General features: G+C 64.8%; 48 protein-coding genes. 27 read left to right on the top strand and 21 right to left on the bottom strand.

Annotation, left to right across the window (positions count from 1 at the left end; translation table 11 throughout):
- Positions 1-374 precede the first annotated feature (374 nt).
- From ACIQLF_RS04775 to ACIQLF_RS04745, 7 genes are all read left to right on the top strand, one after another.
- On the top strand, positions 375-1,319 hold the full coding sequence (locus ACIQLF_RS04775) for a siderophore ABC transporter substrate-binding protein (RefSeq protein WP_400294918.1): 945 nt from the start codon (positions 375-377) through the stop codon (positions 1,317-1,319).
- Between the two features lie 37 nt (positions 1,320-1,356).
- Positions 1,357-2,397, top strand: coding sequence for an ABC transporter permease (locus tag ACIQLF_RS04770; RefSeq protein WP_400294916.1), 1,041 nt, complete (start codon positions 1,357-1,359; stop codon positions 2,395-2,397).
- Positions 2,390-3,448, top strand: a complete 1,059-nt coding sequence (locus ACIQLF_RS04765; protein WP_400294913.1) for an iron chelate uptake ABC transporter family permease subunit — start codon at positions 2,390-2,392, stop codon at positions 3,446-3,448. The genes ACIQLF_RS04770 and ACIQLF_RS04765 overlap by 8 nt, the downstream gene beginning before the upstream one ends.
- Positions 3,445-4,203, top strand: coding sequence for an ABC transporter ATP-binding protein (locus ACIQLF_RS04760; RefSeq protein ID WP_400294911.1), 759 nt, complete (start codon positions 3,445-3,447; stop codon positions 4,201-4,203). Before ACIQLF_RS04765 ends, ACIQLF_RS04760 begins: the two co-directional genes overlap by 4 nt.
- Before the next feature lie 297 nt (positions 4,204-4,500).
- Positions 4,501-4,728, top strand: coding sequence for a hypothetical protein (locus ACIQLF_RS04755; protein WP_400294908.1), 228 nt, complete (start codon positions 4,501-4,503; stop codon positions 4,726-4,728).
- A complete protein-coding gene (locus ACIQLF_RS04750; RefSeq protein ID WP_400294905.1) occupies positions 4,729-5,055 on the top strand; it encodes a hypothetical protein in 327 nt (108 codons plus the stop codon).
- A gap of 331 nt (positions 5,056-5,386) precedes the next feature.
- Complete coding sequence (locus ACIQLF_RS04745) at positions 5,387-6,853, top strand: amino acid permease (RefSeq protein ID WP_400294903.1); 1,467 nt, start codon at positions 5,387-5,389, stop codon at positions 6,851-6,853.
- Positions 6,854-6,936: 83 nt separating this feature from the next.
- Here the strand turns inward: ACIQLF_RS04745 and ACIQLF_RS04740 are convergent, their stop codons facing one another.
- A complete protein-coding gene (locus ACIQLF_RS04740) occupies positions 6,937-8,265 on the bottom strand; it encodes a permease (RefSeq protein WP_400294900.1) in 1,329 nt (442 codons plus the stop codon).
- Positions 8,265-9,050, bottom strand: a complete 786-nt coding sequence (locus ACIQLF_RS04735) for an ABC transporter ATP-binding protein (protein ID WP_400294898.1) — start codon at positions 9,048-9,050, stop codon at positions 8,265-8,267. Before ACIQLF_RS04735 ends, ACIQLF_RS04740 begins: the two co-directional genes overlap by 1 nt.
- Before the next feature lie 138 nt (positions 9,051-9,188).
- On the opposite strand from ACIQLF_RS04735, the gene ACIQLF_RS04730 reads away from it, so the two are divergent.
- Positions 9,189-9,449 carry a thioredoxin domain-containing protein gene (locus tag ACIQLF_RS04730; protein WP_400294896.1) on the top strand — a complete coding sequence of 87 codons (261 nt, stop codon included), beginning with the start codon at positions 9,189-9,191 and terminating at the stop codon, positions 9,447-9,449.
- Between the two features lie 40 nt (positions 9,450-9,489).
- Here the strand turns inward: ACIQLF_RS04730 and ACIQLF_RS04725 are convergent, their stop codons facing one another.
- Complete coding sequence (locus tag ACIQLF_RS04725; protein ID WP_400294894.1) at positions 9,490-10,356, bottom strand: sugar phosphate isomerase/epimerase family protein; 867 nt, start codon at positions 10,354-10,356, stop codon at positions 9,490-9,492.
- Between the two features lie 268 nt (positions 10,357-10,624).
- Between ACIQLF_RS04725 and ACIQLF_RS04720 the strand changes: the two genes are divergently transcribed.
- Complete coding sequence (locus ACIQLF_RS04720; RefSeq protein WP_400294892.1) at positions 10,625-11,275, top strand: YqaJ viral recombinase family protein; 651 nt, start codon at positions 10,625-10,627, stop codon at positions 11,273-11,275.
- A gap of 98 nt (positions 11,276-11,373) precedes the next feature.
- On the opposite strand, the gene ACIQLF_RS04715 is transcribed toward ACIQLF_RS04720, so the two are convergent.
- Positions 11,374-12,480: a mechanosensitive ion channel family protein gene (locus ACIQLF_RS04715; protein WP_400294890.1), complete on the bottom strand. Its 1,107-nt coding sequence runs from the start codon at positions 12,478-12,480 to the stop codon at positions 11,374-11,376.
- Positions 12,481-12,655: 175 nt separating this feature from the next.
- Between ACIQLF_RS04715 and ACIQLF_RS04710 the strand changes: the two genes are divergently transcribed.
- From ACIQLF_RS04710 to ACIQLF_RS04700, 3 genes are all read left to right on the top strand, one after another.
- Positions 12,656-13,213 (top strand): hypothetical protein, encoded by a 558-nt coding sequence (locus ACIQLF_RS04710; RefSeq protein WP_400294889.1) that lies wholly within the window; start codon positions 12,656-12,658, stop codon positions 13,211-13,213.
- A 182-nt stretch (positions 13,214-13,395) separates the two neighbouring features.
- Positions 13,396-14,391 (top strand): PhzF family phenazine biosynthesis protein, encoded by a 996-nt coding sequence (locus tag ACIQLF_RS04705; RefSeq protein WP_400294887.1) that lies wholly within the window; start codon positions 13,396-13,398, stop codon positions 14,389-14,391.
- Between the two features lie 101 nt (positions 14,392-14,492).
- Positions 14,493-16,025: a DHA2 family efflux MFS transporter permease subunit gene (locus ACIQLF_RS04700; RefSeq protein WP_400294886.1), complete on the top strand. Its 1,533-nt coding sequence runs from the start codon at positions 14,493-14,495 to the stop codon at positions 16,023-16,025.
- Positions 16,026-16,158: 133 nt separating this feature from the next.
- On the opposite strand, the gene ACIQLF_RS04695 is transcribed toward ACIQLF_RS04700, so the two are convergent.
- Positions 16,159-16,608, bottom strand: a complete 450-nt coding sequence (locus ACIQLF_RS04695) for a hypothetical protein (RefSeq protein WP_400294884.1) — start codon at positions 16,606-16,608, stop codon at positions 16,159-16,161.
- Between the two features lie 188 nt (positions 16,609-16,796).
- Between ACIQLF_RS04695 and ACIQLF_RS04690 the strand changes: the two genes are divergently transcribed.
- The 3 genes from ACIQLF_RS04690 (at position 16,797) to ACIQLF_RS04680 (ending at position 19,573) form a co-directional block, all read left to right on the top strand.
- On the top strand, positions 16,797-17,480 hold the full coding sequence (locus ACIQLF_RS04690) for a TetR/AcrR family transcriptional regulator (protein WP_400294881.1): 684 nt from the start codon (positions 16,797-16,799) through the stop codon (positions 17,478-17,480).
- Between the two features lie 149 nt (positions 17,481-17,629).
- The gene (locus tag ACIQLF_RS04685) at positions 17,630-18,862 is read left to right on the top strand and encodes an acyl-CoA dehydrogenase family protein (protein WP_400294879.1); all 1,233 of its coding nucleotides are present in this window, start codon (positions 17,630-17,632) and stop codon (positions 18,860-18,862) included.
- 162 nt (positions 18,863-19,024) lie between these two features.
- Positions 19,025-19,573, top strand: coding sequence for an NINE protein (locus tag ACIQLF_RS04680; RefSeq protein WP_400294876.1), 549 nt, complete (start codon positions 19,025-19,027; stop codon positions 19,571-19,573).
- Positions 19,574-19,696: 123 nt separating this feature from the next.
- On the opposite strand, the gene ACIQLF_RS04675 is transcribed toward ACIQLF_RS04680, so the two are convergent.
- From ACIQLF_RS04675 to ACIQLF_RS04655, 5 genes are all read right to left on the bottom strand, one after another.
- Positions 19,697-20,701, bottom strand: coding sequence for an intradiol ring-cleavage dioxygenase (locus ACIQLF_RS04675; protein ID WP_400294874.1), 1,005 nt, complete (start codon positions 20,699-20,701; stop codon positions 19,697-19,699).
- A 115-nt stretch (positions 20,702-20,816) separates the two neighbouring features.
- Positions 20,817-23,495: an ATP-dependent helicase HrpB gene (gene hrpB / locus ACIQLF_RS04670; protein ID WP_400294871.1), complete on the bottom strand. Its 2,679-nt coding sequence runs from the start codon at positions 23,493-23,495 to the stop codon at positions 20,817-20,819.
- 20 nt (positions 23,496-23,515) lie between these two features.
- The gene (locus ACIQLF_RS04665; protein WP_400294869.1) at positions 23,516-24,250 is read right to left on the bottom strand and encodes an ABC transporter permease; all 735 of its coding nucleotides are present in this window, start codon (positions 24,248-24,250) and stop codon (positions 23,516-23,518) included.
- Complete coding sequence (locus tag ACIQLF_RS04660) at positions 24,247-25,029, bottom strand: ABC transporter ATP-binding protein (RefSeq protein WP_400294867.1); 783 nt, start codon at positions 25,027-25,029, stop codon at positions 24,247-24,249. Before ACIQLF_RS04660 ends, ACIQLF_RS04665 begins: the two co-directional genes overlap by 4 nt.
- Before the next feature lie 66 nt (positions 25,030-25,095).
- Positions 25,096-25,893, bottom strand: a complete 798-nt coding sequence (locus ACIQLF_RS04655; RefSeq protein WP_400294865.1) for an alpha/beta fold hydrolase — start codon at positions 25,891-25,893, stop codon at positions 25,096-25,098.
- 52 nt (positions 25,894-25,945) lie between these two features.
- Here ACIQLF_RS04655 and ACIQLF_RS04650 point away from each other — a divergent pair, with 52 nt between their 5' ends.
- From ACIQLF_RS04650 to ACIQLF_RS04635, 4 genes are all read left to right on the top strand, one after another.
- Positions 25,946-27,187 (top strand): acetyl-CoA C-acyltransferase, encoded by a 1,242-nt coding sequence (locus ACIQLF_RS04650; protein ID WP_400294862.1) that lies wholly within the window; start codon positions 25,946-25,948, stop codon positions 27,185-27,187.
- Positions 27,188-27,413: 226 nt separating this feature from the next.
- On the top strand, positions 27,414-27,560 hold the full coding sequence (locus ACIQLF_RS04645; protein ID WP_400294860.1) for a hypothetical protein: 147 nt from the start codon (positions 27,414-27,416) through the stop codon (positions 27,558-27,560).
- A gap of 344 nt (positions 27,561-27,904) precedes the next feature.
- Positions 27,905-28,969 (top strand): aldo/keto reductase, encoded by a 1,065-nt coding sequence (locus ACIQLF_RS04640; protein ID WP_400295051.1) that lies wholly within the window; start codon positions 27,905-27,907, stop codon positions 28,967-28,969.
- A 217-nt stretch (positions 28,970-29,186) separates the two neighbouring features.
- Positions 29,187-30,596, top strand: coding sequence for an NAD-dependent succinate-semialdehyde dehydrogenase (locus ACIQLF_RS04635; RefSeq protein ID WP_400294857.1), 1,410 nt, complete (start codon positions 29,187-29,189; stop codon positions 30,594-30,596).
- 199 nt (positions 30,597-30,795) lie between these two features.
- On the opposite strand, the gene ACIQLF_RS04630 is transcribed toward ACIQLF_RS04635, so the two are convergent.
- The gene (locus ACIQLF_RS04630; protein ID WP_400294856.1) at positions 30,796-31,158 is read right to left on the bottom strand and encodes an META domain-containing protein; all 363 of its coding nucleotides are present in this window, start codon (positions 31,156-31,158) and stop codon (positions 30,796-30,798) included.
- Between the two features lie 418 nt (positions 31,159-31,576).
- Between ACIQLF_RS04630 and ACIQLF_RS04625 the strand changes: the two genes are divergently transcribed.
- Positions 31,577-32,785 carry an AI-2E family transporter gene (locus ACIQLF_RS04625; RefSeq protein ID WP_400294853.1) on the top strand — a complete coding sequence of 403 codons (1,209 nt, stop codon included), beginning with the start codon at positions 31,577-31,579 and terminating at the stop codon, positions 32,783-32,785.
- A 99-nt stretch (positions 32,786-32,884) separates the two neighbouring features.
- On the opposite strand, the gene ACIQLF_RS04620 is transcribed toward ACIQLF_RS04625, so the two are convergent.
- The gene (locus tag ACIQLF_RS04620) at positions 32,885-34,402 is read right to left on the bottom strand and encodes an SH3 domain-containing protein (protein ID WP_400295048.1); all 1,518 of its coding nucleotides are present in this window, start codon (positions 34,400-34,402) and stop codon (positions 32,885-32,887) included.
- Between ACIQLF_RS04620 and ACIQLF_RS04615 the strand changes: the two genes are divergently transcribed.
- Entirely contained in the window at positions 34,401-34,688 is a 288-nt protein-coding gene (locus tag ACIQLF_RS04615) for a hypothetical protein (RefSeq protein WP_400295058.1), read from the top strand. The genes ACIQLF_RS04620 and ACIQLF_RS04615 overlap by 2 nt on opposite strands.
- Positions 34,689-34,723: 35 nt before the next feature.
- On the opposite strand, the gene ACIQLF_RS04610 is transcribed toward ACIQLF_RS04615, so the two are convergent.
- The 4 genes from ACIQLF_RS04610 to ACIQLF_RS04595 form a co-directional block, all read right to left on the bottom strand.
- Positions 34,724-35,677 (bottom strand): SH3 domain-containing protein, encoded by a 954-nt coding sequence (locus ACIQLF_RS04610; protein WP_400294851.1) that lies wholly within the window; start codon positions 35,675-35,677, stop codon positions 34,724-34,726.
- A gap of 727 nt (positions 35,678-36,404) precedes the next feature.
- Positions 36,405-36,899 (bottom strand): ferritin, encoded by a 495-nt coding sequence (locus ACIQLF_RS04605; RefSeq protein ID WP_400294849.1) that lies wholly within the window; start codon positions 36,897-36,899, stop codon positions 36,405-36,407.
- Between the two features lie 174 nt (positions 36,900-37,073).
- A complete protein-coding gene (locus ACIQLF_RS04600; protein WP_400294846.1) occupies positions 37,074-37,469 on the bottom strand; it encodes an SdpI family protein in 396 nt (131 codons plus the stop codon).
- A gap of 174 nt (positions 37,470-37,643) precedes the next feature.
- Positions 37,644-40,049 carry a Tex family protein gene (locus ACIQLF_RS04595; protein ID WP_400294844.1) on the bottom strand — a complete coding sequence of 802 codons (2,406 nt, stop codon included), beginning with the start codon at positions 40,047-40,049 and terminating at the stop codon, positions 37,644-37,646.
- A gap of 199 nt (positions 40,050-40,248) precedes the next feature.
- Here ACIQLF_RS04595 and ACIQLF_RS04590 point away from each other — a divergent pair, with 199 nt between their 5' ends.
- From ACIQLF_RS04590 to ACIQLF_RS04575, 4 genes are all read left to right on the top strand, one after another.
- On the top strand, positions 40,249-41,706 hold the full coding sequence (locus ACIQLF_RS04590; protein ID WP_400294841.1) for an aminopeptidase P family protein: 1,458 nt from the start codon (positions 40,249-40,251) through the stop codon (positions 41,704-41,706).
- On the top strand, positions 41,703-42,920 hold the full coding sequence (locus ACIQLF_RS04585; protein ID WP_400294838.1) for an amidohydrolase family protein: 1,218 nt from the start codon (positions 41,703-41,705) through the stop codon (positions 42,918-42,920). The genes ACIQLF_RS04590 and ACIQLF_RS04585 overlap by 4 nt, the downstream gene beginning before the upstream one ends.
- Positions 42,921-43,018: 98 nt before the next feature.
- Positions 43,019-43,378: a hypothetical protein gene (locus ACIQLF_RS04580; protein WP_400294835.1), complete on the top strand. Its 360-nt coding sequence runs from the start codon at positions 43,019-43,021 to the stop codon at positions 43,376-43,378.
- Between the two features lie 14 nt (positions 43,379-43,392).
- Positions 43,393-43,923, top strand: a complete 531-nt coding sequence (locus tag ACIQLF_RS04575) for a thermonuclease family protein (protein WP_400294833.1) — start codon at positions 43,393-43,395, stop codon at positions 43,921-43,923.
- Between the two features lie 167 nt (positions 43,924-44,090).
- Here ACIQLF_RS04575 and ACIQLF_RS04570 read toward each other — a convergent pair whose 3' ends face one another.
- Positions 44,091-51,356 carry an SdrD B-like domain-containing protein gene (locus tag ACIQLF_RS04570; RefSeq protein ID WP_400294830.1) on the bottom strand — a complete coding sequence of 2,422 codons (7,266 nt, stop codon included), beginning with the start codon at positions 51,354-51,356 and terminating at the stop codon, positions 44,091-44,093.
- A 662-nt stretch (positions 51,357-52,018) separates the two neighbouring features.
- Positions 52,019-53,017 carry a helix-turn-helix domain-containing protein gene (locus ACIQLF_RS04565; protein WP_400294827.1) on the bottom strand — a complete coding sequence of 333 codons (999 nt, stop codon included), beginning with the start codon at positions 53,015-53,017 and terminating at the stop codon, positions 52,019-52,021.
- Between the two features lie 210 nt (positions 53,018-53,227).
- Between ACIQLF_RS04565 and ACIQLF_RS04560 the strand changes: the two genes are divergently transcribed.
- A complete protein-coding gene (locus ACIQLF_RS04560) occupies positions 53,228-53,605 on the top strand; it encodes an RNA-binding S4 domain-containing protein (RefSeq protein ID WP_400294825.1) in 378 nt (125 codons plus the stop codon).
- A gap of 76 nt (positions 53,606-53,681) precedes the next feature.
- The gene (locus ACIQLF_RS04555; RefSeq protein WP_400294823.1) at positions 53,682-53,909 is read left to right on the top strand and encodes a PLDc N-terminal domain-containing protein; all 228 of its coding nucleotides are present in this window, start codon (positions 53,682-53,684) and stop codon (positions 53,907-53,909) included.
- Positions 53,910-54,198: 289 nt separating this feature from the next.
- Here ACIQLF_RS04555 and ACIQLF_RS04550 read toward each other — a convergent pair whose 3' ends face one another.
- From ACIQLF_RS04550 to ACIQLF_RS04540, 3 genes are all read right to left on the bottom strand, one after another.
- Positions 54,199-55,302: an HTTM domain-containing protein gene (locus ACIQLF_RS04550; protein WP_400294820.1), complete on the bottom strand. Its 1,104-nt coding sequence runs from the start codon at positions 55,300-55,302 to the stop codon at positions 54,199-54,201.
- A complete protein-coding gene (locus tag ACIQLF_RS04545; protein ID WP_400294817.1) occupies positions 55,293-56,048 on the bottom strand; it encodes a DUF5819 family protein in 756 nt (251 codons plus the stop codon). Before ACIQLF_RS04545 ends, ACIQLF_RS04550 begins: the two co-directional genes overlap by 10 nt.
- 110 nt (positions 56,049-56,158) lie before the next feature.
- Positions 56,159-57,671: hypothetical protein (locus tag ACIQLF_RS04540; RefSeq protein ID WP_400294815.1), on the bottom strand; the 1,513-nt coding region annotated here is incomplete at its 5' end.

Below are 57,671 nucleotides of genomic sequence, written 5' to 3'. Positions count from 1 at the left end.
TTCCGGCACAAAATCAGGACACCGGGCACCACGCCACCGCCACGCAAATACAAGTGTCCACACCCGGCCCTTCTTGAGCTTGGCAACCACGGGTCACCTATACCTTGGCGCGGACAGGGCCAGCGAGTGGCACCGTCTTGCCAGTCGAACGGATCGTGTCCGATGTCACATCGGAGCGCCCTTTGGCCCCAAAACCGCGAGGTGACGGGCCTTATTAGGTAAACCTATGTCCAGGCAACCCGGAATGGCCGGGCGATGGTTTGCGAATAGGTGCACCTTATCTATAGCGTTTCACCTAAGTTCATTTACGCAACGAGGTTGTTCGCTAATTGCCCTGCGCCTCCTGCTTCAGCACCATCAATGGAGAAAAGACAGTGAAGATTTCCTTCCGGACCGCCCTCGGCACCGTAGCCGCCGGTGTATCCCTGCTCGCCCTGACCGCTTGCGGTGGCTCCACCGAGTCCGGTGCAAATGCAGCAGACGCAAAAACCATCGAAATCACGCACGCACAGGGCACCACCAAGGTTCCGGTGAACCCGGAGACCGTCTACACCTTCGACCTGGGCGTGCTGGATTCGATGAACGCGCTGGGCCTCGAAGCCGATGGCGTTCCGGAAACCACCTACCCGGAGTCTCTGGGCAAGTACAACGATGCGAAGGTCACCAAGATCGGCTCCATGAAGGAACCTGACTTCGAGGCCATCTCCAACGGCAACCCCGACCTGATCATCATCACCGGCCGCACCTCGGGTTCCTACGCGGAACTCTCCAAGATCGCGCCGACCGTGGACCTCTCCGTGGATGCCACCAAGCCGCTTGAGTCCTTCAAGGAGCAGTCCGGCAAGATCGGCCAGATCTTCGACGTCGAAACCAAGGTCGACGAGCAGCTCGCCGCCCTCGACACGAAGATCGCCGACACCAAGGCCAAGAGCGCCAACGCTGGCAAGGGCCTGATCATCATGACCTCCGGCGGCGAACTGACCGCCTACGGCGCGGGATCGCGCTTCGGCCTGATCCACGACGTGCTCGGCGTTGCCACCGTCGCCGACATCAAGTCCGAGGGCGCGCACGGCGAATCGATCTCCTTCGAATTCCTGAAGACCAACAACCCGGACACCCTGTACGTGGTCGACCGCGATTCGGCCATGGGCACCGCGGGCGAGGCTTCCAAGGCCGTGCTGGACAACGAGCTGGTCAAGTCCACCAACGCGGCGAAGAACCAGAAGATCGTCAATCTGGATCCGACCGCCTGGTACATGGTCGGCTACGGCCTGAACAACACCAACAAGATGATCGACGAGGTCGCGGCGGGCCTGTAAGCGCGCCGCCAAGACCAGTCAGGCCTCGCCACACATCATGAGTGCACCAGCGCTACCCGAGACGGTCGCCGCGGATAAAAATCCCGCGGCGGCCGTTCGGCGTACCCGAAAGATTTCCGAAACCACCTGGCTGGCCGTTGGCACGATCGGCGTGCTGGCCCTCGCGTTTGTGAGCCTGTTCGTCGGCGTCTCCGAGGTGACACTGCCGCAACTGCTCTCCGGCGACGCCGGGGCCTGGGAGCTGCTGTGGATCTCCCGGCTGCCGCGCACCCTGGCCGTCCTGCTGGCCGGCACCGCCGTGGCGGTCGCCGGGTTGATCATGCAGCTGATGGTGCGCAACAGGTTCGTCGAGCCGTCGACCGTGGGCACCGTCGAGTCGGCGACGCTGGGCATCTTGGTGGTCACCGTCGCGCTGCCGGCCGCGCCGCTGATCCTGAAAATGGGCGTGGCCTCGGTGTTCGCGCTCGGCGGCACCGCGCTCTTCCTGGCGGTGCTGAGCAGGCTGCCGGTGCGCAACACGCTGCTGGTGCCCATCGTCGGCATCATGCTCGGCGGGGTGATCGGCTCGGTGACGACGTTCTTCGCCTACAGGTACGACCTGCTCCAGACGCTGGGCAACTGGATGATCGGCGATTTCTCCGGGGTGCTGCGCGGGCGATACGAGCTGCTGTGGATCGTCGCGGTGCTCACGGTCATCGGCTACGTCGCGGCGGACAGGTTCACCGTGGCCGGGCTCGGCGCGGACTTCACCACGAACCTGGGCATGAACCACAAGGCGATCATGCGCCTGGGCCTGGTGCTGGTTTCGCTGATCTCCGCGGTGGTGGTCACCACCGTGGGCGCCGTGCCGTTCCTGGGGCTGATCGTGCCGAACATCGTCTCGCTGCTCTTCGGCGACAACCTGCGCCGCGCGGTGCCGTGGACCGCGCTCTTCGGCGCGGGGTTCGTGCTGGTCTGCGACGTGATCGGCCGAACCATCCGCTACCCCTACGAGGTGCCGGTGGGCATGGTCATGAGCGTGCTCGGTGCCATCGTCTTCCTGGCGCTGCTGCTGCGAACCAGGAAGTCCCATGCCTAAGACCCTGGCCGGATCCATCCCCGTTTCCCCCGGCGGAGCCCCCGACCCCGGGCGGCGCTTCCCCCCGGGGTCGTTCTCCTGGCGGTCGTTCTCCTTCAAGCGCATGTCCCCCGCCGTGCTGATCACGCTGCTGGGCGTGCTGGCGGTGCTGGCCATCGCGTTGTTCATGACGATCGACCTGCGCGGGAACCTCTCCTATGCGCTGACCCGGCGCGGCATCCGCGTCGGCGCGATGCTGGTGGTCGCGGTGGCCGTCGGCCTGTCCACCCTGATGTTCCAGACCGTGACGTCCAACCGCATCCTGACCCCGTCGATCATGGGGTTCGACGCGCTGTACATCCTGATCCAGACGGCGCTGGTGTTCGCGCTGGGCTCCAGCACGCTGCTCACCGCCTCCCCGTCGCTGAAGTTCGCGGTGGAGGTGGGGCTGATGGTGGTGTTCTCCGGGTTGCTCTACCGCTGGCTGTTCACCGGCGGCAACGGGTCGCTTCACCTGATGCTGCTGGTCGGCATCGTGATCGGCACGCTCTTCCGCGGGTTCTCCTCGCTGCTGCAGCGGCTCATGGAACCCAGCGAATACATCGTGCTGCAGGACCTGTTCTTCGCGTCCTTCAACCAGGTGGACCCGGTGCTGCTGGGCATCTCCGCGGTGGTGGTCCTGGCGATCCTGATGGTGGTGTGGCGGCTGCGCAAGAGCTTCGACGTGCTGGCGCTGGGCCGCGAAACCGCCATCAACCTGGGCGTTGACCACCGGCGCATCGTCACCCTGGTGCTGGTGCTCTGCTCGGTCCTGGTGGCCGTGTCCACCGCGCTGGTGGGGCCGGTGACGTTCTTCGGGCTGCTGGTCGTCTCGCTCGCCTACCAAATGGTGCGCAGGTTCTCCCACGCCGCGCTCATCCCCGTCGTCTGCCTGCTCGGGGTGATCACGCTGGTCGGTGGCCAGCTGGTGCTGGAGCGGGTCTTCGGATTCGCCACGGCGCTGAGCGTGATCATCGAGTTCGCCGGCGGCCTGCTGTTCCTCTACCTGCTCCTGAAGGGTTCCCTGAAGTGATCCGCATCGAAAACCTCGTCAAGTCCTACTCCGGGACGCGGGTCGTCGACTCCGTCAGCACCGTAATCCCCGCCGGCGGCGTCACCTCCATCATCGGACCCAACGGGGCCGGCAAGTCCACGCTGCTCTCGCTGGTCTCCCGCCTGTCCCCCATGGATTCGGGCAGCGTGTCGATCGGCGGGCTGGACATTGCCCGCACGCCGAGCAAGGACCTGGCCCGCTCGATGGCGATCCTGCGGCAGGAAAACCACATCACCATGCGGCTGCGCGTGCGCGACCTGGTGGGCTTCGGCCGCTTCCCGCACTCCGGCGGGCACCCCACGGCCGCGGACCGCGTGCACATCGAGACCGCCATGGAGCAGCTGGACCTGACCGCGCTTGCGGACAGGTTCCTGGACGAGCTTTCCGGCGGGCAGCGCCAGCGCGCCTACATCGCCATGGTGCTGGCGCAGGACACCGACTATCTGCTGCTCGACGAGCCGCTGAACAACCTGGACATGAAGCACTCGGTGGAAATGATGCGCATGATCCGCCGTCTGGCCGACGAGCTGGGCAAGACCGTGGTGATCGTCATCCACGACATCAACTTCGCCTCCTGCTACTCGGACACCATTCTGGCGATGCGCGACGGTTCGCTGGTGCACCAGGGAACGCCCGCCCAGATCATGCAGGGCGACGTGCTGCGCGACGTGTACGACATCGACATCCGGATCGAGGAGATCGACGGGAACCGGATCGGCGTGTACTTCGCGTAGGGTTTTCCCGGCGCCCGCCCGGTTGGGTGTGATTTGCCCGATTTTTGTGAGGAAATGCGGGGAAGTTGCTTCGCGAGTCCGAGCTGGAAGTCTATTGTTCGGTTGGCCGCTGAACGGGAGTGTTTGTTGGCCTTGGGGTTGATATGGTCGCTCCCGTTTTTGGAGTTGCGGTGGCAGTCGGGAGCAACAGCATGGGCCGACGCTCCGGGGCTGCGGGCCATGGATCGCCCCGGCACGGATCCGCATCGATTATGCTCCGGATAACAGCCGACCGACAGCGGATCAAGGGGGAAACTCGTGGCAGAGACGGTATGGATTTTGCGCCACCGCAGGGTCAGCAAGTTGCCCAATGTCCGCAGGGACAGGGAAAGCATCATCATGATCGGGTTCTTCGCCTCCGAACAGGCAGCGCGCGATGCCATCGCACGCCATCGCGATGGCGAAGGCTTCATCGACTATCCCGACGGATGGGATATCCGCGAACTGCCGATGGATGTCCTGCTTGATGAACCCGTGGCGTACTAAATGGATGAGCATGAACACGGCCCCCTTTGGCTGGTCTACCGGTGGCAGAACGAACGCAATGAGCGTGCCGGACATGTCGAGCGACTCCACGGGGTGTTCACCACCAGGGACGCAGCCGAAAAGGCACTGCTGCGGCTGCGGAAAATCGACGGGAAAAGCCCCGGAATAGTACGGGTCGAAGAAGAATACATGGGCGCTTCCGACGGATACCTGCGAGGTTTCTTCGAATACGATCCGGCGGAGTACCGCAGGACGGGAAAACGATCCCCGCGCCCGAACAGGCACAAGGGCTTCACCGCGAAAAACCCGGAGCCGTATCGTCCATGACATGGTGCGGGCCCGGTCGATTTCGCCAGGTTGATTCCTCCCGGTCTGTGGAGTCCCGCACGGGCATCGAGGTGCTTGAAGCGCTGTGCATGCGGCCCCACTGGAGTGAGTGAATTTGCATGGCCAGGTTTGCGGTTTTTCGTTGGGCAAAATCTGATTCCTGCCCGAAAACCCGCACTTCACCAAGGGTCGAGGGTAAGTTTGACCACATCCCGGGCGTAGCGACGATGCTCATAACTATTCATTGACCTGCATATTGCGGGGGTTTTCGTGGATCCGGGACGCTGTGGGCCCAAATCCGCCGGCGTCGAGGGGTGCGAAGATTCTCTGCATGACCACGCGAAACATTGCACCGGCCACGACCAGGCCCACGCTGCGCCAACAACTTGGCGCGCGCAAACCGATCGAGGCGTTCATCGCCGAGGCCGGGAACGGAACCGGCGACGGGCCCAAGCTGCGCCGCACCCTCGGGCTGCTGCACCTGACCATGATCAGCGTCGGCGCCACCCTGGGCACCGGCATCTTCGTGGTGCTCTCCTCCTCGGTGCCGATGGCGGGCCCCGCGGTGTGGATCTCCTTTGCGATCGCCGGGCTGGCGGCGCTGTTCGCGGCGCTGTCCTACGCCGAGATGGCCGGCGCAGTGCCGGTGTCCGGATCGAGCTACACCTACACGTACGCGACCATGGGCGAGGGACTGGCCTGGATCTGCGGCTGGTGCCTGGTGCTCGAGTACGCGGTGTCGGTCGCGGCGATCGCCGTGGGCGCCGGCGAGTACCTCAACGAGATGGCCCGCACGGTGGGCCTCGACCTGCCCGCCGCGCTGACCAATCCCCCGGGCACCGACGGCGGCGTGTTCAACATCCCGGCGCTGGCGATCGTCCTGTTCGCCACGGTGCTGCTGGTGCGCGGAACCCGCGAATCGGCGGTGGTCAACACGGTGCTGGTGTTCATCAAGATCGCCGTGCTGCTCTTCTTCATCGTGATCGCCTTCAGCGCCTTCAGCTCCGGGAACTTCGACCCGCTGCTGCCCATGGGAACCGCCGGCGTCTCGGCAGCGGCGGCGCGCCTCTTCTTCTCCTACATCGGGTTCGACGCCGCCTCCACGGCCGGCGAGGAGGCCAGGAACCCGCAGCGCGACCTGCCGCGGGCGATCGTGCTCTCGATGGTGATCATCACCGCGCTGTACATCCTGGTGGCGGTTTCCGCGATCGGCGCGCGCCAGTGGAACTGGTTCGAGGGCAAGGAAGCCGCGCTGGCCCAGCTGCTGGAGGAGGTCACCGGCCAGGGCTGGGTGGCGCTGCTCTTCGCCGCCGGCGCGGTGCTGTCCATCGTCTCCATCGTCATCACCGTGCTCTACGGGCAGACCCGCATCCTGGTGGCGATGAGCCGCGACGGCATGGTGCCCGCGGTCTTCGGGCGGATTTCCAAGCGCAACGGCGCACCGGTGGCCGGCACCTGGATCACCGGCGGGTCCGTGGCGCTGGTGGCGGGCCTGGTGCCGCTGGGCCAGCTGGCCGACGCCACGAGCATCGGCACGCTCTTTGCGTTCTCGCTGGTGTCCCTGGCCGTGATCTTCCTGCGCCGCACGCAGCCGGATCTGCCGCGCACCTTCAAGGTGCCGTTCTACCCGCTGACCCCGATCCTGGCGATCGCGTTCTGCGGCTACCTGATGCTGAACCTCGGCGTGACCACCTGGGTGGTCTTCGGGATCTGGATGGTCGTCGGCGCGGCCATCTACCTGGGCTACGGCCGCCGCAAGTCCAAGCTTGCCGCCACGTGGGGCGCGCCGCTTTCCTGATTCCCGCGCGCTTGAAGGCAGCTGCCCCGGGCACCGATCGGTCGGTGCCCGGGGCAGCGCCGTATCCGGGGTTCCGGCCGGAACTAGCCTGTGCGGCCGACTTTCAGCGTGTTGCCGGTGGAGGTCAGCGCCACCGCGCCGCGCACGGCCAGGGTGCCCGCCACCAGGGTGCCCAGGATGACGGCCACCGAGAGCGGGGCCATGATCATCGCCATGCCGGCCAGCGGCAGCACCAGCACGCCGCTGACCGCGATCGCGCCGATCCCGACGCCGATGACCGGTGCCATCACGGACCCCTCGCGGGCCCTTTCCACGGTCGATCGTTCGACGCCGAGCAGGTGAAGCCCCGCGTAGAGGTCGGCCCGGTCGAGGGTGGCGGCGGCCTGGGTGATCGCGGTGGAGCAGGCGACGGACAGGAAGGACACGGCGATGGTGATCAGCACGCCGGTCATCACGTCGGCCCCGATCAGGGCGTCGGGGCTGCCGGGGTCGGATTCCCCTCCGGCGGACTGCATGAGCGCCGCCCCGCTGCCGCCGACCACCGCGACGAAGCAGGTCATCGCGACGCCGGAGACCTGCCGCCAGGCCTGGGCGGGGTTCTCCAGGATCATGCGGGCGGCGAGCAACTGCTCCGGCCTTTCCGCTCGCTTGAGCTTGGACTTGCCGATCAGCCCCACCGCCCACGGGCCGACCAGGTTCAGCGCGCCGAGCCCGAGGGCGAAGCCGCCCAGCAGCACCGCGAGCATGATCGCGAGTGACTGGAACGCCGCCATCATCGAAAACGCCTGGTAGACCGCCAGGATCAGCACGGCAACAACCAGCGCGCGGATCCAGCGCGGCGCCGGCGCCTGGGTGCGGTTGCGCACGCCCAGCGGGGAAACGATGATCCGGCGCAGCCCGAAGCCCGTGGAGGCCGCCGCGATGACCACCACGCCGGCGATCACCAGGGCGACCGTCCCGGGGGCCAGCCACATGGCGGCGCCGATGGCCGACCCCTGGAAACGGACCAGCCCGACGACCGGTGCCAGCCCCGCGTAGAGCACGGTGCCGGCCAGCGCCCCGGCAAGGGCGACGGCGGCTGATTCGACCACCGTGATGCCCACGACCAGCCCCGGGGTTCCGCCGAGCAGGCGCACCGTGGACAACCGGCGGTCCTGGCTGCGGGCCGAGAGCCGCGCGGCCGCGGCGCCCAGCACGGCCAGCGGCACCACCAGCAGGACCACGGCCAGCCCGGCGAGCATCAGGTACATGCCGGTCGCCTCGTTCTGCACGCGGTTGAAGGACAGCGCGCCGGCGGTCACCGTGAGCACCAGCGCGGAGACCAGGGCGTAGGCGCCGGCGGTGAGCAGCATCGGGGCGCGGCGTTCGCGGCTCGGCTTGCCCAGAAGCCAGGCCAGGGACAGGACGCGCATCAGTTCACCTGGCCCGGGGTCTGGGCCCTTGCAGCAGCCGGGGCAGTGTGCTCGGCGATGATGCGGCCGTCGCGCAGGCGGATGATCCGGTCGCAGCGCGCGGCGACGTCGGCATCGTGGGTCACCATGACCAGCGTGTTGCCGCGCCCCGTGGTGGATTCCATGAGCACCGCCAGCACCTCGGCGCCGGTGGCCGAGTCCAGCGCGCCGGTGGGCTCGTCGGCGAAGGTCACCCGCGCGCCGGTGACCTGGGCGCGGGCGATCGCCACCCGCTGCGCCTGGCCACCGGAGAGCTGGCCGATGCGCCGTTCCTCCAGGCCGGCCAGGCCCAGCGCAGCCAGCCATTGGGCGGCACGCGGCAGGGCCGCGGCCCGGGGCACGCCGTTGATCATCAGCGCCATCGCAACGTTTTCCACCGCGGTGAGCTCCGGGATCAGCAGCCCGGACTGGAAGACGAAGCCAAAGGACTCGCGGCGCAGCCTGGAGCGCTCGCCCTCGCCCAGCACGGTGATGTCGCGCGCCGCGGCGCCGGTTCCCGCCAGCAGCACGGAGCCGGAGTCGGGCCGCTCGATGCCGGCCAGGGTGTGCAGCAGCGTGGACTTGCCGGAGCCCGACGGACCCATGATGGCCACCGATTCACCGGCCCGGATGTCCAGGTCCACGCCGTCCAGTGCCATGGTCGATCCGTAGGCGCGGCGCAGGGCACGGGCGGAAAGCACGGGATGCGGGGACGGGGTGGCCGCCGGGCTGGGCGGGGTGTCTGGTGCGAGGTTTGCGTCGATCATGCCACCAGCATTTCAAGTTCAGCGCCGCCGGGCATCGGAGCAGATGATGACTTGCGGGAACGCCTCCTCCTACCCAGGGTGGAGACGCGCGCCGGCGGTCGGGAATCGAATCCGGTGACCGGCGGTTGAACACGGGTGATGGAACTCGTGCTCTATACCTCCGCCTTTTGCGCACCGTGCGTGCGCGCCCGCTCCGTTCTCAAGGACGCCGGCGCGCTGCTGCCCCGCGCCCGCATCCGGGAGGTCGACGTGCTCTCGAACCTTCTCGAATCCGAGGCCCGGCGCATCGAATCCACACCCACGCTGGTGGTGCGCAGGAACGGGACCGAGGTTTTCAGGGCCGCCGGGGTGCCCAGCGTGCAGCAGGTGCTGGCCGCGGCCGCCCTGGCGCTGGACTGACCGCCGGTCGTTTCCGCCGGGGTGCCGGTTCCGGCGCCGTTCAGCGCAGCCCCCCGGCCTGCAGGTTCCTGAGGAAGCCCAGCGAATCCGCGGCCAGCGCGTCCTGGGTGCTGGCCAGCGGGCGCCAGATGGAGGCCGCCGTGGCGAGGGAGTCGTTGGTGCCCGCGAAGCTCTTGAGACACAGCGGCCCGGTGTACTCGGCCAGGTCCAGCGCGTGCAGGAAGCCGTGCCAGTCGAAGTGGTCGGCGCCGACGGTGCCGCGGTCGTTGCCGCTGACCTGCACGTGGGCGATGTGCCCGACGGCCCTGGCCACCGCGGCCGCGATGTCCCGCTCCTCGATGTTCAGGTGGAAGGTGTCAAGCGCCAGTCCCAGCCCGGGGCCGAGCATCGGCTCGAGGGCGTCGAAGGCCTGGTCGACGGTGTTGACCAGGGACGTTTCGTAGCGGTTCAGCGGTTCGACGGCCAAGGTGATGCCGAGCGCCACGGCATGATCCACCAGCGGGGCCAGGCTGGAGCGCAGCTGCAGGTAGGCGGCCTCGCGCTCGGGCTCCCCCATGGACCGGGTGCGGCCGGTCGCGACATGGAACGGGCCGGCGACGGTTGCCGCGCCGAGGGCCGCCGCCGCATCGATGACCCCGCGCAGGTAGTCCTGCGTGGCGGAGATTTCCCGCGGCGAGGCGTCGACAAGGTTGCGGCCCGGCGGCATCGTCCCGATGACGACGGGGGTCAACGTGTGGTGGGCGAGGATCTCGCGGGCCGCTGCGGGGTCCCAGTCGCCGAGGTGCTCCAGCGGGAGTTCGATGGCGTCGAACCCCAGGGACGCAACGTGCGCGGCGAGCTCCCTCAGCGAGGCGTCGGTCAGCGGCGAGGTCCACACCCAGGTGTTGACGCCGAGTATGCGTTCCATGGCGGGTGGCTCCCTTGCGGTGGTTCGGATTGCCGGGATGGTCGCGGGGCCCGGCCGGGACTCCTCCGGGGTTGCGGACCGCAGCCTTTCGGCGCGAAACCGCAATCCCGCCCCTGGTTTCAGGCTACGCTCGGGCGCTGCTTCCGGCTAGGTTTCCGGCCGGGGATCCGGTTGGGGTGCGCTCAGCCGTCCCGCTTCGACGTGCGGAAACACCCCGGGCCGGGGTCCCGGTTAGTCGATCGGGCAAATGTTGGGAAGAATGGGGCGGGTGACTTCCCTGCCGATTGATGCCCCCGCCGCGCCGTGCCTGGACCGGATCGTTGCGGATTCCTCCGACCGGATCGCCTGGCTGCGGGCCCGTTCGCAGGGCATCACGGCCACCGATGCGGCGAAGCTCTCGACCCCGCGCAGCATCCAGTCCGCCGCCTGGGACAAGCTGAACGGATCGAACTTCGGCGGGAACCCGTACACCGAGCACGGGCGGACCCGCGAGCCGGTGATCGCCGCGTGGGTGCAGGAAAACTTCGGCATCGCCCCCTCCAGCCAGCTCTTCCACGCGGCGGAGAACCGCATCCACCTGGCCACCCCCGACGGGCTGGGCATCAGGGAGACGGGCACGGTGGAGCTGTCGGAGATCAAGACCACCAACAAGCCATTCAAGTCGATCCCGCGGCACTACCTGCGCCAGATGTTTTGGCAGCAGTACGTGCTGGGCGCCGAGCGCACGCTCTTCGTCTGGGAGCCGCATGTCGACTTCGTGCCGACGCACGACGAGCCGCTGACCCGCTGGGTCGACCGCGACGATGCGGAGATCGGCGACCTGATCGGCAAGGTCGACCAGATGGTTGAAATCCTGCGCCGACAGACCGCGGCGGCCCGCCGCCGCGAGGACTACGGGCCGGCCGCGCTGCGCCTGTAGCCCGGACGGGGTGCCTGGGTCTTCCAAAAACCGGGTCTTTCAAAACCGGGCTATTGCGCCCGGAATCACGCGGTTTCCCGGGCCGTGCGCGAGGCGTCTCAGGCCGGCGGCGCGCTGTTGGCCATCGGCTTGGGCAGCACGTCCGGGTAGTCCTTGTGCAGCTCGGCGATCAGGTGCTCGCGCACGTAGTTCTTCAGGTCGTACAGGTCCCCGGGGTTGCGCGCGCTGACGGCGATCGTGACCTTCAGGATGCCGCCGATCGCGTCGGTGACGTTCAGGGTGCCGACCCGGCCGTCCCACAGGTCGGTCGAGGCGAGCAGCTGCTCGGTCCGGGTCCGCAGGTGCTCGATCGGCGCGTTCCAGCCGAGGTCCAGCAGCACCGACCCGGTGATCTCGGTGGTGCGGCGCGACCAGTTCTCGAACGGCGTCGTCGTGAAATAGGTCGACGGGATGATCATGCGGCGACCGTCCAGCAGCACCACCACCACGTAGGTGAGGGTGATTTCCTCGATGTTGCCGCGCTGGGTCTCCACCACGACGGTGTCGTTGACGCGGATGGCGTCGGTGAAGGCGATCTGCAGCCCGGCGAACACGTTGGCCAGCGAGGACTGCACGGCGAGCGCCGCGACCACCGAGATCAGGCCGGCCGAGGCCAGCAGGCCGGCGCCGAGCGCCCGCACCTCGGGGATCGTCAGCAGCGTGCCGGCCACGGCAAGCACCATGACCAGCACCGTGGCGACCCGGCGCAGCAGCCCGATCTGGGTTTCCATCTTGGCCAGCCGGCGCGGGTTGTCCAGGTCGGTGCGGTACTTGGCCAGCACCATGTCCTCGAGCAGCCCCAGCAGCACGGTCACCAGCCACGCGATGGAGAGCACCAGGCCCAGCAGCAGCAGGAACTGCCAGAGCCTGACCCATTCGTTGTCCCTGAACGTGACCCCGATGGCGATCTTGGTGAAGGCGAAGTTCAGCGCCCACCACAGGGGCATGCGGCCGCGGGCGGCGTCCTTGGCCAGCTCGGGCTTGCTGCGCAGCGCCCTGGCCACCACCAGGGAAACCACGGTGGCTATCACCGCTGCGGCCAGCAGGCCTATGCCGATGACGATCCAGGGGCGTATCGGTTCGGGCAGGGCGTTGGTGTTCTCCAGGACGCCGTCGACGGTGCTGTCGAGGGTGTTGTCCAGGGTTCCTGTGGCAAAAGGCAGCATATCCACAAGGTTGTCACACGCGCTTGGGCGAAACCTGAAAATCCGGCGCCCGCGTAGCGAATGTCTCCCGCAGGTTGCAGTGCCATGCGATTTCGGCATACCCCCTTGCATTGCTTCCGAGGTGCGCGCATCCTGTGCGTGCACTATCCAGTTTTACTCGCAAAGCGTGTTAGTCATGAACAAGAAATTCGGTGCCGCCGTCGTCTCCGTCCTCGTGGCGGCCGGCCTCGGCATCTCACCCGCGGCACCCATCGCCACCGCTTCGGCCGCCCCGTATTGCGGAATCACTTGGGGTTCCGCAGCAGACACCGCCGCACACTACTCGAGTGGCCACATCACCAACGTCCGCACCGGCAGGCACGCGTGCTACGACCGCCTGGTGATCGACCTCAAGGGCAAGGCCAGGGGTTACGACGTCCGTTATGTCGCCGCCGTCTACACCGAGGGACAGGGAAAGCGGGTTCCGCTCGCCGGGGCAGCCGACCTGCAGATCGTGGTGCGGGCGCCTGCCTACACCGACTCCTTCGAACCCACCTACAACCCGTCCAACTGGGCCCGCGCCAAGAACGTCTCCGGCTACACGACGTTCAGGCAGGTGGCGTTCCTGGGCAGCTTCGAGGGCCAGACGTCCTTCGGCCTGGGCGTTCGGGCCCGGCTGCCGTTCCGCACCTTCGTGCTCACCGGGGCGGGCAACACCAGCATGCTGGTGATCGACGTGGCCCACCACTGGTAGCGGCCGCCGGACCGCTGTGCGATGCTTCACCACCGGCGGGAGCCGTGCGGCGGGGCATCGCCGTGCCAGCGGTGGTCATCGTCGGATTGATCGCGGCCGCCGGCCGGCCCGCGCGCTGCGCATTGCATGACAAAGCGGCGTCATCCTGCACGGCACGGCGCCCGATGTGCCACGATTCTCTTATGAGTATCGCCCGCCCGTACAAACAAGTCGACGTCTTCTCCTCCGCTCCCTACATGGGCAACGGACTGGCAATCGTCCTGAACGGCGAAGGCCTCAGCGACGAGCAGATGCTGAACTTCGCCAACTGGACCAACCTGGCCGAAACCGCGTTCCTGCTCCCCGCCACCGAGCCGACCGCCGACTACCGGGTGCGGATCTTCACCACCACCACCGAGCTGCCCTTCGCCGGCCACCCGACCCTGGGCGCCGCCCACGCATGGCTCGAGTCCGGCGGGGTTCCCAAGGATCCCGCGGCCGTCGTCCAGCAATGCGGGGCCGGGCTCATCGAGGTCCGCCGGGTGCCGGGCGAGGAACCGACGGACCCCGAGCGGCTGGCGTTCAAGGCGCCGCCCCTGGTGCGCTCCGGCGAGCTCGAGGACGACGTGCTCGAATGGGCGCTGACCGGGCTGGGGCTGCGGCGCGAGGACGTGCTGGCCCACCAGTGGCTGGTCAACGGGCCCAACTTTGCCGGGCTGCTGCTGCGCGACGCCGACCTGGTGCTGGGGCTCGAGCCTGACTACCAGACCCTGAACGGCCTCGAGGTGGGCGTCATCGGCCCGTACACGACCGCCGGCATCCCCACCGCTTCCTACGACCCGCAGGCCGGGGCCGATCGCCCGGCCGGTGCCCGCGAGGAATTGCGCCCGCTCTCCGAGGCCGACGAACGCCGCTCGAACCAGCGATTCCGCAATGTGGTGACGGGCCCCCCGGCCGACTACGAGGTCCGTGCCTTCATCCCCGGCGAGGGCCTGCCCGAGGATCCGGCCACCGGGTCGCTGAACGCCGGGTTCGGCATCTGGCTGACGGGTTCCGGGCTGGCCCCGGAGAACTACACGGTGCGCCAGGGCACCCGGTTGGGCCGCTCGGCGATCCTGCATGTGGACCGCACCGCCGAGGGCGTCTGGATTTCCGGGAGCTCGGTGACCTGCATCGACGGCATCGTCCATCTTCCCTAGTCGCACGGCTATCCCGACGGCCTGAACGGGGCGCCGGGCATTGGTGTGAGCTGCGGCTCATGTCCCTGTCGCGGTGCGGGCCGGAGGCGTAGGCTCGTCCAGTGAACGAGAACAAGACCGAAGCAGAAACGGCACAAGCCGCCCAAGACAAGGTGGCGTGGGGTGCCCTGTGGGCCCTGGTCATCGGGTTCTTCATGATCCTGGTGGACTCCACCATTGTCTCCACCGCCATGCCGGCAATCATGAACGGCCTGGACACCGACATCAACGGGGTGATCTGGGTCAACAGCGCCTACCTGCTGGCGTTTGCGGTGCCGCTGCTGATCACCGGGCGCCTGGGCGATCGCTTTGGCCCGCGCACCATCTTCCTGGTCGGGCTCGTGGTCTTCACGCTCTCCTCGCTGTGGTGCGGGCTCTCCCCCAACGTCGAAACACTCATCACCGCCCGCGTGGTGCAGGGCCTGGGCGCATCGCTGATGAGCCCGCAGACGATGACGTTCATTACCCGCATGTTCCCCTACGCCCGCCGCGGCGCGGCCATGGGCCTCTGGGGCGCGGTCGCCGGCATCGCGACGCTGGTCGGCCCGATCCTCGGCGGCCTTTTCGTCGACACCCTGGGCTGGGAATGGATCTTCTTCGTCAACGTGCCGGTGGGCATCTTCGCCATCTGGCGCGTGCTGCTGAAGGTCCCCGAGCTGGAGCGCCACTCGCACTCCTTCGACTGGCTGGGCGTCGGGCTCAGCGCGGCCGCCATGTTCCTGCTGGTCTTCGGCATCCAGGAGGGCAACGGGCACAACTGGGGCCCGTTCCTGGGACCGATCGGCTCCTGGCACCTGATCATCGCCGGCGTCGTCCTGCTGGGGCTCTTCGTGCTCTGGCAGGCCAAGACGAAGGCCGAGCCGCTGGTGCCGCTGGGCCTGTTCAAGGACCGCAACTTCTCGCTGGCCAACGTGGCGATCGCGTTCATGGGGCTGGCGATCACCGCCATGAGCTTCCCGATGATCCTCTACCTGCAGTCCGTGCGCGGGCTGACCCCGACGCTCTCGGCGCTGATGCTCGCGCCCATGGCCGTGGTGGCAGGCGTACTGGCACCCATCATCGGCAAGCGCGTCAGCCACGTGGAGGCCAAGTACTTCGCCGTCCCCGGTTTCTTCCTCTTCGGCGCGTCGATCACCGCGTACGGCCTGATCCTGCGCGAGGACACCCCGTTCTGGGTACTGCTGGTCCCGCCGGTGTTCATGGGCCTTGGTTCGGCCATGATCTGGCCGTCGGTCTCGCTGACCGCCACCCGCGACCTTGGGCAGGCCGACGCGGGCGCCGGATCCGGCATCTACAACACCACCCGCCAGGTCGGTGCGGTGCTCGGCTCCGCGCTGATCGCCCTGATGATGGAATCGCGCATCTCCGCCGAGTCGCAGAAGGCGGTGGCAGCCATCGCCAAGACGGGCTCCGACGGCGCTTCGTCGATCGTCCTGGGCACCGGCGGCGAGCCCGGCATGGGCGGCGTGGTCCCGGAGTTCCTGCACCAGGCGTTCTCGCTGGCCCTGGGCCAGTCGCTGTTGCTGCCGGGCCTGGTGGCGATCGCCGCATCGCTGGTGGCGCTGATGTTCCGCAAGGGCTCGGTCAAACGCTAGGAGCTTGCGGCCCGGGCTTGCCGCGGGTTCCGCTTCGGCAAAGCCGAAGGGTGCCGGACAAATTATTTGTCCGGCACCCTTCGCGCATCCAGCCAGTGATCCCGCGGCCCGAAGCCGGCGCGGATCCCGGGCGCTACTTCTTGACGGGCTTGGCGACTTCCTTGATCTTGGTCCTGGCCTTGCCGCGGCCGCACACCAGGGCGACGGCCATGCCTGCAAGCCAGAAGTCCTTGGCCATGGCCCCGCCGTTGGGCGAGGGGCGGATGCCGTCGGATTCGGTCATGCCCGGCGTCTTCAGGTAGATCGCGAGCAGCGACCCGGCGAAGGCGCCAAGCCCCAGACCGGCAAGCCGCGAGGGGATGAACGGGGTCAGCAGCAGCGCGCCCAGGGTGATCTCGCCGACGGCCACGGCCTTGCCGAACACCGCGGGATCCACCTTTTCCACCTGCGGGATCGCGTTGGCAGTCATCGACTGCAGGCCCTGCGCGGACTCCGCGGGCAGCCGCAGCTTCCCGACGCCGCTGTTGAGGATGTAGGCGCCCGAAGTCAGTCGCAGTGCCACGTTTGCAATGTTGAAGCCCATGGGGAATTCTCCTGGTCGTTGGGTGTGTGTCCGTCGCTTCTCCTCCCACCCTATGGTTTACCGGCAAGGGACGGCTAGGTTTGCCGTTCGGTCGGCGGTTCGCGGCCGGGCTATTGGCTTGCCCACATCCCGTGACATACAGCGGCAGAACATCTCCGTGGCGAACGCGTCGTGCTAGATTCGCGTGCATGATCACCTCTTCCGCCGTGCCCGACGCGGCACTGCGCCTCCTCGTTGAAAACGGCTTCGATGCGACGAGCGTTGACGCACTGGCACAGGCCGCGGGCATCTCGCGCTCCACCTTCTTCAGGCGCTTCGGGTCCAAGGAAGAGATGGTCTTCGCCGACCAGGAAATGATCATCCACCACCTGGAGACCATGCTGGCGACGTCCGCCCTGGGGCCGGTGCAAACGCTGGTCAACGCCGGGCTGGTGGTCTTCGACCAGCACACCGCGCGCCCGGAGGCCGCAAGCCTGCGCCACAGGCTCCTGCAGGACGTGCCGTCGCTGCGCGACCGCGAACTCGTCTCCACCCACCGCTACGAACGTGTCTTCCGCAACCACCTGCGCGACCGCGGCCTCTACGACCTGCCGCACGGCCGCGCACTGTGCATCGCCTTCGCCTCCGGCGTCGTCTCGGTGCACAACGACCACCTGCGGCGTTGGCTCAGGCGCCCCGAGGACACCCGCCGCCCCGAGCTGGAGCGTGAGCTGCTGGCCCTGGCGGCGATCTTCACCCCGGTCCTGGAACCGACCGGCGAGCCGGAACGCAGCCAGTCGACGACCGTGGTGGTCACGGTGTCCGGCGGGGCCGCCGACACCGAGGCCGTCGTGGAGCAGGTGCGCGAGGCGCTGAACCGCGCCAACGGCTGACCTCCCGGGCAGCATCGGCCATGCGACGCTCGCCGAGGAATGACTGAAAAACGACAATCATGAACCGCAGTGCCTTGACCTGACACTCAGTTCCAGTATGCTGGTGCGAAGTGACATTCCCTCCGCACCAGAAAGGCCGGAACCGGCTCATGAGCATCGAAACCACCCTCGCCACCGAATTCCCCTCCGGAGTCGTCGAACCGGAGTACGAGCTGTGGGGCGAGGTCGACGTCGACCCCGCGGGCGTCTTCGAGGACATCCCCGCGGCCGACCGCGCCTACTGGGACCGCGCCCGGAAGTTCGGCCTCGAGGAGGTCCGCCCGGTCATCGACGGCCACTGGGACAAGGCCGAGTACCCGCTGGGCCTGGCCAAGCGGCTGGGCGAGCTTGACCTGCTGCGCGACGGGCTTGCACTGGACGGCTACCCGGAGATGAGCGTGCTCGCCGCCGGGCTGGTCAACATGGAACTCTCCCGCGCCGACGGCTCGGTGGGCACCATCGCCGCGGTGCAGGCGGGCCTGGCGTTGCGCTCGATCGTGGACTGCGGCTCGCCCGAACAGATCGCGCACTGGGCCCCGAAACTTGCCAGGGCCGAAGTGCTCGGCGCGTTCGCGCTGACCGAACCGACGCACGGATCGGACTCCGTCTCGCTGGAAACCCGCGCGGTGCGCGTGGAGGGCGGCTACCGCATCAGCGGAGAGAAGAAGTGGATCGGCAACGGCTCGGTCGGCGGCGTGACGATCGTGTGGGCCCGCGACGAGCAGGGCAGCGTCCGCGGCTTCATCGTCCAGCAGGAGTGGGAGGGATACACGGGCACCACCATCGAGGGCAAGCTGTCGCTGCGCGCCATCTGGCAGGCGCACATCCGCATGGACGACGTGTTCGTCCCGGATTCCCACGTGCTGCCCGGCGCCAACAGCTTCAAGGACACCGCCGGTGTGCTCTTCGCGACGCGGCTGGGCGTCGCGTGGTCGGCCGTCGGCCATGCCACGGCCTGCTACGAAACCGCGGTGCAGTACGCCGCGCAGCGCATCCAGTTCGGCCGACCCCTGGCCGCCAGCCAGATCGTCCAGGAACGCCTGACCCGCATGCACTCGGAGCTTGCCACCATGCAGCTGATGGTCATGCAGGCCACCCGCCGCGAGGAAGCCGGGACGCTGAGCCCGGTGCAGGCGTCGCTGGCCAAGTTCACCTGCACGCGCATCGCCCGGACCATCGCCGCCAACGCGCGCGACCTGCTCGGCGGCAACGGCATCCTGCTGCGCAACCGCGTGGCGCGGCACATCGCCGACATCGAGGCGATCCACACCTACGAGGGCACCGAGACCGTGCAGGCGCTGATCATCGGCCGCTCGATCACCGGGATTTCCGCCTTCGCCTAAACCGCATGATCGGCTTCAACGACCGGCGTCGTCTGGGCTCCCCGCCATGGGAGAGCCCAGACGACGATTGTTTATGACACCTGATTCCAGTGGACGCCCAGCGTCAAGACTGCGGAGCTGCTACATACAATGGCTGAGACACCGCACAACTTAGGAGCCGTCATGAGTGAAACCGTCCCCGAACGGCCGGATTCGGATCCGCAGCCGCCCACGAACACCGATCACCCAGAGGGGGCAGTGCCAGGTCAATCCGGCCCGCAGCCGCCCATGTCTCCACCGCAGACACCGCAGCAGCCCGGCAACCCCTACCAGCAGCATCCCGGCCAACAGGGCTGGCCGCAGGGCCAACAGCCCAACATGCAGCAACAGCCCTACCCGGGCCAACAGCCCAACATGCAGCAACAGCCGTATCAACAGCAGCAGCCGTACGGCCAGCCCGGCTACCCTCAGCCCTACGGGCAGCAGCCCTACGGCTACCCGGGTACCGAGCAGAAGTCGCGATTGGCCGCCGGGGTGCTCGGGATCCTACTCGGCGGGTTGGGCATCCACCGCTTTTACCTCGGCTACACCGGCATCGGCATCCTGCAGATCGTGGTCACGGTGCTGACCGGCGGCCTCGGCGGACTCTGGGGCCTCATCGAGGGCATCATGATCATTGTCGGGTCTTCCTCGTTCCGCACCGACGCACGCGGCGTTCCGCTGAAAGAGTAGCTTCAGCCGTCCCGGGTGCCGACACGCATCCGGGACACTGGCGTTGCCCTTCAAGCCATTGACACCCGTTTGCCACCGGGCGGGGCGGAGCACGGCAGGTGCTGCTACCGCCCTGCCGAATCCCTAACCGTTTCCGTTCGTCGTTGTCCCGGGAGCCACCGGCGGATTGCCGCTTGGCGGGGTGCCGCCGGGTCCGCCGGACGGGGGCGCACCGTTCCCGCCACCCAGTCCCCCGCCGCCGGGCATGGAGCCCCCGGTCGGCGCGGTCCTGGTGTCGATGCCGACATCGAGCACAACCTTGTATCCGTTCGAGATATCCCCGGTGACGGTGGCAAGCTGGCTGGCACCGGAGTCGTCGCCGAAGACGTTGTCGGCGGCCAGGGACAGCTGGGCCAGGTTCTTGACCGATGCAGAGTAGCCGTCGGTGGCGAAGACGGCCTCCGAGACATCCTGCGGCAGGGCCACCTGCGAGGTCGCGATCGCCTTGGACACGTCGGTGATCGAGGCCGCGTCCGGGTACACCTCGAAGTGGATGTGCGGCCAGCGGCCCGTGTAGCAGGCGGGGAAGATGCTGGTGTAGCGCACGGTTCCCGCGGCATCGGCGATCTGCACGCCGCGCAGGTAGTTCTCGTTTTCCACCGCGGCGGAGTACATCGAGTAGTTGCCCTCGCGGTCGCAATGCCACACGTACACGGCCACCCCGGCGGAGGCCGCCCCGCCGTTGGCCAGGTCCTTGATGTTCAGCTCGAGGGTCATCGGGATGCCTGCGGCCGTGGTGGTCGAGTCGCCGAAGCTTGAGCGAATGTCGCTGCGCACGATCCCGCTCTGTTCCAGCACGTCGGGCCCGTTGGACCCGTCGCCCGGGTAGGGGCCGGCGGTCTCGTCGGGGATCTCCCCCGCCGAAGTGCCCGACGTCGTGCCGGTCTTGGAGGTCGCCGTGCAGGCGGCCAGCCCCAGGGCCAGCGCGCCGGCGCCGAAGGCCTTGAGCGCGGTCCGGCGCCCCAGCAACGTCTGGACGTCGAAGCCGAGACCCTGGTCCTCCAGGTCGTCCTCGGGCCGCGGCAGGACCCTGCCTTGGAAGCGCGGGTGTGCGGCACCCGAGGGGTCGTGGCCTTGGCGTGGTTCCATGGTGGGTTCCTCGTTTCTTCTTCGCTCCGGCGGAGCAAGCTGTCGTCGGGTTCCCACGTTATGGCCGGTGGCTATGGCCGGGCTGTGCCGTGCCCCGGCAACGCCTATGCGCTCCCTAGGCCTCGCCCATGCGGCGCTTGACGTGCCGGGTGGCCGGCGCGGTCCAGGGATCCTCCGGCCACGGGTGCTTGGGGTAGCGGCCGCGGTTTTCGGCACGCACCTGGGCATAGGGGCCGGACCAGAAGGACGCCAGGTCGTCGGTGACGGCCAGCGGGCGCCGGGCCGGGGACAGCAGGTGGAAAAGGATCGGGACCCGGCCCCGGACCAGTCGCGGGGATACGGCCAGGCCGAAGCATTCCTGCAGCTTCACCGAGACGACGGGCCTGGACGCGGGCTCGTCGACCGGCGGGTACTCGATGCGGATGTTCGAGCCGCTGGGCACCGCAAGGTGTTCGGGGGCCAGTTCGCCGAATTTCGAGGCCTCGGGCCAGGGCAGCAACCGGCGCAGCGCGTCCGTGAGGTCCAGCGCGGAGGCGGGCTTGCCGCCGGCGAGCGCCTCCAGCTCGGGGGCCAGCCAGGCGCCCGCCGCGGCGATGAGGGAGTCGTCGTCCATGGCCGGCCACGGGTCGCCCAGTTCGCGGTGGACCAGGGCAAGCCTGCGGCGCAGGGCGTCGGCGGAGGCGGAGAAGGTGAGCATCCCGAGCCCGTTCTCCCGCAGGGCCGCCAGCACTGCGTCCCTGCCCTGGGCACGTGTGGGCGTCACGGGGGTGTTCTCGAGTTCGATGGCACCGAGGGTGCGCACCCGGCGGGCGCTGAGCTTTCCCGCGGCGAAGCGTGTGCGGGTTTCCTCCCCGAGCAGGTGGGCGGCGGCCCGTGAGGCGGTGTCCGCGTCCGGCGGCGCCGCGGCGCGGATCAGTGCCCCGGTGCCCGCGGCGTCGCGGCCCGCCGCGCGGGCGACCTCCGCGACGGCCAGCCATTCGTGGTGGGCCAGCGCGCTTCCGGCCGGCAGCCCGGCGCGGGTTCCCGAGGCCAGCAGATAGGTGGTGCCCGAGGCGCCCGGCACGCGGCGGGCCACCTGGGCGGGGTAGGCCAGGGCGACGACCAGGCCGGCAGCGTCCTCGCCGGTGGCCATGTCGTTGGCCTTGGCGGGAGCCGTGCCGGCCCCGACGCGTTCCACCAGCCGCTGCAGCCTGGCCGATTCCTGCTTCCAGGCCCTGGCCTGCGGGTGGGTGCCGCGCTGCAGCGACTTCAGCAGCTCCCCCAGGTCCGCTGCCTGCGCCCGGTAGTCGCCGGCAAGCATCGCCACCAGGGCGGCGACCCGGGAGGTGCCGACCAGCGGCGCGCCGTCCAGCAGCGCCCGGCCAAGCCGCGGGTCCGCGGGGATCGCGGCCAGCCTGCGGCCCAGGCCCGTGGCGTGCCCTGTCTCGTCGATGGCGCCCAACTGCCCCAGGACCGTGAGCGCGTCGGCAAGGCTGTTGGCCGGCGGCGCCTCCGGCAGGTGCAGGCCCTCGCCGCCCGGCGCTCCCCAGCAGGCCAGCACCAGGGCCGCGGAGGCCAGATCCGCGACGGTGATCTCGGCCCGCGGGTGCGCGGGTGCCGCGGCGAAGCTCTTCTCCTCGAAGCAGCGCACCACGGTGCCGGGCCCCTGGCGGGCTGCACGTCCGGCGCGCTGCACGCAGGAGGCACGCGACGCGGAGACGGTGACCAGCCCGCTCATGCCGCGGGTGGCGTCCCGCCGCGGTTCGCGGGCCAGCCCGGAGTCGATCACCAGCCTGACGCCGGGCACCGTCAGCGAGGATTCGGCCAGCGAGGTGGAGACGATGATGCGCGGGGCGCCACCGGCCTCGCGCCCGGAGACGGCCCTGTCCTGCAGCGCGGGCTGGACCTGTCCGTGCAGCTCCAGCACCTCGGCGCCGGGGGCCAGGTTCCGCAGCTGCGCGGCGACCTCCGCCACCTCCCAGGCGCCGGGCAGGAAGACCAGCGCGTCGACCCCCGGGTTTCCGGCAAGCGCCCGGGCGTGGGCGGACGCCGCGGTGGCCGCGACGTGGGTGAGGAAGGTGCGGGACACCCCGCGGTCGGTCAGCCGCGAGCCGGTGCCCGGCGCCCAGTCCACGGTGAGCGCATGCAGCGCCGAGGGGCAGTCCACCACCGCGGCGGGGCCCTCGCCGGTGGCGTCGCCGATCAGCGCGGCAAAGCGCGGGGCGTCGAGGGTCGCGGACATGGCCAGCAGCATCAGGTCCCCGCGCAGTTCGTGGACCTCGCGCAGCATGCCGACCAGCAGGTCGGTCTCGAGGCCGCGTTCGTGCACCTCGTCGATGATGACGGCGTCGATCCCGTCCAGCCCGGGATCGGCCAGCAGGCGGCGCAGCAGGATGCCGGGCGTCACGAACTCCACGAGCGTTTCCGGGCCCGCCTTGTTTTCCCCGCGCACGCTGAACCCGACGCGGGTGCCCAACGCACTGCCGTCCAGCGAGGCCAGGCGCCGTGCCGCGGAGCGTGCGGCAACCCTGCGGGGCTGGGTGACAAGGATGCGCCCGGCTCCCCCGGCACGCCCCGGAACCCGTCGATCCAGCACCAGGTTCGCCACCAGCGGCGGCACCAGCGTCGTCTTGCCGGTGCCGGGAGGCGCCTGGATGACGGCAGTCCCCGATTCCCCGCCCGCCGCCAGCACCCGGGCAAGTTCGGGCAAGGAGTGCGCGAAGACCAGCCCACGACCGATGTTCTCGAGGTCGAAGGTGCCTGGGTCCACGGTGCCGGGGGTTGCCCGCAAAAGCTGCTCACTCACCCGGTCCATTATCCCGGGTCGGTGGAGCGTTAGCTGGTGCGCCGGCGCAGCGTCACCGACCCCAGGGCGATCGCCACCACGATCCAGGCTGCGATGAACCCGAGCCGCAGCCAGATGTATCCCGCGTCCTGGTCGCCCCGGGCCACGGCGGTCAGTGCGTCGATCGCGTGGCTCAGCGGGAGCCAGTCGCCGATCGCCTCCAGCACGGCGGGCAGCTGGTCGCGCGGCAGGAAGATCCCGCCCAGCAGGATCTGCGGGAAGATCAGCGCCGGCATGAACTGCACCACCTGGAACTCCGTGCGCGCAAAGGCGCTGGCCAGCAGGCCCAGCGAGGTGCCCAGCAGGGCGTCGGCGACCGCCACCGCGAAGAGCAGGCCCAGGCTGCCGGAGACCTCCAGCCCGCACACCCACACGGCAAAGCCCACGGCGATGGCCGTCTGCACCACAGCCAGCAGCCCGAAGGCCAGCGCGTAGCCAAGGATGAATTCGGCCTTGCCCAGCGGCAGCGACAGCAGGCGCTCGAGGGTGCCGCTGCGCCGCTCGCGCAGCGTGGCGATGCTTGTCACCAGGAACATCACGATGAACGGGAAGAGCGCGATCATCGCCGGGCCGATCTTTGCGAACACCGGGGTGTCGGTGAAGATCCAGGACACCAGCCCGATCAGCAGTGCGGGCACCAGCAGCAACAGGGCCAGGGTGCGGTGGTCGTGGCGGACCTGGGTGAGCACCCGCTCCGCGGTGGCCAGGACCCGTGCCGGTTTCATGCTGTTTCTCCCGTCGCGCGGTGCTTGCCCGGGCCGCTGGCCAGGGCCGACGTGGTCGTGCTCCCGCCGGCCCGGATCAGGGCCAGGAACGCGTCCTCCGCGGTCGCGGTCCCGGTGCGCGCCAGCAGGCCCGCGGGCGTGTCCTGGGCGATGATCCGCCCTTCGCGCATCAGGACCAGCGAGTCGCAGCGGGTTGCCTCGTCCATCACGTGGCTCGAGACCAGCAGCGTCGTGCCGTCGCCCGCCAGCTCCGCAAAGAGGGCCCAGAGCTCGACGCGCAGCACCGGGTCCAGGCCGACCGTCGGCTCGTCGAGCACCAACAATTCGGGTTTGCCCAGCAGCGCAATGGCCAGCGACAGCCTGCTGCGTTGCCCGCCGGACAGGTCCCCGGCCATCGAGCGGACCACCGAGCCCAGGTCGGTGCGTTCGATGACCCGTTGGACCTGGGCCTCGTCGGCGCCGATGACCCGGGCGAAGTAGCGCAGGTTCGCCGCCACCGGCAGGTCGTCGTAGACGGCCGTGTCCTGGGTCATGTACCCGACCCGGCGCCGCAGCGCCGCCGATCCGGCCTCGTCCCCCAGCACCTCCACCAGGCCGCCGGCAATGACTTGGGTTCCGACGATCGAGCGCAACAGCGTGGACTTGCCGCAGCCGCTGGGGCCCAGCAATCCCACCACTTCCCCGCGCGGGATCCGGAGGTCAAGGCCGTGCAGCACGGGCTTTTTCCCGCGCATCACACTCAATCCGGTGATTGAAACGGCAGCCGCTTGTGCATCCATTGCTTGAGTCTCGACCCTGGAACACCCCCGGTCAAGTGGCGGTTGCCGGCCCACGCGGAAACAGGCTCAGGCACCCTCGTGCCGGCGCAGGAACGGCAGCAGCTCGTCCAGGATCGGCCCCGGCGGGAACAGTGTTCCGCCGTGGGTGCGCCCGGGAAGCTCGATGAGCCGGGCGTCGGGCATCAGGGAGGCCATGATGCGGGAGTGCTCGATGCGCGGCGAGTCCCGGGTGCCGGTCATCAGCAGCGTCGGGGTGTGGATCTGTTGCAGCAGCATCTCGCTGATTCCCGGGCCGGACTCGGTGGCCTCGAAGTAGGCCGCGAGCGCCAGCGGGTCGTTGGAGGCAAACGCCAGCCGGGTGGCCGGGTCCAGCTTTCCGCCGCCGGATTCCATTCCCGCGATGAACCCCTCCATGTCCCCGGCCTTGAGCACCTCCAGGTACCCGTCGAAGAAGAGCGCCGCAAGTTGCCCGGCCTCGATGGCGTGGGTTCCACCGAGCATGGCCAGGGAACGCACGCGGTGCGGGGCGCGGGCGGCCAGTGCCAGGCCGACGCGCGCGCCGAAGGAATAGCCGACGATGTGCACCGATTCGTGGCCCGCGGCTTCCAGGACCGCCTCGACGTCGCCGAGCATCGACTCCATGGAATAGGCGGAGACCTCGTGCGGCTTGCCCGAGCGCCCGTGCCCGCGCAGGTCCATGCGTATGCTGGAGAATTCCGGTTCCAGCGCCTTGACGTAGCCCAGCCCCCGCCAGATGGAACGGGAAAGCGCCGAGCCATGCAACAGCAACACCGGCGGGGCTTCCGTGGCGCTCGCATCGAAATGGATAGTGTGGGCATCAACCGGATTTACTGCATGGGGCATGCCCTCGAGCTTATGGCAATGGCGCCCCGTCCCAAGAAAAAGGACAGTTGTGATGAATGACGACCTGACCCCCGTGATTATTACCGGGGCCCGCACGCCCTTCGGGAAGTTCCGCGGTTCGCTGTCCTCCGTGCAGGTCAACGACCTGGGTGCCCACGCCATCGCCGCCGCGCTCGAACGCAGCGGCGTCCCGGCCGAAAACATCGGACACGTGATCGTCGGCCAGGTCATCCTTGCCGGTGCGGGCCAGGGGCCGGCGCGCCAGGCCGCGATCAAGGCAGGCATCGGGTGGAACGTCCCGACCGTGACCGTGAACAAGCTCTGCCTGTCCGGCCTGACCGCCGTGATCGATGCCGCCCGCATGATCCGCTGCGGCGAGGCCGATTTCATCATCGCCGCCGGCCAGGAATCGATGTCCAACGCCCCGCATCTGGTGCGCGGCATGCGTTCGGGGCTCGCCATCGGTGACCGCGGCATGGAGGACTCGCTGAACTATGACGGTCTTGCCGATCCGTTCTCCGGCGAGCTCATGGGATCCGCAACCGACCGCGGCAACATCGAACGCGGCATTCCGCGCGCCGAGCAGGACGCGTTCGCCGCCGCCTCACACCAGCGCGCCGCCGCCGCCCGGGAAACGCTGAATGCCGAAATCGCACCGATCAGCATTCCCCAACGCCGTGGCGAAGATCTGGTCGTCGCCCAAGACGAGGGAATCCGCCCGGACACCACGGCCGAGCAGTTGTCCGCCCTGCGCCCGGCGTTCTCCAAGGATCCGGACGCAACGATCACCGCGGGGTCATCCTCGCCGCTCTCGGATGGTGCGGCTGCACTCGTCATCGCGTCCAAGGGTGCTGCTCGCAGGGCAGGCCTGGACTGGCTGTGTGAAATCGGTTCCCACGGCCAGACCGCCGGACCAGACGGTTCCCTGCATTCGCAGCCGAGCGATTCCATCGTTGCCGCGCTGGCCAAGGAGGGGCTGAAGGCATCGGACCTGGACTTGATCGAGATCAATGAGGCCTTTGCCTCGGTGGTGCTGCAATCCGCCAAGGACCTGGGGCTCGATCCCTCCAGCATCAACCGCGAGGGCGGGGCCATTGCCCTGGGCCACCCGGTTGGCGCATCCGGCGCCCGGCTGGTGCTGCACCAGGCCATGGAATTGGCCCGTCGAGGTAAAGGCGTCGGTGTGGTGGCGCTTTGCGGCGGCGGCGGGCAGGGCGATGCGTTGATCCTGCGCGCAGGATTTCACACCTGGCTATCGGGGCATATACAGCGAACCCATAGCTTGGTTTCCTAGAGTAATTACTACCTCATGAAGGTGCGAGTGATGAGAGCACCGGTTGGATTTCAGGTTTATTCCCCCAAACCTTTCCGACCGGTGCTCAACTTTTTAAGCACCCGAGGTTCGCTGCGCCAGGGATGGCTCACCCCCTCGACTTTGCTTCCACTTGAGACCAGACTGGACATGGTGGAACCCTCCGATTCGAGGGGCACCTCGCACTACGGATTTAGGAGCGCGTGTGATGAGTGAAAAACCAGCGGACGAAGTCGTCGAAGCCGAAGAAGCCGAAGAAAAGCCGGAGCACCACGCCAGCGAGCACGACGAGGCGTTGGTCGAGGAGTGGGAAGACGAATCCTTCCCCGCTTCGGATCCACCATCAAACTATTAGCTCATTGCATACTGCCAAGGAATACTCAGCCACCACACAGCTTCGCAAAATAGGCTGAAGCTACCTTCTCAAGGTGCGAGTGATCAGAAGAACCGGTCGCGGCGGAGTTTCACCTCCTTAGCCGTCACGACCGGTTCTTCACTTTTAACTTCGGGCCGCAACATTGCCGGCAAACCAGGTCGGCACCCCTCCGTATTTCGCCAAAACAGTCACAATCGCACAAATTAACACATGATTTAGAACAAAATGCCGATTTCATGTGGACGCCGGGGGCGCTGGCGACAAGAATGGACGAGGGCAAAATGCCCCTTACGATCGCTACCCCGCAGGAGAACCCCCTCACCATGGCCGAAGAGCTCCGCTACTCCCCCGTTCCCGAAACACACCAGCCGTACGTCGCCGCGGCCGATCGATACGCATCCACCGGTTACCGCCGGGTGGGAAACTCCGGCCTGGTCCTGCCTCCGATCAGCCTTGGCCTGTGGTGGAACTTCGGGGACAATCGTCCCTTTGACACCCAGCGCGAGGTGTTGCGCCACGCCTTTGACCACGGCATCACCCACTTTGACCTGGCCAACAACTACGGCCCGCCATACGGATCGGCGGAAGAAAACTTCGGCCGCATGATGCGCGGCGACTTCAAGGCCTACCGCAACGAGCTCATCATTTCCTCGAAGGCCGGCTGGGACATGTGGCCGGGCCCGTACGGAAACCTGGGATCGCGCAAGTACATCATGGCCTCGGCCGACGAGTCCCTCGCACGCATGGGCCTGGACTACGTCGACATCTTCTACTCGCACCGTCCGGACCCGGGGACCCCGATCGAGGAGACCATCGGCGCCCTCGACACGTTGGTGCGCCAGGGCAAGGCCCTCTACGTCGGCATCTCCTCCTACTCCCCGGAGCGCACCGCCGAGGCTGCACAGGTCGCCAAGGAAATGGGCACCCCGCTGGCCATCCACCAGCCTTCCTACTCCATGCTCAACCGCTGGGTCGAGGACGGACTGCTCGATACGCTCAAGGAACACGGCATGGGGTCGATCGCCTTCACCCCGCTGGCCCAGGGCCTGTTGACCAACAAGTACCTCACCGATGAGTCCGCGATTCCGGCGGGCGGCCGCAACTCCCTTGCGGGCCACCTCACCCCGGAAAATCTTGAAAAGATCCGGAACCTGGCACGCGTCGCATCCGAACGCGGACAGTCCTTGGCGCAGATGGCCATTGCCTGGTTGCTGCGCGACGGCGGCGTGACCTCTGTCCTGATGGGCGCGTCCTCGACGGCGCAGCTCGACGAGAACCTCGTGGCACTGGAAAACACCGCTTTCACCGCCGAAGAGCTGGACTTGATCGACAGGATCGCATTGGGCGAGGCCGGCATTGACCACTGGCGCACGGCCGCCACAAGCTAAATCTCCCCGCGCCAAACAACTCGAAACCCTGCGAAATACGTTTTTCGCAGGGTTTCAAGTCATTAACGACGAATACCGAAGTAGGTGAATTCAAAGACTGTGGATATGCTCATACGCGACCCGTGATGGGGTTCACAAATCGCGGTTTTCAAGACATGATAGAACCGTACGTGGCGAGCAACCCAGATTTCCGCCGCCCAGTGACTATAGAAGGAGCATGGCAGTGACCGCCAACGCCCAGACGACGACAGCCCCAGGCTACCGAGTTATCAACCCCGCCACCGGTGCCGTGGTTGAAGAATTCGCCACCGCAACCGACGCCGAGATCCAGGACGCGCTTGCCGCGGCCGAATCCGGCTACCAGTCCTGGAAGAACGTCGACATCAACGAGCGCGCCAAGATCGTTGCCCGCGTGGGTGAGCTCTTCGCCGAACGAGCCGACGAACTTGCTGCCATCATCACCGAGGAAATGGGCAAGCCGCTCTCGCAGTCCAAGGGTGAAGCAGCATTCTGCAAAGACATCTTCGACTACTTCGCCACCGAGGGCCCGTCCCTTGCCGCCAACCAGGAAATCAAGGCCATCGGCGGCGGCAAGGCCGTCATCGAGCGCCTCCCGGTCGGCCCGCTGCTCGGCATCATGCCGTGGAACTACCCGTACTACCAGGTTGCACGCTTCGCGGCGCCGAACCTGGTGCTCGGCAACACCATCGTGCTCAAGCACGCCGAAACCTGCCCACGCTCGGCCCTGGCCATCCAGAAGATCATGGACGATGCAGGCGTGCCGGCCGGCGTGTACAACAACGTCTTCGCCAGCCACGAGCAGATCTCCACGATCATCGCAGATGACCGCATCCAGGGCGTCTCGCTGACCGGTTCCGAGCGTGCCGGCGCGATCATCGGCGAACAGGCCGGACGCAACCTGAAGAAGGCCGTCCTGGAACTCGGCGGCTCGGACCCGTACGTGATCCTTGATTCTGCCGACATTGCACAGGACGCAGCGATGGCCTGGGGCACCCGCATGGAGAACACCGGCCAGGCCTGCAACTCCAACAAGCGCATGATCGTCATGGAAGACATCTTCGATGACTTCGTGGGCGAACTGACCAAGCTTGCCACCGGCCTCGTCCCGGGCGACCCCGCGGAAGAGGCAGAGGGCACCTTCGGTCCGCTCTCCACCCGCGGTGCCGCAGAAGCCTTGGCTGCACAGGTCCAGGACGCCGTCGACAAGGGTGCAACCCTGCACGCCGGCGGCGTACTGCACGAAGGCCCGGGCGCCTACCTGGCCCCGGCCGTCCTTTCGGGCATCACCAAGGGCATGCGAGCCTACTACGAAGAGCTCTTCGGCCCGGTTGCCGTTGTCTACAAGGTGTCCTCGGACGAGGAAGCACTCGAGCTGGCCAACGACTCCCAGTACGGCTTGGGCGGCGCTGTCTTCTCCACCGACCCGGCACGTGCAGCCAAGGTTGCATCACGTCTGGTGACTGGCATGGCCAACGTCAACATCCCGGCAGCCGAAGGCGCAGACATGCCTTTCGGTGGCGTCAAGCGCTCGGGCTTCGGCCGCGAACTCGGCCCGCTGGGCATGGAAGAGTTCGTCAACAAGCGCCTGTTCTACGTAGCCGACTAATTTCGTAGCTACACATGCTTTGGCCGTGTAGGCCCCATTGCGGGGGCCTACACGGCCAAAGCTTTTAATGACCCCTTGGAGTTTCGCAACCACCTTCCGGCGCACCGGGGTCGGAATTCACGGGAATCCTCAAATGAGCCCACCCACGGCATCAACGCCTGCAAGGTGCTGCTCATTGCGTCCGGGTTGGAGTTCGCCCCTATTCGGAATGCTTGAGCGTGCCGATGGGAGCGTCCTTGGCATTGAAGATTTCCAGTGATCCAGAAACGATTTTTGCGGACGTTGCATCGGAGAGCCAGGTATCCACGCCCTCACAGAACATTCGGGTTCCGGCGAGTGGGCCGAAGACGACCTTGCCATCGGATTCTTCCCAGGTACCGACCAAACGGTTGCACCCGTCGGTTCCGTGCAAGGTTCCGCCTTCTTCCAAGACAAGCTGTGGCTTTCCCTGTTCTGTCACACCCCAAGTGCCCACCGGGTTCGGCTCTTCGGCGGGTCCGGCAGCGCAGGCGGACAAGAGCAAAGCGGCACCCAAGGCGGCGGCCAGACCGATCTTTTTCATGTGTTCAGCTTACGACCTGCCCTACGCCAATTGCAGTAGTTCAGCTGCGAATATGCGATTCATGACAGACTTTCCGACGATCTGCGCCGTACATATTCGAAATGCCTAGTTTCTTCGTTGGACGTCCGTTCTCCATGTGCTCTCTGGACTATTCACTAATCACTTTTTCCTCGTGAAAACATGATTCCGAGAGGACTTAAATCGATCTGGCTTCGTTGCCCTGCATGCATTGCGAAATACACGTGGATCCGAATTACTGAATAGAGTGGTGGTATTGCCCATCGCAAGGAGTCAGGTTATGTCAGTGAAGCGGAATCGGAGGGCGGGCCTAAGCCCACAAACGCCCGAGACGCCATTCGTATCAAACGCGGTTGAGAAACCGCCGCATTACACGGTCTCAGGCCTGTGGACCGATGGTTTGGGACGCTCGGCCATACGTGCCATCCAGATCCTTGTCGTTGTCAGCCTGGCCGCCGCAGTCGTCTTCGTCCTGCTGCGTCTGAGTCTCATCGCACTGCCGGTGTTGCTGGCACTGATTGTTGCCAGCGCGCTGTGGCCACTGGTACGAATGCTACGCAAGGTCATGTCGTCGCTGTTGGCTGCCTGGACCGTCTTCCTGGGCTCCCTTCTGGTGCTCGGCGGAATCGGCACCGCGCTGGTGTACTCGGTGTTGGCCGAATGGCCCACCTTGGTCGCCAAGGGAGTTGAAGGCTTCAACAAGGTACAGGGCATGCTCGACCAGTTGCCGTGGACAATTTCCCAGGAGCAAATCAATCAGGCGATCAAGCAGGTCACCGGATTCCTCACGAGCTCGCAGTTTGGTGCCGGTGCACTCAACGGTCTCTCCGCAGCCGGGAATTTCTTCACCGGACTCGTACTGCTGTTGGTGATCTTGTTCTTCTTCCTCAAGGATGGAGACAAAATCTGGGCGTTCTTCATTTCGTGGATGCCCCGGCACCAAATGCACAGGTGGCAGGCCTCGGGTGCGCGCACCGTTGAAACCCTGGGCGGATACATGCGTGGAACGGCGACCATCGCCGCCGTCGATGCCATCTGCATTACCGTGGCGTTGCTGATCCTCAGGGTTCCGTTGGCGATCCCGCTCGGCGTGGTCACGTTCATGGCCTCATTCATCCCGATGGTCGGTGCCACTTTTGCCGGAGTCCTCGCCACGTTGATCGCCCTGGTCACCAACGGCCCGGTCGTCGCTCTCATCGTGGTCGGTGCCGTGATCGTGATCCAGCAGCTCGAAGGCAACTTCCTGCAGCCGGTGGTCATGGCCCACGCGTTGAACCTGCATGCGCTCGTCATCCTGCTGGCCTTGGCCGCGGGTACGGTCCTCGGCGGACTGGTGGGTGCCGTACTCGCCGTGCCACTGACGGCGGTCGTCTGGTCGATCACCAAGATCTGGTCCGGTCGAGACCAGTCGTCCACGCCGCCCGACAACGCCGAGGAACCCACTGACGGGGAACAGTCGGCCGCACACGGCTCGACGCCCGCGGAAGCCTCATCGAACCTCCGTGGCGTCTCCCGCAGCACCGCCGCGGGAGACGCAGCGGACCAGTCCGGGCAGGCACAAACGGGGCCGTCACTGCCTGGGGATACGCATCCGGCAGCGTCCGCTTAGCCGCCACTGCGATGGCTGAATTGCAACGGGCGGTGGATTCAAACAGTCGTTTGGTTCCACCGCCCATTGGCGTTTTCAGCTCTTCGGCGATATGCCTCCCTACTTCAGGTACTTCTTATTTACCCACCCGGTCTTGCCGGAGTAGCGGACCTGTGACCATGTACCCTTCGTCGCCTTGACCGTCACCTTTTTGCCCTTGGGAATGACGAGAATCGATTTGCTGGACGCCGAGGCCGACTTGCGCAGATTCAGGCCGCTCTTGGTGATTTTCGTCTTGGCCGGGGCCTTGTACACAGCCAGCTGCTTCGCCGGAACCCAGCCGGTCTTGCCCGCGTAGCTCACCCTCAGCCACGAACCGCTTTTCGCGTTTACGGTGACCTTCTTTTTCGCTGCGATGCTGCGAACCGATGCCGACTTCGAATCAGGCGACTTCCGTAGCGTGACCTTCGCCTTCGTCGTGTAGGACTTCTTCTTCAGTGAGGTCACGGCCGGTGGCTTTTGGGTTGAAGGTCGCGCCGTGGAGCCGATTTTCACCAGGTCTGCGGTGCGTAGCCACCCGGACAGTTTTCCGGACTGGACCTGGGACCAGGTGCCGGCGGCACGGCGGATACTCACCTTTGTCCCGCGTTTGAGCGACTCGGTTTCCGCATAGCTGTATCCGGCGCCGCTTCGGAGCTTGAGGTCTCGAGCCACTTTGTGGGTTGTTGAAACCGTTGAGGGATCAATGTTGGCGATCTTGCTGATGAGCGCGGACGAAACCCATCCTTCGTTGCTCCCGTGTTTGACACGCGTCCAGCCACTGACGCTTTGGTACGCCTTGAGTGTTGAACCTGCGGGCAGGGTCTTAATCTTCGAGTACCAGCTGGCCGCGCCCGAACGCATGTTCAGCTCGCCGGGGTTCCTGTACGTCGCAAAGGGTATTCTGACGCCGTTGGTTACGGTCCCGGCGGTTGTCAGCGACCCGGCAGGGGCCTCCGCAAGCTTTCCGGGAGAGACGGCAAAGCGGTTCATCCACCCGGCAAGCGAGCCGTACCGAACCTTGACGAAGTCGCCATTGCGCAAACCGTTGATCGCACCGGGCTTGCTGGAGACCTCGGTGTTTCGCCCCGGACGCCCCAAGACCCTCGAGGATGTAGAGGCGGAGGCAAACACCTCGGTCTTGCCCCGCGCGTAGTAGGTGCAGCGTTTGTCGTACTCGCCGTAGTTCGCCGAGGCGTTGGCTTTCAGGTCCACGCCACGTGTCTTGAGGAACAAAACGGGATCAACCACATTGGCGTCGGAAGAGTAGAACCTGTCCTTCCAGATCTCCAAGTGCAGGTGGGGACCCGTTGCCGGTCCCGAGGCACCCACCTTCGCGATCTGCTCGCCCGCCTTGACTTTGTCGCCGACCTTGACCATGACGCCACTGGGCCACATATGCATGTAGGCGAATTCGTACCTAGCGCCATCGATTTGGTGTTCGACAACGATGATGCCGGACTTGGCGTCGGTGCCCTTCACGATCGAACGAACCTTGCCGGCGGCGATTGAGTAGATAGGTTCGTCTTTTTTTGCTCCCATGTCCTGGCCCAGGTGGAATGTTGATCCACCAATCACCGGGATGCAACGCGGCCCCATGGGCGAGGTCATTCGATATTTGTCGGTCTTGAGCGGCAACACGAAGGCCGGCGCTCGAGTCTGGACGTCACTCTCGGTGTCCATCGGCGCCATTGCCGTGGCCGGTAGCGTGCTGAACGTCAATGCGGCGGCAATTGCCCCGGAAAATAGCGCACGTAGATATCGTGGAGCGGTCTTCACTGGTGGTCTCCCCCTCAAGAGTTTTGGGCCCACAAGAGTGCCCAAAATGCTGCAGGTATCTTTGCTGCGATTAATCGCACCGCTCTTTACCTTATGCAAGAAGTGATTACCGCGCAGGGAAGAACCTTTTTGACGGCGTTTCTAACGCAGGTGGGCGGTATTTACCCAACCGTTGAAGCGTCCGTACTGAACTTTGGTCCACTGCCCTCGGTTGGCAATAGCGAGCAGTTTTTCCCCCGCATTGATCTGCGTCAGTGCGCGGTAGTTGGCCGAGGCGCCCTGGTACAGGGTCGTTTGCACTGCGGTCACGGGAGTGGTTGAGGAGAGGTGCCGGGGCTGCAGCTGGCTGGCTGGAACCCAACCGTGCTCCTGGTCAATGACGATCCTGCGCCAAGCCCCCAGGGAACCGTTCACCCGGACCATGGTTCCAGCTTGCAAGATCCGCATGACGGGATATTGATCGCCCATGCCCGTCCGCACGTTTAGACGGACCGTCGTCGCGAATTCGGTGGGGGCAAGAGTCTGGATCCCGGTGGCGGGACGCTGGACGCTGACTTGTTCAAGGTAGGCGCTGGGAACCCAGCCAGTATCTTGCCCAGTGGTTATCTTGGCCCAGGTTCCGGCCTCATCGAGTTTACGGACGAGCACATCGGCAGCCAGCACCCGCAACACCGGGTAGTTGGTTCCGGACCCCTTGCGCAGGTTCAGATCCGCCGTGCTGCGATGTGTGGGGATGAAGTCTTCATCAGCCGGTTCGGCAGGGCTGACCGCACTGCGTGGGGTGAAGCCCCTGGTAATCACGGGAGCGGGTTTTGGCGCACGGGCAGGCGGCGGCGTCGCCGCTTGCGCTACGGAAAGGCGTTCCAGGCATTGCGCCGGCAACCAGCCGAAGTTCTGCTGGTGTTCCACGCTGGCCCAGAGACCGCTGATACGCAGCAAGTAAACTTCCGTGCCCTCGGCCAATATGCATTGCGTGGCGTAGTGCCGCCCGGCCCCCTTGCGAAGCTTGAGCTCCGACGTCGTTCGATGCGTGGGCCCGGCAACGACAACCGCAACGGGGGTCGGGTTCGTGCGCGCGAAATCGATTTTTTTCATGGATTGCCCACAATTCGGGCAACGCATGAAGCGCTTTCTTTTGCGGTGAGGATTGCACATACGTGAAACACGTTCTGATGACCTCACTGAGTGAATTGGAAAAATCTGGGTGGCGCCGGGATCCGCGGTGCTGGCGGGAACACGCGAAATTGCCCGAAAGCTGCGTGTACGTACCTACATGTTATTGCACACACGGCAAAGGCCCCCAGTCAGCGACCGGGGGCCTTTGTCACACCCACTTGGGGGCATGGAAACAAGCTGTGCTTTTGGATAGATGAATGTGCTTTCCAGCGGTTCGGCCGACCACCACTCCCGGGTTCCCAATGGGGACGTTCTCCGCCTTGGAAACAACAAGGAACCCGCCGATAACGCAGGCATGCAACGCCCCATTCGTCCAGGCAACGGCATCCTGGCACACAACTATGGGTGAGACGCTCTGGTTCACCCCGACAGAATCGGCTCATGCATCCCCCAAGAACCCATGATCCGATAGCGACAGTCCAATCCGTCGACACGGAAATTCTCGAGTACGAAGTACGGGCTTGCCCGACCGCGTTCTTTCGAATCCCCATCCCCACGGCAATCTTCGACGGCCAAATCCAACGGGGTCTGGTGCTTCATGCACCAGACCCTCCGAGTCGTGGTCCTTGGATTACGGCGTCGTCTTGGGCCTTCCGGACCATGACGACGCCGACGCCATCCCGCGTGGGGTCATGCCGCTGGCGTTTTATGCCTGGCGGGTCGCCAATTCCGCGTCAAGTCGCAGCAGGCCGTTGCCTTCGTTGCCGATCATCTTCACGCGGTCCAGGATGCCGCCGACGGTGGCTTCCTCTTCAACCTGCTCTTCGATGAACCAGTTCAACAGGGGCACCGAGTCGATGTCTCCCTCGTTCTGGGCCAGGCGGTACAGATCGCGGATGGATTCGGAGACTTTCTTTTCGTGCGCCAATGAAGCAACGAATGCGTCCTGAACGGTTTCGACGAAAACCTCGGGTGAGCTCAGGGTGCCGATGCGGGGATGCGCTGCGCGGTCAACCATGTGGGTGGTGAACTTTTCAGCGTGTTCCAGTTCTTCGGCCGCCTGGGCGCGGAACCATCCGGCGATGCCGGGCAGGCTCAGCACATCCATCTCTATGGCGAGCTGGCGGTACACCGTTGCCGCCTGGAGTTCGAGGGTGATCTGGTCGTTGAATGCGTCTGCAAGCTTTCCTGTAAGTTCCATGCCATACACGCTACGTTTTCTTACGTGCCTTGTCACCGAAGTATGGCCGTACTTACCAGAGAGCAAATATGACACACAATTGGCCGCGACTTTGCCCAACCAAGGTGATGCTGGCCTAACGTCCGGCCGGGTCGCGACCCGGCCCACGCATCGATGGGAACGCCCGCCTACCGGCTAGGCGTCAGCCGCAGTCGATTGCTGGTGGATCTTGGAGGTGACCCACTTTGCGTCCCGGGCACCGAGCAACAGCCCCGCAACCAGGATGGCCAAGGCGGCCAGCAGCGAACCACGGTGAACCGCATCCGGGATGTCAACGAAGAAACCGGCGATCGCGGGGACGACCAGCATGATTGCGCCGGCCACAAGCCCGATGTTGGTCTTGGCAGCAGCGGCGTGGTGCCCCAACAGCCAGCACCTGTCGCAGTGGGTCACGGCCTTGGTCCGGATCCCGATCCAAGAATTGCGCCCGAGCTGTCCGGTCGACAGCGCCCGCATGCTCCAGCCCACGAAGGCGAAAACTATCAGCACAAAAAATGTCATGGCCAGCTCGATGAGCGCCTGGTCTTCCATGCGTTGTGTCTCCTTGGATCGGGTCGACCGTCCTGGAACCCAGGCGCCGCAGCAAATCACGCAATCTTACTATGCGTGTATTTGCCGCAGTTTCCCTTGCGGACTCAAACAGCAGGGGCATGGCCCGCGAACCGGCCCCTGCCCCTGCCAAGCACTACGGATTGGCTGCTAGGTTCAACCGCCCAGACCGGCCCGGCGGAGTGCCTCCGCCATGGCGGTGTTGGCGTTGGCAACTGCCCCGCCGGCGGCTTTCCCCTGCTTCGGCTGTCCCGGTCTTGAAGCCTTGTTGGTGCCGCGTTCGCCCCGGGCATCGCCCCGGGCATCGCCGCCGCGCAGCTGGCGCTGACCGCGCTGATCCGGGCGCTGGCCGTCGCGTTCGGGCTTCGCTGCCGCAGGCTCGTCGTCAAGGCGCAGGGTCAGCGAGATGCGCTTGCGCGCGGGATCGACCTCCAGCACCTTGACCTTGACGACCTGTCCGGAGGTGACGACCTCGCGGGGATCGGAAATGAACTTGTTGCTCATCGCCGAGACGTGGACCAGGCCGTCCTGGTGCACCCCCACGTCGACGAACGCGCCGAAGGCGGCCACGTTGGAGACCGTGCCCTCCAGCACCATGCCGACCCGCAGGTCGCCGATCTTCTCCACGCCCTCCTTGAGGTTGGCGGTCTTGAAGTCCGGGCGCGGGTCGCGGGCCGGGCGGACCAGCTCGGAGATGACGTCCTGCACGGTGGGCAGGCCGAACTGGTCGGTGACGAAGTCGGCGGCGTTCAGGGTGGACACCGACTGGTTCCCGGCCGTCGCGGCGCCCAGCAGCGCCTCGGCCAGCCCGTAGGCCTCCGGGTGCACGGCCGAGGCGTCCAGCGGCTGCTTGCCGCCGGTCACGCGCAGGAAGCCCGCGCACTGCTCGAACGCCTTGGCGCCCAGGCGCGGAACCTTCAGCAGCGCCTTGCGGGTGGCGAAGGGTCCGTTGGCGTTGCGGTAGTCGACGATGTTGCGGCTCAGCAGCGGGCCGACGCCGGCGACGCGGGCCAGCAGCGCCGGGGAGGCGGTGTTCACGTCCACGCCCACGGCGTTCACGCAGTCCTCCACCACGGCGTCCAGCGAGCGGTCAAGCTTGGCCGGGGTCAGGTCGTGCTGGTACTGGCCGACGCCGATCGACTTGGGTTCGATCTTCACCAGCTCGGCCAGCGGGTCCTGCAGGCGGCGGGCGATCGACACGGCGCCGCGGATGGACACGTCCAGCTCCGGCAGCTCGGCGCTGGCCAGCGCGGAGGCCGAGTAGACGGAGGCCCCGGCCTCGGAGACGATCACCTTGGCCGGCTTGTTGGTCAGCCTGGCGATGACCTCGCCGGCGAGCTTGTCGGTTTCCCGGCTGGCGGTGCCGTTGCCGACGGCGATGAGCTCGGTGCCGTGCTTCTGCGCCAATTCGACAAGCGTTGCGACGGACTGCTCCCACTTGTTGGCCGGGGCGTGCGGGTAGATGGTGGCGGTGTCCACGACCTTGCCGGTCGCGTCGACGACGGCGACCTTGACGCCGGTGCGCAGGCCCGGGTCAAGGCCCAGCACCGCGCGGTTGCCGGCCGGTGCCGCGAGCAGCACGTCGCGCAGGTTCGCGGCGAACACCTTCACGCTGGCTTCCTCCGCGGCCTCGAAGAGGCGGGTGCGCAGGTCCGACTCGAGCCGGGCGAGCAGGCGCCCGCGCCAGGCCAGGCGCACGGTCTGCGAGAGCCACTTCCCGGCCGGGGCGTCGGCGCCGGCCTTGAAGCCCAGCGACCTGGCGACGGAGGCCTCGTAGCCGGCGCGGGCCTCGGCGAGCGCTTCGTCGTCGCGCGGGTCCGCCTCGGCAAGCTCCAGGTTCAGGGCGCCGTCCCGCTCCCCGCGCAGCAGCGCCAGCACGCGGTGGGAGGGCTGGGTGGCGACGGGCTGGACGAAGTCCTCGTAGTCGGAGAACTTTGCGGCGTCGGCGGCGGGTGCGCCGGGCGCGGTCTTGGAGGCGATCTTGCCGCGGGTCCACAGGCGCTCGCGCAGCTCGGACACCAGCACCGCGTCCTGGGAGGCGCGTTCGGTCAGGATCGCGCGGGCGCCTGAGAGTGCGTCGGCCGCGGCATTGATCTCGTGCTCGGCGCTCAGGAAGCCGGCCGCCAGGACCTCCGGGTCCTGGTTCGGGTTGTTGACCAGCGAATCGGCGAGCGGTTCGAGCCCCGCCTCGCGGGCGATCTGCGCGCGGGTGCGGCGCTTGGACTTGTACGGCAGGTACAGGTCCTCGAGCTCGGCCTTGGTGGCGGCGGCGTTGATCGAGGCTTCCAGCTCGGCGGTCAGCTTGCCCGCCTCCTGGATGGACTTCAGGATCGCTGCGCGGCGTTCCTCCAGCTCTCGCAGGTAGCGCAGCCGCTCCTCGAGCAGGCGCAGCTGGGCGTCGTCCAGGGTGCCGGTGGCTTCCTTGCGGTACCTGGCGATGAACGGCACCGTGGAACCGGCATCGAGCAGTTCGACGGCGGCCTTCACCTGCCAGGTGGCAACGCGGGTGGTGCCTGCCGAAAGTTCGGCGGCAATGGTGTCAATAATTCGCTTCTGGCTCACCCGTACTAGTGTGCCGTATCCGCCGGCGCGGACGCGGGTTCGCACCGTGCGCGTGTCCGCGCCGCTGTCGTAAATACGACAGCGGCGCAGGGGGCGCCCGGATGCCCGAACATGCGATGCTTGATTTCGACTGTGTCGGGAGCCTGGCGGCTACCCGTGCCCAGGTCGTCCCAGTACCCAGCTAAGGAAGCCGCGAGCAGTGAACACCTCCGAACAAAAGACCGCATCCATGCCGGCGCCGAAGAAAGCCGACCCGAAGCTGCCCCGGCTGGCCGAGGTCCCCGCATTCACCGAGTGGATGGCGCAGGGCTGGGCGGATCCGGAGCGCACCCCCGCGGCCGGCCTGGATGCCGCCGCGGCCGCCGCTGCCCACCGCAACAAGCTCTCCGAGGCCCTTCCCGGGTCGAGAATCGTGGTCGCCGCAGGCTGGGCACCGGTCCGCAGCAACGACTGCTTCTACGACTTCCGCCCGCACTCGGACTTCCTCTGGCTGACCAACTGCAACGCCGAGGGCGCAGTGCTGGTCGGCACCCCGCGCCCCGGCGGACACGACTACCGCCTGTTCGTCCCGGCGCCGGCGCTTCCGGGCGACCCGGCGTTCTTCACCAGCGCCGCACACGGCGAGCTCTGGGTCGGCGCCGCGCACGGCCCCACCCACTGGGAACAGGCCCTGGGCCTGCCCACATCCCCGCTCGGCGCCCTCGATGCCGCGCTGTCCAAGCTTTCGGGAGCCGAGGCAGCCGGCAACCTGGATTCCTCCATGGTCGCCACGCACGGGCTGAACCCCTCCGCCACCCTGCGCCGCACCCTGGGCGAACTGCGCCTGCTCAAGGACGCCTGGGAAATCAACGAACTGCGCAACTCGGTCATCCACACGGTCGAGGGCTTCTCCCAGGTCATCAACGAGATCCCCCGCGCCATCGCCGGCGGCGGCGAACGCTGGCTGCAGGGCACCTTCGACCGGGTGGCCCGCACCCACGGCCACGGCCCCGGCTACGCCACCATCATCGGCTCCGGGCACCACGCCCCCACCCTGCACTGGGTGCGCTGCGACGGACCGGTCCACGAGTCCGAACTGCTCCTGCTGGACATGGGCGTGGAGGAAAGCAGCTTCTACACCGCGGACGTCACCCGCACCTTCCCCGCCAACGGCCGCTTCACCACCGCCCAGCGCGAGGTCCACGACCTGGTCGAGAAGGCGCACCGCGCCGGCCTGGCCGAGCTGGCCCCGGGCAAGGACTTCACCGCCTTCCACACCTCCATCATGGAGGTCATCGCCAACGGACTGAGCGACTGGGGCATGCTCCCGGTCTCCGTCGACGAGGCCCTCTCCCCCGCCGGCCAGCACCACCGCCGCTGGCTGGTCTGCGGCGTCGGCCACCACCTGGGCCTGGACGTGCACGACTGCTCCTCGGCCTCCTACGAGGAATACCAGGGCGCCGTGCTGCAGGAGAACATGGTCCTCACCGTCGAACCGGGCCTCTACTTCCACAAGCACGACACCATGGTCCCGCCGGAACTGCGCGGCATGGGCGTGCGCCTCGAGGACGACCTGCTGATCACCGCCGACGGATACGAGAACCTCTCCGACCCGCTGCCCATCGACGCCGCGGGCATCGAGGCATGGATGGCGGCACAGGCAGGAACCCGCGCATGAGCACCGCATCCCCGAACCCCGTCCTGACCATCGCCAACGCGCTCATCTTCGACGGCGAGAACCCGGAGCTCATCCGCGGCAACGTCACGTTCACGGACGGGATGGTCTCCGCCATCGGCGACCAGCAGGAGGGCGAACTGCTCGACGCCGCCGGCAAGGTCGTGGTCCCGGGCCTCATCGACGCCCACTTCCACGCCTACGCCATCTCGCTGGACGGGTTCCGCAACGAACGCGGCCCGCTCTCCTTCGCCGCGCTCGCCGGGGCCAAGCGCCTGCGCGAGGCCCTGTCCCGCGGCTTCACCACCGTGCGCGACGTGGCCGGCGGGGACATCGGCCTGTCCTCCGCCATCAAGGGCGGGCTGTTGCCCTCCCCGCGCTACTTCTACACCGGCCCGGCACTGAGCCAGACCGGCGGCCACGGCGACCCTCGCGAGGCCGACGTGGATGTCTGCTTCGGCCACGGCCACATGTGCGAGGTCGTCGACGGCATCGAGCCGCTGCGCGTCGCCGTGCGCGAACGCCTGCGCACCGGCGCCCACGCCATCAAGATCATGGCCAGCGGCGGCGTGGTCTCGCTGACCGACCCGCTGGCCATCCCGCAGTACTCGGACGAGGAAATCTCCGTCGTGGTGGCCGAGGCGACCCGCCGCGGTTCCTACGTGGCCGCCCACGCCTACTCCCCGGAGGCCATCGCCCACTCGGTGCGCAACGGCGTGCGTTCGATCGAGCACGGCAACCTGCTCGACGAACCCACCGCGGCCCTCATGGCGGAGCACGGCGCATACCTGGTGCCCACGCTGGCAGCCTACGCGGCCATGGACCGGCGCGGGGACGAGGTCGGCCTGCCGGAGGTTTCCAAGGCCAAGAACCTGGAGGTCCTCACCGCCGGCGGCGAGGCCATCAAGCTTGCGCTGGCCGCAGGCATCCCGGTGGGCTTCGGCTCGGACCTGATGGGAGATCTGGCCGACGAACAGCTCAACGGCCTGGCCCTGCAGATCGCGGCCGTGGGCGTCTTCGAGACGCTGCGCTCGGCCACCAGCGTGAATGCCGCCCTGCTGCAGGAACCGACGCTGGGCCGTCTGGCCCCGGGCATGGTCGCCGATGCGCTCATCCTCGACGGGAACCCGTTCGAGGACCCCTCGGTGATCTTCGACGAGTCCCGTACGCGCACCGTTGTCCAGGGCGGCGCAGTCGTGGACCTCGGCGCCAAGTAGGAAACCGCAACACCCGTGGCATGTGCGCCCGGATGCACTTGGATGCGTCCGGGCGCGCTCACAGCTGCCGTCCAAGGCCAGCGCCTAAGATGGAACGCATGAGAATTTTGCATGCCAAGACGCCCTTGTTCGCCGCAGCCACAGTGCTGCTTGTTTCCCTGACCGGTTGCGCGGGTATTGCCGATACGGCTTCTTCGGCTGCTTCCTCCGCCGCTTCGCAGGTGGCCGAAGGCGCCAAGAAGGAACTCATCAAGACCGTTTGCTCCCCCATCAAGGACGGCACCATCAACGCCGGCGACCTCAAGGTCCTCAATTCCATGGTTGATGCGGTGCGCGAGGGCGGCCTGCCCAAGGAAATCGTGAACGCCCTGGACGACGTCGCCGCCGCCGGGGACAACGTTCCGGCCGATGCCCAGGCCCGCCTGGTCACCGCCTGCGACAACGCAGTGAACAGCTAGCCCGAACCGCGTCCATGGGAAAAGCCAAACGCTCCAGCCTGGCCGCATTGGCCGCCGCCGCAGGTCTCACTGCGCTGGTCTGTGTTTGGCTTTTCCTCCCCGCGCAGGATCGTCCCGGGGCCGAACCCGAAAGCGAACAGGCAACCATCCAGCACGTGGTCGACGGAGACACCGTCTACGTGTTGCTGGAGGGGAAACGCACCAAGGTTCGCCTGCTCAATGTCGACGCCCCGGAAATCCCCCACCCCGGCAAACCCGGTGAATGCTTCGGCGAGGAAGCCACCCGGTTCCTCGAGCAGAAGCTCCCGGAGGGCAGCAAGATCCAGCTCGAGTTCGACGTGGAGCGGTTCGACCGCTACGACCGCACCCTTGCCAGCATCACCTACAAGGGCGAATTCATCAACGAGACGCTGGTGGCTTCCGGCCACGCCACCGCCATGAAGGTCAACCCCAACGTGAAGTTCTACGAGTCGCTGCGCTCGGCTCAGAAGAAGGCAGAACGCGCAAAGGTCGGCTTGTTCGATCCGGCCAACGGCTGCAGCTAGACACGGCCGATCGCCGGACATACGGAAGCAGGACCGCACCAGAAAGGTTGCGGTCCTGCTTCCGTATGCGGCGCTGTCCTTGGCTTATGGCACCCAAGCGAACAGGAGCCCTGGCTTCCACCGGCAAGGATGGAAGCCAGGGCTCCTTGGCTATTCGAGGTTACTGGCTATGCTTCGTTGTTCCTGGTGCGGCGGCGCACAAGCGCGACACCGCCGAGGATCAGCAGCAGGCCTCCACCGAGTACTCCCAATGCCGCGAACCCGGTCGCCGCGAGCTTGTCGTCGGTCGGCTTCTTGACAGGCTTCTCGTTCGAGCCGTTTTCATTGGCCGAGCCGTCGCCGTTGCCGCTTTCACTTCCGGTGCCGTCGCCGCTGTTGCCCTCGTTGTCGCCACCGTCGGTGGACGGGAGCGTGGGTTCGGTTTCCGGCTTCAGCACAAAGCCGAAGTCCAGCGTCAGATCGGATTCGCCGTCACCGGTCAGGCCCGTGGACGAGGATTCCCAGGTCGAGGAATCCTTGCCGCGGTTTCCGTCGGTTTCGATCGTCGGAAGGTAAGGGTCCAGGGCCTTCTTGGACTTCTTGCGGGCGATCTTGACGACGTATGACTCGCCATCCTTGAGAACCGGCAGATCCTTGAACAGGTAGTTGCCGTCCTTGTCGGTGGTCGTCGATCCAATCTTCGTGCCATCCGGGCCGTAGATGTCCAGGCCGACGCCGGGGATGCCCGGCTCGCCCTTGCCCTGGATGCCGTTCTTGTTTGAATCAACCCATACGCGGTCGCCCACGGAGACCGTGCCCGGAACGAAACCGAAGTCCAGGGTCGGATCGCGGTCACCGTCATGGGTCAGTCCTGCGGACTTGGCGGTCCAGTCGGAAGAGTCGCCTTCGATGTCGCCCTTGCCCGACTGGGTCGGAACATACGGGCTGAGCGCGTCGGCGGACTTCTCCTTGTTGATGCTGACCGTGTAGGACTGGCCGTCCTTCACGACCGGCAGGTTCGAGAAATCGTACTTGCCGTCCTTGTCGGTAGTCACCGGACCAACAGGCTTGCCGTTGACATCAACGACCGGCTTGCCGTCCGGACCCGTCAGCTCCAGGACAACACCCGGGATGCCAGGCTCGCCCTTGTCCTGACGTCCGTTTCCGTTGGAATCAATCCAAACGTAGTCGCCCAGCGAAACCTTCGGCAAAACGAAACCGAAGTCCAGGCTTGAATCCCGGTCCCCGTCCGTCGCCAGTCCCTCTGATGAGGCTTCCCAAGTCGAGGAATCCTTCGAGCGGTTGCCTTCGGTTTCTACGGTCGGGATGTACGGCGCCAGCGGCTTGGCCGAGGCTTCCTTGTCGATCGAGACCGTGTACGACTCGCCCTCCTTCAGAACCGGAAGGCCCTCGAAGGAGTACTTGCCGTCCTTGTCGGTCTTGACCGGGCCAACGGGATTGCCGAACACATCGGTGACCGGGTTGTTGTCCGGACCAAGGATCGTCAGTACGACGTCCTTGATGCCGGGCTCGCCCGAATCCTGGATGCCGTCGCGGTTGGTATCAACCCATACGAAGTCACCCACCGAAACCATCGGCAAAACGAACCCGAAGTCCAGGCTCGGGTCATGCTGGGCGTCCTGGGTCAGGCCCTCCGTAGTGGAAGTCCACGATGAAGAGTCCGTGCCACGGACACCCTGTCCCGTTTGCGTCGTGATGTACGGGGCCAGCGGCTCGGCCGAGGCTTCCTTGTCGATCGAGACCGTGTAGGACTCGCCCTCCTTCAGAACCGGCAGGTTCTCGAAGATGTAGTGGCCATTCCCGTCGGTCGCGGTCGGAAGCACCTCGTTGCCGAACACGTCGGTCACCGCCTTGCCGTCCGGGCCGCTGAGGATCAGTACGACATCCTTGATTCCGGCTTCGCCGTCCGTCTGGATTCCGTCACGGTTGGTATCAACCCACACGTAGTCGCCCAGCGAAACCTTCGGCAGCACGAAGCCGAAGTCCAAGGTCTTGTCCTCGGCCCCGTCCACCAACAGGTTGCCGGAAACGGCTTCCCAGGTCGATGAATCGTTCTCGCGGTTGTCTTTGGTCTCAATGGTCGGGATGTACGGAGCCAGCGGCCCGGCCGAGGCGTCCTTGTCGATCGAGACCGTGTAGGACTCGCCGTCCTTCAGAACCGGAAGGTTCTCAAAGGCGTAGCTGCCGTCCTTGTCGGTGGTTGCAGGACCAACGGGATTGCCGAACACGTCGGTCACGGGCAGGCCGCCAGGACCAACGATGGTCAGTACGACATCCTTGATTCCTGCTTCGCCGTCCGTCTGGATTCCGTCGCGGTTGGTATCCACCCACACGTAGTCACCGACCGAAACCTTTGGCAGCACGAAGCCGAAGTCCAGGCTCGGATCCCGGTCCCCGTCCTTCGTCAGGCCCTCGGACGTGGCGTCCCAGGTCGAAGAGTTCGATTCCCGGTCCTTGCCCGTGTCGATCGTCGGAATGTACGGAGCCAACGGCTCAGCCGAGGCTTCGCGGTCGATCGAGACTGTGTAGGACTCGCCGTCCTTCAGGGCAGGAAGATCCACAAAGGTGTATTTCCCGTCCTTGTCTGTCGTGGCCGAGCCAACTGGATTGCCGAACACGTCGGCCACGGGCAGGCCGCCCGGACCAACAATGGTCAGGACAATACCCGGGATGCCGGCTTCGTCCTCGTCCTGGACACCGTCGCGGTTGGTATCGACCCACACGTAGTCGCCAACGGAAACGCGCCCCGGATTCACGAAGAAGCCGAAGTCCAAGCTCGGATCCCGGTCGCGGTCCGTCTTCAACAGCTCGGAAGAAGGATCGGTTTCGGCCACCCAGCCGGAAGAGTCCGTGTCCTTGTCACCGGCACCGACACGGGTCGGCAGGTACGGCTTCAGAACCGATTCGGAAGCTTCACGGTCGATGGAGACGATGTACTTCTGCCCGTCCTGAAGAACCGGAAGGTTCTCGAAGGTGTAGTGCCCGTTCCCGTCCGTCATGGTTGGCAGCACTTCGTTGCCGTACACGTCGATGACGGGGTTGTTGTCCTTGTCGGTCAGCTTCAAGGTGACGTCCTTGATGCCGGGCTCGCCGCCATCTTGGATGCCGTCCTTGTTGCCGTCCACCCAGACGAAGTCGCCAACGGAGACCTTCGCCTTTTCAACGGGGCGGAATGTGATGCCGGTCTTGATCGGCTCCTGGCTGCGGTAGTCGGTCTCTCCGTCGACCTGAGCCTGGGCAGCGTAGCCGAAGGAGTTCCACGCCGCGGCGAGATCGGCCACGCCATCCGGCATTTCGGTTGCCGACTGCGTGGTGAACGTCAGCGCAACGCTGTCCTTGGGTTCCAATCCCTTGTCAAAGTCCATGACCAGCTTGACGCCCTGGATTTCCCGGGGGTTGGCAGGGCGATCGGTGACCCAGTTGGCCAGGCAACCGGCCCACGGATTCTTTCCATCCATGCCGTTGGGCTTGCAGGTTGCAGGATCGCCGGTCAGGTAGGAAAGGGCCATCTTGGTCCCTTCCGGAACCTCCGGGAGCTTCACGTCCAGGAGCGTTGGGGTCCACTTCGATCCGCGAGGCTTGCCGGCCTGCGACGCGGTCACGCCCGTGTCTCCCACGAACGGGAAGATATCGAGGATTTCCATGTGCTGCGATGGAACGTTTCCGGTGTTGGTGACGCTGAGTTTCCACTCGGCGATTCCACCCGGCTTGGTTTCAACCACGCATGGGTATCGGTAGAAGCCGCCGCCGAAGTCGAAGCACTTGGCGTCTTTGTTGAGCGTGTTGTGGATGCCCGTCGGGTCGGTCTGTCCCGCGGACGGGACCTCACGAACCAGCTTTCGGGAGGAGTAGGCCTGGCCTTCGACGATCCTCAGGTCGGATACGCCCGTGACAGTTTCGGCATTCTTTCCACCGAAATCAGCATGGTTCTTCAGGTCCGTCTTTGCCGGCACTCCGGCCCGGACCGTCACCGGAAGGACGATGGTGTAGGACTCGCCCGGGTACAGCTTCGTTCCCTCGGGGAAAGTGAACGTTGCCTCGTTGCCGTTGGCAAGAACTGCACCGATGAGCGTGGAATCGATCGTCATCGACGTGCCCTGGGGCGCGGCGTTGAACAGCTTGCCAAAGGAGTACTTGACTTGCGAGGTCCAATCCGGATCGAGTTCCAGCAGCAGTCCGTCTTTGTCCTGTGGAAGCTTGTCCACGATGACCGGGTCAAGAATTGCTTCGGTCCCCGAGTTGGTCACCTCGATGGTGTAGTTGACCGCACCGCCAGCAGAGATCTGTCCGCTCAAGGCGTCGGACGTCTTGCTGACTCCCGCTTTGGTGGCACCCGGAGCGAACTGGTGCTCGGTGGATACGTCAGGAACGGTGCGCTTCTGCCCCAAGCGTTCCATCGCTGCGGTGGCGGTATTCTCCACCGTGGACTTCATTGATTCGCCGGGGTTCCGGGAAGCGCCGTCAATGCTGTTCAACTCGCCGGTGCGCAGCGTGTAGCGCGGCATGACCTTGAACTTTACCTCGTTGACGGTTTTGTCCAGAGGCTCATAGTCCGCGCCTTGCATGGTGATGCGGATACCCTGGACATCGTCGTTGGCCGGCTTAGTGGTTCGCCAGGTTCCTTTGCCATCGTCGATGAGTTCGTTGGCTGCGCCCGTGGTGAAGGTGGCACCAGCCAGGTACTCGATGGTCACCGTGCCGTTGCTGGTCGGAGCGGGGTTCCAACCGGCGAAGTCGAAGGCGTTCCAGAACGTCGGATCCTTGTCCACGAAAACGATCTTGTCCGCAGCGTCTTCGCCACCTGCATTCAGGCTCAGCTTCACCTGAATCGGGGTGGGAACACCATTCTGCGGGAAGAACGTTGCGGGTCCTGCCGGGCTGAAGGACTTCGTCAGCACCGGGGCAATCACCACCGAGTTCTCGGTGACGACCTTGAGGTCCTTGGATGGGTTGTCCGTCGCGGAGTCCCCACCGCGAACGATGGTTGCTTCAGCGGTGTTGGGAATCGTGTACCCGATTTCCTTCAGTGCCACGTCGACCAGAGTCTCGGTTCCACGCTTCTTCTCGCGGAGCTCCGTGTCAAGAGTCAGATCGAACCACGCATCGCGCGGCACCAAATGCTCTCCGGTCTTCACCAGCGCAAACTCGATACCGACCACGTTGGCCCAGTCGATAGGAACCATGGAAGATGCAGGGTCCACGGCCTCGGTCCCGGTGAGAAGCACCGTAGCGCCACCGTCCATGGTCAGCGTCAATCGAGCGGTTTCCACCGATGAGCTGTCGGACAGATTGGCCTTGTGCATGCCGGTGATGGTGACGTAGTCAAATGGCTTGGCAGCGCCGATTGGATCGGCAAGTGTCAGGGAATCCACCGCGTACGTCGAGGTGTTCCACGCCGAGAGCCGCAGCTGGCTTGCAGGGAACTTGTTCGATGGCTTTTGAACGATGGTGCCTGCGGACCAGGACTTTGAACTGCCAAGCTGGATCTTCTTGTCGACGGTGACGGTTGCCGGGAACTCGCCGCCATCCGCGGTGCGCAAGACGTTTGTCCACTCGGTCTTGTCCGTGGCCACGTCGTGCTTGAGTTCGAAGTCGACCACCGAGGTGACGTTGCCGTAGTTGTCTCCCGTATTGGCATCCGGGAAGGTGCCGGAAGCACGGGTGTACGTGATGCGTACCCCCGTGCTGTCGGCGGGGAGGTTCCCGTCGGCATCGGCCAGGGTCTGCCAGTCGCCGACGGCATCCATGTACTCAATGAGGACGCTCGCGGCACCCTGATTGTTGGTGATCTTGACCTTGGTTGGCTTCCAGTCGGCGATCATGCCGTCAAACATGTCGGTCTGAACAATCTTGCGAACATCGACGTTGGTTCCCGGGGCAACGCTGGTGTTCAGCGTTGCCGAGGTCGTGTCTCCGGCCAGGCCTTCAACACGGTTGTGGTGGAAGGACTTGCCTCCGTCGAAAAGTTCCTTGGGATCTTCAACGATCAGCGTGTCTTCGGCGTTGTCGGTCGTTGCCGCGACGCCGCCGGGGGTCAGTCCGCCGGCCTGGATTTCGTTCTTGTGAGAACCGGCCTTTCGGCCGAGGACATCAAATTTCAGCTCGACGCCCTGGTTCGGGGCAAAGGTTCCTTCAAAGGAAAGCTCGAAGGACTTGAGGTCCTTGCCTGCCGGCATGTCCGCCGGGAAAGTGATCTTTCCGTCGACCCGCTCCAACTCATAACGAGTGCCCGCGATGGTGATGCCACCGGTTTCGGCGCCAGTCGGCCAGTCATTGGATACAAACTTCTCAAAGTCGATGCCGTCGCCAAACGGTGCCGTGCCTGCTGCCGGTTCCTTGATGCTCAGCGCCTTGAGCGGCTGGTTTGAGGTGTTCGTTGCGCCAATGGTCACGGTTGAACGGTTCTGGGCGGCACCAATGTGGGTGGCGTTTTCAGCAACTACCTTTTTGGGGGCAAAAGACTTCTTTGCGTCGACCTTGTAGTCGACTGCGTCCACCACAAACTTGTCGGTTGCCGGTTTCGGCGCCGAGTCGCCCTTAGGCGTCTGGGCGGTGATGCTCACTTGGTTGTTGACATCGCCTACTAGGGCGCTTGGACGTAATTCCGTGTTCAGCTTGATGGAGCCGGCCGAACCTCCCGCGGTAATGCCGCCCTTAGAGGAAGTCGATTTCGAAGAGGTGAAGACGAACTCAAAACCGGTGATGGTGGAAAGTGCCATGCCATCGGGGATGACAGGCAATGCACCCGGAGTACCGTCGGTCTTGGTGCCGTTTACGAAGTAGTTAACTTGGATCTGGTCAGCGCCAGCGGGGAACTCGACTGGGCCGAATCCGGTGAAGGACACCGCGTCGAATGGCTTGGTTCCGCCAGACGGTTCAAGGATGGTCAGCGAGGTGGCGCCGACCTTGGAAGCGTTCTTGATTCCACCCAGAGTCACTGTGTTTGCCGCACCTGAACCGGCAAGGAGGGCCTTCTCGGCCCAGGCTTTGGTGATCTCGGCCTTCGGCGCGGGATCAATTTCGAGGGTGACAGGTTCAGCCTCGTCGGTGACACTACCGGCATCCGAGGTGAGGCTGGCACTGTTGGTTAGCTTCGTGCCACCCAGTTCGGGAGAGACATCGGCCGGCAACATTGCCACGATCTTCACGGTGTAATCCGCGCCGTCATTTAGGCCGACGCCGTCGACGTCTCCGGTCTTCTCGTTGAAGGCCAGCTCGATTCGGGTCTTGTTATCCGGGTCCTTTTGGGTGACCGTCTTCTCAAAGCCGATGTAGCTGATGCTTTGCAGAACCAGCGGTTCCGGAAGCGAATCCACCAAAACGGCATTGGTGCAAGGAGTCTCGATCGATGAGCAACCCGGCTTCAGCTCATAGGTGACCGTTCCGCCTGGCTTCAGCGTCGCTGGCCCCTCAAGTGTCTTGGTGAGGCTCATTCCGTCATTTTTGGCCGTCGGACCCGAAACGCTTCGTTGGGCATTCCCCGAGCCAAGTCTCTTAGGCTCGGCTGCTGGTTCAGATTTATCTGATTCCTGGCTGTTTGGCTCTCCAGCGGCTACGTCTTCCGGCACCTGAGATTCAGTGGACGATGCGACCTGCCGGGGCTCTGCCACGTTCGTTGCAGAAGCCGGCGCAATGCCCACTGCTCCAAGCCCCAATGTGAGTGCCAGAATGGCAGCGAGCACTGATTTCCGACGCGGAGGCGCGCCGGAGGTAACATGCTTCCGCACGTATTTCCCCTATCCCCAAGTTAACGTTGCCGTCCGATTAGCTGCACCCGTGGTTTTTCCCATGAAGACCACACAGTGAAAGGCAACATTAAGACCCTACCAATCGGTCGGGGGCGCCAATCACTCCATATTGGCCGGCATGGCTACCACCCAAGACCACCAACCCGCTTGCCTTTCGATGGTTGACATGGAAGTTTTGCAGAACTTGAACGTTCCCTTCACATGCTGGCGCTCAATGTCGTTCCTCAGCCATGGTTCGCATGGATGGGTGGCATGGCCTGAAGCCGCCGCTGAACCGCATCCAGAATTGGCACAAAGAATCGTAAATCTTGGCACGGATCGTCGCTTTGTTCTTGCCAGCGCGCTCGTCAGCTTTGCGATCGAATTTCTGCGCGGTATTCACGTGGCGAACGCCCATGCCGATCTCTCATGGCGCGCGAAAGCTGATCGGGGCCATTGAACCCGGAAGATTCGGCGATGAACGATATTGGCGAGTTGCCTGGATGTCGCAAAAGCATTTCGGCATGGTCCAGCCGACGTTCCCGGAGCATTCCGGCAACCGACACATTGCGTCCTTCGAAAAGCCTATAGAGCTGTCGTCTGCTGACGCCGACGGCCCTGGCCAAGGTGTCGACGCTTGTTTGGGGGTCCACATATGCAGCGTCAATGACACCCAAGACATTGGCGCGCAGGGCCACGGAGTGCTTGTCCATCAGCTCGAAGCCTTCGGAGGACAAGGTACCAAGTCCGGTCAGAAGTTCAAGGATGGCACGTTCATGGCAGTCCCTCAGCGACTCATCGCCGTCTTCCTGAAGCCGGAGGGCACTCTCCACCAGTGCTCGAATTGGTGCCGCAACGGGTACTCTGTTGAGCACCGATGCGGCCATGATCTCAGTATTGATTCCTCGGGTTTCGAAGTAGCTTCGGGGAACGTCAAACAATAAAACGTCTGTGTGGTTGCTCGTTGTGGAAAAGAACTCGTGGTCCAGCAGGAGCGCTAGAACCGAGTCGGCTTCACCGGCAGATTCTTCACCACGCTGACGGGTGTAAATCTTGCCCGAATTGATGAGACAGATCTGTATGTAGCGATCATAGCCATCACCCAAATGCGCACTTGAACGATGAAATGAAACCGCATCGCCGGTGATATGGGCGATCGAAAGACTGCCGTGCCGCCAGCCTTTCACACATTCGATGTCGGCCTTCGGACTCAGGGCACGAATCGTCCACGGCTCCGAAATCGAGCCCGGCCCACTCGTGTCTCGAGCGGACGCTCCCGAAGCAAATCGCTCCGTGCCGCGATAGTTGTGTTCGTCGACCAACGCGGTCCAGTGGACCGCTGATCGACCGGCATTGCGAGTTTCCATTGCCTTGCATAATTCCACATCATTCGGTGCAATCACCGGAAAACACACCAATTACGGCTTTCAGAACTCCAATCAGAACTACTGATCTGTTTCCTGCAACGTTCGGTTCCGAATGCCCTCCAGAAAAAGAAACTGCGTCCTTCCTTGAAGACTCTGCCTGGTGTACGCAAGCCGTCCATCACGATTTATAGCGTCGTCTAGACTTGCGATGTGAATCAAGAATCCAAGGCCGTTCGAATCGACGCGTGGCTATGGTCGATCCGAATCTACAAGACGCGTTCGGCGGCTACTGCCGCTTGCCGAGCCGGACACGTGCGCCTGAACGACAAGCCTGCTAAGGCCGCACAAATTGTTGTTCCCGGCGATACCATCCGGGTTAGGCAGTCGGGTTTCGACAGAATCTTTGAAGTCACCGGGCTGATAGCGAAAAGGGTCGGTGCCGATGTTGCCGCTCGATGCTACAACGACCACACCCCCGTGCGGTCCAAGGAAGCCATCCCGCAGGTTCCGGTTCGGGACCGCGGCGCGGGCCGGCCCACCAAAAAGGACCGACGGGAAATGGAGCGGCTTCGCGAAAAGTTCCATTAGGGCAACAGCTACGATGAGAACTAGCAACACCGTTGTCTATGAATGAATTGCAACCACAATCTGGATGAGGAAAGCCATGGCTCAGAAAAAACGCTGGAATGATCTCTCCGTAGTTGCACGCTGGCGGATTGCAATCTTGGGCATCATGCAACTGGCACTTCAATTTGTTGCCCTACGTGATCTGATCAAGCGACCCGCATCAGGTATCCGTGGAGCCAAGGGTGCTTGGGCCGCGGCATCATTCGTCAATTTCCTGGGACCTATTGCATATTTGACGCTTGGGCGCATCCGAACCAAGAAGTAACCCCCCTGAACATGACTCTAATCAAGAACCCTTAGCAAAAACAGAATCATTGAGCGATTCCGAATGCCCTCTACCAGCGCCAATGCCATGAATGGCCCTTCGAAAACGGGCAACCGGACGGGACTCGATGCGGCTGTTGTCCCGACTGGCACGAATGACGGTGTTTAGTTGCGTTGGAGGTCGGTTGCTGCCCTCGGTGCGAACTAGGAATACGTGGTGGTAAACAATCGCCTGTGCCTCTCACTCATGGAATGATGAGGCACAGTTTCTAGGTGGTCAAATGCGCACGCTAAACCAACGCTGGATCCTTCTTTGGAGAATCGTGGTCCTCTGGTCGTTCCGGGACCAGAACCTGTTCTTCACTAGATTCAGGCTCGGGCCGAATCCATTTGTTGACGATTGGCACTCGGCGGCCAATGCCACGAAACTGAATTCCCAGCCACGTTGCAATGGTGACCCAAGTTGCCGCCGATACCAGCACTGCGTCCGCAGAAGCCATAATTCCGGAGAAGAACGGCAACCCCATGACGACGGCGATTCCCACATGCATGCCAAGGATGGAAATGAGTGCAATACGCCGCGTGACGCGGTTGAAGAGCAGGAATGGGAACGCAATTTGCACTACGACCGTAAAGTAGGTCAGCAGCACAACCATCCAGGTATTCGCCGTCAGTAGTTCAGAAAGCCATGGGAAAATCCCATAGGCCTTCGAACTAATTGGGTAGTACATGGCTTCGCCGCTTTGCCATAGACTGCCCTGCACTTTGTACATTCCAGCCTCAAAGTAAACGAGGCACAATTGCGCAACGATAAGGCATAACGCGAGATTGTGCAGAACGGTTCCGATCTGCGTCTCGGAATTATTGCCTCTTAAAGACCTGCGACGGGCGTCCAACGACCAACGACGAGAAATATCGGCAAAGATCATGTAAATCAGCATGATTCGTATGAAGTAATTTCCACCGTCAGCGATTGGAGTGTTCTGCGCATTGATCGCCGTATAGAAAACAAAGAAGAGTGGAGTGATGACACGCGTTCGCCACCCAAAAATGAACGCGATGGCCAACAAGATCGCTACGGCGTACCAGCCCCAGAAAAATCCGGTGCCGGCCTCCCTCAGAATGTCTAGCGGCCACTTATATCCCAGTACCGCGCGGTATGGGTCCCAGTATGCCGACCCCGGACCCCAAATACGGTTGGCAACCGGGATGTTTTGCAGCAGCCAACCAAGTATGAGCGTACCCGAGGCCATGCGCATCACGGCCAACCCGTAATCAGCATTTCGATTAAGGACGAACCAATCGACGATTTTGGCGATGAGATTGGCCGGCGCATCCTTATGGTTAGAAACCCAATTCAGAATACTGGGAGCTGAAGAAGTCTTTACTTCCATGCTGCTAGTACCTCCTCATCGAAGGCCAGAGCATCGCGCCAGCCAATCTTGGTAAATATCTGTGACTGTTTCCCTGCTGGATCGTGCCGTTCAGCGAAAGGCGTTACGGGGTCACGACGCATCTGAACTTCAACCATTGAAACGCTATCGCCCCACCGATTCTTGGCGTAAAGGGTGGCAAATCCCACTGCGACCTTTTCCATTCGTTCATAAGCCCGCAGGTCATCGAGCTGTGAGTTAGTGAACTTCTTCTTGGCTTCTGCGGAGTCTAGCTCAACGCCGAATACAGTTTGTCCCTGGATATGGTTTGATGCGATTTCCTGACGCTGCTTGTCGCTCAAATCATGAGCCGCGGTCCAGTAGCGCCCGTGAATAGTCTTGGATTGTTTCGCGCTTCGGTTAGCAAGGATGTTTCCGGCCGATGCGGCCTGTTCTTCCTCTGTGATATTGCGCCATTCCGAGAACTCGGCACCTGCCGCAACTCCACCAGCGCATACTTCAATTGGGCTAAGGCATGCTCGCATCAGAAAATACTCGTCTTGGGAATACGGGCCTGGAGCAAACAGGCTCCATCCTTGATCTAGGGGACCAAGGAAGTACTTGTTCAATGCCGGCTGCAATGACGCCTTAAGCGGCGTTTGCGGGCCGGTAAATGCGAGCGTCGCTGCGATATGAGCGATGACGACAAGGCCGCCAAGCACCAGCATAATTCTTGCGGGAATCCCAATGCGTCGAATCTTTTCCATTGATCTTCTTCGTGTGAGACGTGGAGACCGTTTTGTGTGGTCGTGAGAATGATTTAAAGGGACCGGGACTTTCATTTTGCAAAAGTCCCGGTCCCTCACAAACTTACCGCTTAGAGTGCGCGGCGCTTACGGGAAAGCATCAAGGTTACGGCACCAGCCAGCAGCAACAGCACGGCAATTCCGCCGACAATCAGGGTTCCTTCAGAACCCGTATTGGCCAGCGGCTTGACCAGCTTGACCGGGCCAGATGTCCCGGCGTTGTCGCCCCTGTTAGCACCCGAATTTACAGATGAGTTGTCTGCGCTGTTAGTCGCAGAGTTCTCATCGGTATTTTCGTCGGTGTTGTCATCCGAGTTCTCATCGGTGTTGTCATCCGAGTTCTCATCGGTGTTGTCATCCGTGTTCTCATCGGTGTTGTCATCCGTGTTCTCATCGGTATTGTCATCGGTGTTCTCGGCAGTGTTTTCTGCGGTTGAATCATCGTCGGCAATAACGGTGAAGGTGACGTAGTCCTTGTCTTCAGAGGAGTTATCCACTGCAGTCAAGAGGTAATCACCCAATTCGAGATCAGCAGTTTCGACGCGGAGGGAAATCTTTCCTTCAGCATCGACTGCGAGCTCGGATTCAAGAACATCGGCATCTGGTACTGCAAGTGCAGCACCAGCGGTTAGTGCCAACAAGGAGATTTCTGCTGTTCCATCCGCAGTAAAGTCCCATCCGGTCAACAAGGTAGTTTCACCCTTGACGACACGCTTCGGCGTGACATCAATACTGACGTTGGTGGTGACCTTCTTATCGCGGACAACCAGGAACGAAGAAGAGGTCTTGCCTTCATTGTCTGTGGCGATAACTTCGTAGACCCCCGGTGGGAGGTCCTTGGAATCGAAGTCGAAGACGAATTTGCCGTTGTCACCGATTTCTTCGTCTTCGGTCAGGACGACCTTCTCGCCTGATCCATCAACGTTTCCGACCTCGATCTTGACAGTTCCACCAGCAGTGAACTTGTCACCGATGACCTTGACGGGGTCACCCTTCTCAACTTCGCCAGGGATGACGGTGAGAGTCGGGTGTTCAGTGTTGTCAGCTGTGTTCTCCGCGGTGTTCACGTCGGTGTTCTCCGTGCCGTTGTCGGCGGTGTTCACAGCAGTGTTCACAGCGGTGTTCACAGCGGTGTTCACGTCGGTGTTCTCCGTGCCGTTGTCGGCGGTGTTCACAGCGGTGTTCACAGCGGTGTTCTCCGTGCCGTTGTCGGCGGTGTTCACAGCGGTGTTCACGTCGGTGTTCTCCGTGCCGTTGTCGGCGGTGTTCACAGCGGTGTTCACAGCGGTGTTCACGTCGGTGTTCTCCGTGCCGTTGTCGGCGGTGTTCACAGCGGTGTTCACAGCGGTGTTCACAGCGGTGTTCACGTCGGTGTTCTCCGTGCCGTTGTCGGCGGTGTTCACAGCGGTGTTCACGTCGGTGTTCTCCGTGCCGTTGTCGGCGGTGTTCACAGCAGTGTTCACAGCGGTGTTGTCGGCAGTGTTTGGATCGGTAACGGTCAGACCCGTCGAGGCAGACGGTCCACCATCGACCGAACCAACAACCTTGTAGTCAGTACCGGCAGGGGTACCCGCCGGTACCGTC

Origin of the sequence: Paeniglutamicibacter sp. NPDC091659, assembly GCF_044756805.1 — a bacterium.
GTDB lineage: Bacteria > Actinomycetota > Actinomycetes > Actinomycetales > Micrococcaceae > Paeniglutamicibacter.
This window is presented reverse-complemented; position numbering and strand designations above follow the sequence as displayed.

Coding starts and splice junctions, on each gene's coding strand:
- ACIQLF_RS04750 (WP_400294905.1), top strand. CDS start 4,729: ATGGATGAGCATGAACACGGCCCCCTTTGGCTGGTCTACCGGTGGCAG.
- ACIQLF_RS04690 (WP_400294881.1), top strand. CDS start 16,797: ATGATCACCTCTTCCGCCGTGCCCGACGCGGCACTGCGCCTCCTCGTT.
- hrpB (WP_400294871.1), bottom strand. CDS start 23,495: ATGGACCGGGTGAGTGAGCAGCTTTTGCGGGCAACCCCCGGCACCGTG.
- ACIQLF_RS04575 (WP_400294833.1), top strand. CDS start 43,393: ATGGGAAAAGCCAAACGCTCCAGCCTGGCCGCATTGGCCGCCGCCGCA.
- ACIQLF_RS04580 (WP_400294835.1), top strand. CDS start 43,019: ATGAGAATTTTGCATGCCAAGACGCCCTTGTTCGCCGCAGCCACAGTG.
- ACIQLF_RS04715 (WP_400294890.1), bottom strand. CDS start 12,480: ATGCTGCCTTTTGCCACAGGAACCCTGGACAACACCCTCGACAGCACC.
- ACIQLF_RS04635 (WP_400294857.1), top strand. CDS start 29,187: ATGGCAGTGACCGCCAACGCCCAGACGACGACAGCCCCAGGCTACCGA.
- ACIQLF_RS04545 (WP_400294817.1), bottom strand. CDS start 56,048: ATGGAAAAGATTCGACGCATTGGGATTCCCGCAAGAATTATGCTGGTG.
- ACIQLF_RS04730 (WP_400294896.1), top strand. CDS start 9,189: ATGGAACTCGTGCTCTATACCTCCGCCTTTTGCGCACCGTGCGTGCGC.
- ACIQLF_RS04735 (WP_400294898.1), bottom strand. CDS start 9,050: ATGATCGACGCAAACCTCGCACCAGACACCCCGCCCAGCCCGGCGGCC.
- ACIQLF_RS04585 (WP_400294838.1), top strand. CDS start 41,703: ATGAGCACCGCATCCCCGAACCCCGTCCTGACCATCGCCAACGCGCTC.
- ACIQLF_RS04615 (WP_400295058.1), top strand. CDS start 34,401: ATGGGCGAGGTCATTCGATATTTGTCGGTCTTGAGCGGCAACACGAAG.
- ACIQLF_RS04610 (WP_400294851.1), bottom strand. CDS start 35,677: ATGAAAAAAATCGATTTCGCGCGCACGAACCCGACCCCCGTTGCGGTT.
- ACIQLF_RS04550 (WP_400294820.1), bottom strand. CDS start 55,302: ATGGAAGTAAAGACTTCTTCAGCTCCCAGTATTCTGAATTGGGTTTCT.
- ACIQLF_RS04655 (WP_400294865.1), bottom strand. CDS start 25,893: ATGCCCCATGCAGTAAATCCGGTTGATGCCCACACTATCCATTTCGAT.
- ACIQLF_RS04665 (WP_400294869.1), bottom strand. CDS start 24,250: ATGAAACCGGCACGGGTCCTGGCCACCGCGGAGCGGGTGCTCACCCAG.
- ACIQLF_RS04640 (WP_400295051.1), top strand. CDS start 27,905: ATGGCCGAAGAGCTCCGCTACTCCCCCGTTCCCGAAACACACCAGCCG.
- ACIQLF_RS04600 (WP_400294846.1), bottom strand. CDS start 37,469: ATGGAAGACCAGGCGCTCATCGAGCTGGCCATGACATTTTTTGTGCTG.
- ACIQLF_RS04680 (WP_400294876.1), top strand. CDS start 19,025: ATGAGTGAAACCGTCCCCGAACGGCCGGATTCGGATCCGCAGCCGCCC.
- ACIQLF_RS04605 (WP_400294849.1), bottom strand. CDS start 36,899: ATGGAACTTACAGGAAAGCTTGCAGACGCATTCAACGACCAGATCACC.
- ACIQLF_RS04705 (WP_400294887.1), top strand. CDS start 13,396: ATGAGTATCGCCCGCCCGTACAAACAAGTCGACGTCTTCTCCTCCGCT.
- ACIQLF_RS04770 (WP_400294916.1), top strand. CDS start 1,357: ATGAGTGCACCAGCGCTACCCGAGACGGTCGCCGCGGATAAAAATCCC.
- ACIQLF_RS04710 (WP_400294889.1), top strand. CDS start 12,656: ATGAACAAGAAATTCGGTGCCGCCGTCGTCTCCGTCCTCGTGGCGGCC.
- ACIQLF_RS04725 (WP_400294894.1), bottom strand. CDS start 10,356: ATGGAACGCATACTCGGCGTCAACACCTGGGTGTGGACCTCGCCGCTG.
- ACIQLF_RS04565 (WP_400294827.1), bottom strand. CDS start 53,017: ATGGAAACTCGCAATGCCGGTCGATCAGCGGTCCACTGGACCGCGTTG.
- ACIQLF_RS04765 (WP_400294913.1), top strand. CDS start 2,390: ATGCCTAAGACCCTGGCCGGATCCATCCCCGTTTCCCCCGGCGGAGCC.
- ACIQLF_RS04685 (WP_400294879.1), top strand. CDS start 17,630: ATGAGCATCGAAACCACCCTCGCCACCGAATTCCCCTCCGGAGTCGTC.
- ACIQLF_RS04570 (WP_400294830.1), bottom strand. CDS start 51,356: ATGAGCCTCACCAAGACACTTGAGGGGCCAGCGACGCTGAAGCCAGGC.
- ACIQLF_RS04620 (WP_400295048.1), bottom strand. CDS start 34,402: ATGGGGCCGCGTTGCATCCCGGTGATTGGTGGATCAACATTCCACCTG.
- ACIQLF_RS04645 (WP_400294860.1), top strand. CDS start 27,414: ATGAGTGAAAAACCAGCGGACGAAGTCGTCGAAGCCGAAGAAGCCGAA.
- ACIQLF_RS04630 (WP_400294856.1), bottom strand. CDS start 31,158: ATGAAAAAGATCGGTCTGGCCGCCGCCTTGGGTGCCGCTTTGCTCTTG.
- ACIQLF_RS04745 (WP_400294903.1), top strand. CDS start 5,387: ATGACCACGCGAAACATTGCACCGGCCACGACCAGGCCCACGCTGCGC.
- ACIQLF_RS04555 (WP_400294823.1), top strand. CDS start 53,682: ATGGCTCAGAAAAAACGCTGGAATGATCTCTCCGTAGTTGCACGCTGG.
- ACIQLF_RS04740 (WP_400294900.1), bottom strand. CDS start 8,265: ATGCGCGTCCTGTCCCTGGCCTGGCTTCTGGGCAAGCCGAGCCGCGAA.
- ACIQLF_RS04675 (WP_400294874.1), bottom strand. CDS start 20,701: ATGGAACCACGCCAAGGCCACGACCCCTCGGGTGCCGCACACCCGCGC.
- ACIQLF_RS04660 (WP_400294867.1), bottom strand. CDS start 25,029: ATGGATGCACAAGCGGCTGCCGTTTCAATCACCGGATTGAGTGTGATG.
- ACIQLF_RS04650 (WP_400294862.1), top strand. CDS start 25,946: ATGAATGACGACCTGACCCCCGTGATTATTACCGGGGCCCGCACGCCC.
- ACIQLF_RS04695 (WP_400294884.1), bottom strand. CDS start 16,608: ATGGGCTTCAACATTGCAAACGTGGCACTGCGACTGACTTCGGGCGCC.